Origin of the sequence: Bacillus sp. 3255, assembly GCF_031456485.1 — a bacterium.
Lineage (GTDB): Bacteria > Bacillota > Bacilli > Paenibacillales > NBRC-103111 > Paenibacillus_E.
Map to the genome: position 1 here is coordinate 1 of NZ_JAVDUS010000036.1, position 44,300 is coordinate 44,300.

Annotated in this window: 43 protein-coding genes and 3 tRNA genes; 40 read left to right on the forward strand and 6 right to left on the reverse strand. The window is 53.0% G+C overall.

The features are described 5' to 3' along the window. Nucleotides 1-19: 19 nt before the first annotated feature. The 7 genes from J2X61_RS35355 (at nucleotide 20) to J2X61_RS35385 (ending at nucleotide 5,232) form a co-directional block, all read left to right on the forward strand. Nucleotides 20-95, forward strand: a tRNA-Thr gene (locus J2X61_RS35355). Nucleotide 96: 1 nt separating this feature from the next. After that, nucleotides 97-176, forward strand: a tRNA-Leu gene (locus J2X61_RS35360). Between the two features lie 6 nt (nucleotides 177-182). Continuing rightward, a tRNA-Leu gene (locus J2X61_RS35365) sits at nucleotides 183-261 on the forward strand. 172 nt (nucleotides 262-433) lie between these two features. Further along, the gene (locus tag J2X61_RS35370; RefSeq protein WP_310195077.1) at nucleotides 434-877 is read left to right on the forward strand and encodes a chemotaxis protein CheC; all 444 of its coding nucleotides are present in this window, start codon (nucleotides 434-436) and stop codon (nucleotides 875-877) included. Between the two features lie 146 nt (nucleotides 878-1,023). After that, entirely contained in the window at nucleotides 1,024-2,121 is a 1,098-nt protein-coding gene (locus J2X61_RS35375) for an alpha-L-fucosidase (protein ID WP_310195078.1), read from the forward strand. A 153-nt stretch (nucleotides 2,122-2,274) separates the two neighbouring features. Then, nucleotides 2,275-4,560, forward strand: coding sequence for a glycoside hydrolase family 95 protein (locus J2X61_RS35380; protein WP_310195079.1), 2,286 nt, complete (start codon nucleotides 2,275-2,277; stop codon nucleotides 4,558-4,560). A gap of 123 nt (nucleotides 4,561-4,683) precedes the next feature. Further along, a complete protein-coding gene (locus J2X61_RS35385) occupies nucleotides 4,684-5,232 on the forward strand; it encodes a D-lyxose/D-mannose family sugar isomerase (protein ID WP_310195080.1) in 549 nt (182 codons plus the stop codon). Nucleotide 5,233: 1 nt separating this feature from the next. Here the strand turns inward: J2X61_RS35385 and J2X61_RS35390 are convergent, their stop codons facing one another. Next, the gene (locus tag J2X61_RS35390) at nucleotides 5,234-5,968 is read right to left on the reverse strand and encodes a FadR/GntR family transcriptional regulator (protein ID WP_274473435.1); all 735 of its coding nucleotides are present in this window, start codon (nucleotides 5,966-5,968) and stop codon (nucleotides 5,234-5,236) included. 119 nt (nucleotides 5,969-6,087) lie between these two features. Between J2X61_RS35390 and J2X61_RS35395 the strand changes: the two genes are divergently transcribed. From J2X61_RS35395 to J2X61_RS35405, 3 genes are all read left to right on the forward strand, one after another. Continuing rightward, complete coding sequence (locus J2X61_RS35395; protein WP_274473436.1) at nucleotides 6,088-7,503, forward strand: FAD-linked oxidase C-terminal domain-containing protein; 1,416 nt, start codon at nucleotides 6,088-6,090, stop codon at nucleotides 7,501-7,503. A gap of 64 nt (nucleotides 7,504-7,567) precedes the next feature. After that, a complete protein-coding gene (locus J2X61_RS35400) occupies nucleotides 7,568-8,824 on the forward strand; it encodes a (Fe-S)-binding protein (protein WP_274473479.1) in 1,257 nt (418 codons plus the stop codon). 181 nt (nucleotides 8,825-9,005) lie between these two features. Beyond that, on the forward strand, nucleotides 9,006-9,938 hold the full coding sequence (locus J2X61_RS35405) for an NAD-dependent epimerase/dehydratase family protein (RefSeq protein WP_310195084.1): 933 nt from the start codon (nucleotides 9,006-9,008) through the stop codon (nucleotides 9,936-9,938). Between the two features lie 2 nt (nucleotides 9,939-9,940). On the opposite strand, the gene J2X61_RS35410 is transcribed toward J2X61_RS35405, so the two are convergent. Continuing rightward, entirely contained in the window at nucleotides 9,941-10,774 is an 834-nt protein-coding gene (locus J2X61_RS35410; protein ID WP_310195087.1) for a glycoside hydrolase family 191 protein, read from the reverse strand. A gap of 115 nt (nucleotides 10,775-10,889) precedes the next feature. Here J2X61_RS35410 and J2X61_RS35415 point away from each other — a divergent pair, with 115 nt between their 5' ends. The 6 genes from J2X61_RS35415 to pelG are packed head-to-tail and all read left to right on the forward strand — an operon-like array spanning nucleotide 10,890 to nucleotide 18,283. Continuing rightward, complete coding sequence (locus tag J2X61_RS35415; RefSeq protein ID WP_310195089.1) at nucleotides 10,890-11,291, forward strand: response regulator; 402 nt, start codon at nucleotides 10,890-10,892, stop codon at nucleotides 11,289-11,291. Between the two features lie 16 nt (nucleotides 11,292-11,307). Then, a complete protein-coding gene (locus tag J2X61_RS35420) occupies nucleotides 11,308-12,537 on the forward strand; it encodes a hypothetical protein (protein WP_274473442.1) in 1,230 nt (409 codons plus the stop codon). A gap of 2 nt (nucleotides 12,538-12,539) precedes the next feature. Then, the gene (locus J2X61_RS35425; protein ID WP_274473443.1) at nucleotides 12,540-13,604 is read left to right on the forward strand and encodes a hypothetical protein; all 1,065 of its coding nucleotides are present in this window, start codon (nucleotides 12,540-12,542) and stop codon (nucleotides 13,602-13,604) included. Continuing rightward, on the forward strand, nucleotides 13,564-15,408 hold the full coding sequence (locus J2X61_RS35430; protein ID WP_310195094.1) for a DUF2194 domain-containing protein: 1,845 nt from the start codon (nucleotides 13,564-13,566) through the stop codon (nucleotides 15,406-15,408). The genes J2X61_RS35425 and J2X61_RS35430 overlap by 41 nt, the downstream gene beginning before the upstream one ends. After that, nucleotides 15,405-16,817 (forward strand): GT4 family glycosyltransferase PelF, encoded by a 1,413-nt coding sequence (gene pelF / locus J2X61_RS35435; RefSeq protein ID WP_310195096.1) that lies wholly within the window; start codon nucleotides 15,405-15,407, stop codon nucleotides 16,815-16,817. Before J2X61_RS35430 ends, pelF begins: the two co-directional genes overlap by 4 nt. Continuing rightward, the gene (pelG, locus tag J2X61_RS35440; protein ID WP_310195098.1) at nucleotides 16,817-18,283 is read left to right on the forward strand and encodes an exopolysaccharide Pel transporter PelG; all 1,467 of its coding nucleotides are present in this window, start codon (nucleotides 16,817-16,819) and stop codon (nucleotides 18,281-18,283) included. The genes pelF and pelG overlap by 1 nt, the downstream gene beginning before the upstream one ends. A gap of 3 nt (nucleotides 18,284-18,286) precedes the next feature. Here the strand turns inward: pelG and J2X61_RS35445 are convergent, their stop codons facing one another. Beyond that, on the reverse strand, nucleotides 18,287-19,150 hold the full coding sequence (locus J2X61_RS35445) for an AraC family transcriptional regulator (RefSeq protein ID WP_274473447.1): 864 nt from the start codon (nucleotides 19,148-19,150) through the stop codon (nucleotides 18,287-18,289). Nucleotides 19,151-19,302: 152 nt separating this feature from the next. Here J2X61_RS35445 and J2X61_RS35450 point away from each other — a divergent pair, with 152 nt between their 5' ends. From J2X61_RS35450 to J2X61_RS35485, 8 genes are all read left to right on the forward strand, one after another. Beyond that, on the forward strand, nucleotides 19,303-20,133 hold the full coding sequence (locus J2X61_RS35450; RefSeq protein WP_274473449.1) for an amidohydrolase family protein: 831 nt from the start codon (nucleotides 19,303-19,305) through the stop codon (nucleotides 20,131-20,133). After that, nucleotides 20,130-21,074 (forward strand): aldo/keto reductase, encoded by a 945-nt coding sequence (locus tag J2X61_RS35455; RefSeq protein ID WP_274473450.1) that lies wholly within the window; start codon nucleotides 20,130-20,132, stop codon nucleotides 21,072-21,074. Before J2X61_RS35450 ends, J2X61_RS35455 begins: the two co-directional genes overlap by 4 nt. A 14-nt stretch (nucleotides 21,075-21,088) precedes the next feature. Beyond that, nucleotides 21,089-22,102, forward strand: coding sequence for a zinc-binding alcohol dehydrogenase family protein (locus J2X61_RS35460; RefSeq protein ID WP_310195102.1), 1,014 nt, complete (start codon nucleotides 21,089-21,091; stop codon nucleotides 22,100-22,102). Then, the gene (locus J2X61_RS35465) at nucleotides 22,089-22,337 is read left to right on the forward strand and encodes a hypothetical protein (protein WP_310195105.1); all 249 of its coding nucleotides are present in this window, start codon (nucleotides 22,089-22,091) and stop codon (nucleotides 22,335-22,337) included. The genes J2X61_RS35460 and J2X61_RS35465 overlap by 14 nt, the downstream gene beginning before the upstream one ends. Nucleotides 22,338-22,977: 640 nt before the next feature. Beyond that, nucleotides 22,978-23,166, forward strand: coding sequence for a hypothetical protein (locus J2X61_RS35470; RefSeq protein ID WP_310195107.1), 189 nt, complete (start codon nucleotides 22,978-22,980; stop codon nucleotides 23,164-23,166). A 343-nt stretch (nucleotides 23,167-23,509) separates the two neighbouring features. Then, a complete protein-coding gene (gene tkt, locus J2X61_RS35475; protein ID WP_310195109.1) occupies nucleotides 23,510-25,540 on the forward strand; it encodes a transketolase in 2,031 nt (676 codons plus the stop codon). Nucleotides 25,541-25,571: 31 nt separating this feature from the next. Beyond that, the gene (gene fsa, locus J2X61_RS35480) at nucleotides 25,572-26,228 is read left to right on the forward strand and encodes a fructose-6-phosphate aldolase (RefSeq protein ID WP_310195113.1); all 657 of its coding nucleotides are present in this window, start codon (nucleotides 25,572-25,574) and stop codon (nucleotides 26,226-26,228) included. A 117-nt stretch (nucleotides 26,229-26,345) separates the two neighbouring features. Further along, nucleotides 26,346-26,837 carry a NanQ anomerase/TabA/YiaL family protein gene (locus tag J2X61_RS35485; protein WP_274473455.1) on the forward strand — a complete coding sequence of 164 codons (492 nt, stop codon included), beginning with the start codon at nucleotides 26,346-26,348 and terminating at the stop codon, nucleotides 26,835-26,837. Nucleotides 26,838-26,966: 129 nt separating this feature from the next. On the opposite strand, the gene J2X61_RS35490 is transcribed toward J2X61_RS35485, so the two are convergent. Both J2X61_RS35490 and J2X61_RS35495 read right to left on the reverse strand, forming a co-directional pair. After that, entirely contained in the window at nucleotides 26,967-28,364 is a 1,398-nt protein-coding gene (locus J2X61_RS35490; protein WP_310195116.1) for an MATE family efflux transporter, read from the reverse strand. Nucleotides 28,365-28,424: 60 nt separating this feature from the next. Next, a complete protein-coding gene (locus tag J2X61_RS35495) occupies nucleotides 28,425-28,709 on the reverse strand; it encodes a DUF3817 domain-containing protein (RefSeq protein ID WP_310195119.1) in 285 nt (94 codons plus the stop codon). Between the two features lie 195 nt (nucleotides 28,710-28,904). Here J2X61_RS35495 and J2X61_RS35500 point away from each other — a divergent pair, with 195 nt between their 5' ends. The 15 genes from J2X61_RS35500 (at nucleotide 28,905) to J2X61_RS35570 (ending at nucleotide 42,467) form a co-directional block, all read left to right on the forward strand. Next, nucleotides 28,905-29,279, forward strand: coding sequence for an ATPase (locus tag J2X61_RS35500; protein WP_274473458.1), 375 nt, complete (start codon nucleotides 28,905-28,907; stop codon nucleotides 29,277-29,279). A 142-nt stretch (nucleotides 29,280-29,421) separates the two neighbouring features. After that, nucleotides 29,422-29,988 carry a TetR/AcrR family transcriptional regulator gene (locus J2X61_RS35505; protein WP_274473459.1) on the forward strand — a complete coding sequence of 189 codons (567 nt, stop codon included), beginning with the start codon at nucleotides 29,422-29,424 and terminating at the stop codon, nucleotides 29,986-29,988. Nucleotides 29,989-30,009: 21 nt separating this feature from the next. Next, nucleotides 30,010-31,284, forward strand: coding sequence for an HlyD family secretion protein (locus tag J2X61_RS35510; RefSeq protein ID WP_274473460.1), 1,275 nt, complete (start codon nucleotides 30,010-30,012; stop codon nucleotides 31,282-31,284). Nucleotides 31,285-31,292: 8 nt separating this feature from the next. Continuing rightward, a complete protein-coding gene (locus J2X61_RS35515; protein WP_310195123.1) occupies nucleotides 31,293-32,501 on the forward strand; it encodes an ABC transporter permease in 1,209 nt (402 codons plus the stop codon). Between the two features lie 24 nt (nucleotides 32,502-32,525). After that, on the forward strand, nucleotides 32,526-33,830 hold the full coding sequence (locus tag J2X61_RS35520) for a TolC family protein (RefSeq protein WP_274473463.1): 1,305 nt from the start codon (nucleotides 32,526-32,528) through the stop codon (nucleotides 33,828-33,830). Between the two features lie 144 nt (nucleotides 33,831-33,974). Then, the gene (gene gatC, locus J2X61_RS35525; RefSeq protein WP_310195125.1) at nucleotides 33,975-34,262 is read left to right on the forward strand and encodes an Asp-tRNA(Asn)/Glu-tRNA(Gln) amidotransferase subunit GatC; all 288 of its coding nucleotides are present in this window, start codon (nucleotides 33,975-33,977) and stop codon (nucleotides 34,260-34,262) included. 41 nt (nucleotides 34,263-34,303) lie between these two features. Beyond that, entirely contained in the window at nucleotides 34,304-35,761 is a 1,458-nt protein-coding gene (gene gatA, locus J2X61_RS35530) for an Asp-tRNA(Asn)/Glu-tRNA(Gln) amidotransferase subunit GatA (RefSeq protein ID WP_310195127.1), read from the forward strand. A gap of 33 nt (nucleotides 35,762-35,794) precedes the next feature. Further along, a complete protein-coding gene (gatB, locus tag J2X61_RS35535; RefSeq protein WP_274473481.1) occupies nucleotides 35,795-37,246 on the forward strand; it encodes an Asp-tRNA(Asn)/Glu-tRNA(Gln) amidotransferase subunit GatB in 1,452 nt (483 codons plus the stop codon). A gap of 64 nt (nucleotides 37,247-37,310) precedes the next feature. Next, nucleotides 37,311-37,802 carry a GNAT family N-acetyltransferase gene (locus J2X61_RS35540; protein WP_274473466.1) on the forward strand — a complete coding sequence of 164 codons (492 nt, stop codon included), beginning with the start codon at nucleotides 37,311-37,313 and terminating at the stop codon, nucleotides 37,800-37,802. A gap of 53 nt (nucleotides 37,803-37,855) precedes the next feature. Further along, nucleotides 37,856-38,563 (forward strand): MgtC/SapB family protein, encoded by a 708-nt coding sequence (locus J2X61_RS35545; RefSeq protein ID WP_274473467.1) that lies wholly within the window; start codon nucleotides 37,856-37,858, stop codon nucleotides 38,561-38,563. 61 nt (nucleotides 38,564-38,624) lie between these two features. Next, nucleotides 38,625-39,227, forward strand: coding sequence for an RNA polymerase sigma factor (locus tag J2X61_RS35550; protein ID WP_274473469.1), 603 nt, complete (start codon nucleotides 38,625-38,627; stop codon nucleotides 39,225-39,227). After that, complete coding sequence (locus J2X61_RS35555; protein WP_274473470.1) at nucleotides 39,178-39,486, forward strand: hypothetical protein; 309 nt, start codon at nucleotides 39,178-39,180, stop codon at nucleotides 39,484-39,486. The genes J2X61_RS35550 and J2X61_RS35555 overlap by 50 nt, the downstream gene beginning before the upstream one ends. A gap of 25 nt (nucleotides 39,487-39,511) precedes the next feature. After that, nucleotides 39,512-40,093: a DUF6677 family protein gene (locus J2X61_RS35560; RefSeq protein WP_274473471.1), complete on the forward strand. Its 582-nt coding sequence runs from the start codon at nucleotides 39,512-39,514 to the stop codon at nucleotides 40,091-40,093. A gap of 103 nt (nucleotides 40,094-40,196) precedes the next feature. Further along, nucleotides 40,197-40,631, forward strand: a complete 435-nt coding sequence (perR, locus tag J2X61_RS35565; protein WP_274473473.1) for a peroxide-responsive transcriptional repressor PerR — start codon at nucleotides 40,197-40,199, stop codon at nucleotides 40,629-40,631. A 123-nt stretch (nucleotides 40,632-40,754) separates the two neighbouring features. Next, complete coding sequence (locus J2X61_RS35570; protein WP_310195132.1) at nucleotides 40,755-42,467, forward strand: glycosyl hydrolase family 18 protein; 1,713 nt, start codon at nucleotides 40,755-40,757, stop codon at nucleotides 42,465-42,467. 54 nt (nucleotides 42,468-42,521) lie between these two features. Here the strand turns inward: J2X61_RS35570 and J2X61_RS35575 are convergent, their stop codons facing one another. Beyond that, nucleotides 42,522-42,926: a YgzB family protein gene (locus J2X61_RS35575; protein WP_274473476.1), complete on the reverse strand. Its 405-nt coding sequence runs from the start codon at nucleotides 42,924-42,926 to the stop codon at nucleotides 42,522-42,524. 122 nt (nucleotides 42,927-43,048) lie between these two features. Between J2X61_RS35575 and J2X61_RS35580 the strand changes: the two genes are divergently transcribed. Beyond that, complete coding sequence (locus J2X61_RS35580; RefSeq protein WP_310195136.1) at nucleotides 43,049-43,921, forward strand: nucleotidyltransferase-like protein; 873 nt, start codon at nucleotides 43,049-43,051, stop codon at nucleotides 43,919-43,921. Nucleotides 43,922-44,300 lie beyond the last annotated feature (379 nt).

Consider the following 44,300-nt stretch of genomic DNA (forward strand, 5'->3'; position numbering starts at 1 on the left):
TACGAATCAAATTGAATATGCCGTTGTAGCTCAACTGGTAGAGCAACTGACTTGTAATCAGTAGGTTGGGGGTTCAAGTCCTCTCGACGGCACCACGCGCGTATGGCGGAATTGGCAGACGCACTAGACTTAGGATCTAGCGGGCGACCGTGGGGGTTCAAGTCCCTCTACGCGCATCAAATGCCGGCGTGGCGGAATGGCAGACGCGCTCGACTCAAAATCGAGTTCTCACGAGTGGAGGTTCGAGTCCTCTCGCCGGTATTCACAGAAAGTGGTTGAACAGACATAGCTCTGTTCAGCCACTTTTTTTATTTATAAATACTTTCCTAACAATTAAGACTGTAATGAGCTAACAATTATAAATTAAAGTGGAAGTATCGTCAGTGCGAGAAGAAGCGAATGCGAAGCACTATATGGAACAGGGGAGAAAAGGATGACGCAGGATTTTCAGAGTTTATTACTGAATAGTGTAAGGGCATCGATAGGCAATATCATTCCTAAGCCATTGAATCAGTCGGAAGTCAGAACGTGCAGCGAGCCGATCAGCAAGGATGAGATCGGCGTCGCCATTCATTTTACGAACAGTGAGTATAGCATGGTTCTGGATGGGCAGCGCGTCGTATTTAGCCGAATCAGCGAGGCGGTGTTCGGAATGTATATGGAAGGCGAGATGCTGGACAGCTGTGTCAGTGAAATTGCCAACATCATTGCCGGCGGAACGACGACCATTCTGGGGGATCAAGGTGTTACGCTGGATATAACGACGCCTTCTCTGCTGCAGGACGGGTTTGATTACAATGAGCGGTCGGGCAGACTGACAATGCCGATAAGCATTGAGACAGTAGGCGATATTCGCGTGATTTTAATGAATAAATAGGATTTAACGTTCTTCTAAGAGCGAGTGCCGAATGCGCTGGCTCTTTTTCATAATATTTTGGAAATAGACCAAAAAATATTGGAGATATCCGCACATTCCCGCGTGATAGTATAAAGAGAAATACGCTTCAGGGGGCAAACCATAAGATGATTCCATCGTACCTTAAAGGCTATGAGAAGTTTTACGCTGTCGATCCGCGTACAGCAGGACAGGCATGGTTTCACGATGCGAAATTCGGGATGCTTGTCCATTATGGTCTGTACAGCCTTCTGGGGCGCGGTGAATGGGTGATGTATGACAATCAAATTCATGTTACCGAATATGAGCAGCTGAGCAATATCTTCACGGCTGAATATTTCGATGCCGACAGCATGGCTGAATTGGCCGTTCAGTCGGGGATGAAATATATAAACTTTATGGCAAGACATCATGACAGCTTTTGCTTGTTCGAAACCGCTGCAACTGATTTCCATAGTGTTCACTCGCCAGCAAGAAGAGACCTTGTTCGAGAATTGGCGGTGGCTTGCGAGAAGAAAGGACTAGGGCTGTTTCTCTCATACAGCTATGGCACTGATTGGCGCCATCCTTATTACTTGTCCAATGAGCAGGGGATGCCGGGATCACGGCCCAACTACCAAGAACCCGAACCCAGATATCTCTATAAGGAACCGCAAGATTTTAGGCGCTACATCGCTTTTGTGCATGTTCAAATTCGGGAGCTGCTTACCAATTACGGTGCGATAGCGGGGTTATGGTTTATTGGTGCAGGCCCATGCTATTATCGGCCGGAGTTGTTCGCTGTAGAGGAGACATATGCTCTAATACGTGCTTTGCAGCCGCAATGCTTGATTGCTTTCCAGCAAGGAGTTACCGGGGATGAAGACTTCATGTCGCAGGATAAAGGTTTCACCCAGTTGGAGGGGAATTTGCGAAGCAGCGGGGTATCGGAGGAAGCGGTTAACCGGTCGAACGAGGTATGGAGGCTGCACCAAGATAAACGAAATGAAATCTGCGTGGCTATGCAAAACAAAGGCTGGGGGTTCGTCAATCGGGTCAAACATATGGATACGGAAGAGGCTATGCGAAAGTTCAGGCTTGCGGGCGAACACAACTGCAATTTGCTTCTTAATACGGGACTATACCCGGATGGCGCTATACCTCTTGAGGATATTCAGACATTTCAGGAGATGGGCCGGCAGATTCGCACGAACGGCTATGAGCATGAAGATTTTATGGCTATATAGCAGAAAAAAACGGAATCAGCATAACGGCTGGTTCTTTTTCTACTTTCAATCGAAAAATTTTGAAATAAGTGCAAAAATTATTGAAATTATGAAAACATTTAAGATGTTATACTTTTTCTCGATTAGAAGTAGATGTTCATAGGGGGAAAGGTAATGAATAACAAAAGAGCACATTGGCGCCTCTGGTATAACCGCCCTGCTGAGCAATGGACCGAAGCGCTTCCTGTAGGAAACGGCAAAATAGGCGGCATGGTATACGGCGGCATTCATGAAGAACGGATCGGCTTGAACGAGGAGACGGTGTGGTCGGGTAAGCCGCATTATGATGAGAGCCCCGGGGTAATGCAGACGATTGGCCAGGTTCGCAGCATGCTGTTTGAAGGGAATTACCGGACCGCGCATCAACTGGCGGAACAATCGATGAGAACGCCGCTTAACCCGAACTACGGCAATTATCAGCCGTTAGGGGATCTATATATTCGAATGGAACTGCCGCAAGGCGAAATAACGAACTACCACAGAGAACTGGATATCGAACAAGCACTCTGCCTAACCAGCTTTTACGTAGGGGGAACGCGCTACACGCGAGAAGTCTTTTGCAGCAATACGGATCTTGTTCTGGCGGTGCGTCTGGAGGCAAGCGGTACGCCGACGTTGAGCGGTTCGATCCGCCTGGAGCGTGAATGCGGTGCAACCGTTAGCCAGAATGGTTCCATGGGCTTGATGCTCAGCGGCGAATGCGAGTATGAAGGCGTAAAGTTTGCCGCGAACTTGGAAGCGCATTCCGAAGGGGGGAAATGCTATGCCACAAGCAATTCCGTCATATTTCGGGAATGCCAAGCGATCACCATAATCGTAACTGCGAATACGACTTACCGGCACAAGGACCCGCAAGGAGCGAACCAAGCCCTGCTCCGCTTGGCAGGCTCGAGATCTTGGGAACAATTGAAGGAAGACCATATCCACGATTACCAAAGCTTGTTTAGCCGCATGGAGATAGATTTGGGTGACGATAGATTTCACGACATTCCTACGGATGAACGTCTTGAGCAGCTGAAGTTCGTTCAGGACGACCCTTATTTAACGGCGCTTTATGTTCAATATGGCCGTTATTTATTAATTGCCAGTTCGCGGCAGGGGACTTTGCCCGCTAATCTGCAAGGCGTCTGGAACGATCGTTTCACGCCGCCATGGTTCTCGGATTACACGATTAACATTAACGCCCAAATGAATTATTGGCTCGCCGAAACAGGCAACTTATCGGAGCTGCACGAACCGCTTTTCGATCTGATGGATTCGCTGGTCGGGCCAGGGCGCAAGGTTGCGAGAGAACGTTACGGTTGCAGCGGAATCGTACTCAGCACAAGGACGAATCCTTGGCTGAATACGTCCCTTCGGGCAACTTCATCGCTGCTCTGGCAGGAAGGAGCGGCTTGGCTCAGCCGCCATTATTGGGATCATTATCTATTCACAGGTGATAAGGAGCTGCTGAGCAATAGGGCTTACATCTTTATGAAGGACGCGGCACGGTTTTATCTTGACTTCATGATCGAGCATCCGCATTACGGATGGCTCGTCACCGGACCGACCACTTCGCCGGAGAATAAATTCAAGGCGGCGGACGGTACGGAAACGGCACTCGATATGAGTCCTACCATGGCCGTCCAAATTATTGACGATCTGTTCGAGAACTGTATCCGGGCAAGCGAGGAGCTCGGGGTGGACGATGATTTCAGAGAGCTGCTCATTCAGAAGCGTTCACAACTGCCTCCGTTGCAAATAGGCAAGTATGGACAACTGCAGGAATGGCTGGAGGATCATGAAGAGACAGAGCCGGGTCACCGGCATATCTCGCATTTGTTCGGCTTGTTCCCGGGGCACAGCATCAGCCGCCAAACACCGGAATTGCTCGCCGCAGCTCGGACGACGCTGGAGCGGAGACTTCAACACGGGAGCGGACATACGGGCTGGAGCTGCGCCTGGATCATTAACTTATGGGCTCATTTGGGAGAAGCGGAGCTGGCCAATCTGTATGTGAAGACGCTATTCAACCACTCGACGCATAGCAATCTTTTCGATAACCATCCGCCTTTCCAGATCGATGGGAATTTCGGGGCGGCTGCCGGCATCATAGAAATGCTTGTGCAGAGCGATGAGGAGGAAATCCGGCTCTTGCCGGCGCTGCCTGCCGAATGGTCGAACGGAAGCATTCGCGGCGTATGCGCGAGGAACGGGTTCGAGCTTGAGCTCCAATGGAGCCGCGGAGTATTGGATAAGGCGTTTATCCACTCCAAGCTAGGCAGGCGCTGCCGGTTAAGGTACTCTTTCAAGGAAGGAATTGAAGTTCACAATTCCAGAACAATCGTTGCAACAAGTCTTAGTGACGGAACATTGGCGTTCGACACCTTGCCTGAAGAATACTATGAACTTATATGCTGATAAGAATCCTCTGCCGACAACGGCGGAGGTTTCTTTGTTCCCGGAAGAGGCGAATGTTCAAATACGGCGAATATAGTAGTCGATAAAACTACATGACGATTCGAGCGAGGAGGATATTCGACGATGAAAAGAAGCGAGGTTAAGGCCGCCCAGGCACGTACGGAGGAAGTGCTTCGGCATAGCGGTATTGTGCTGACAGAGGAGGAGATCAAGAATATCGAGGTGGCCGGTTTTGGGCTCAATGAGCTGCCGGTTCAAGGTCTTGAACTCATTACCTACGTAAATACGGATCGGTATTGTGCCAAAGAATTGGTGCTGTTCCCGCGACAGACGTGTCCGGAGCATCTGCATCCCCCTGTAGGCGATGATCCCGGCAAAATGGAAACGTTCCGCTGCCGAGCGGGAAGCGTTCTGCTCTATGTCGAAGGGGAACCCGCCGCAAGCCCCCAAGCTGTTGTGCCGCCTGGCAGTGAAGCTTATTATACGGTGTTCCACGAAATTGAGCTGCAGCCCGGCGAGCAATACACGATCATGCCGGGCACGAAGCACTGGTTCCAGGCAGGCGAACAAGGGGCCGTCGTATCGGAGTTCTCCAGCACGAGCCGGGATGAATTCGATCTATTCACCGATCCGCGGATCCAGCGCATACCGGTAATCGAAGACGACCTGTAAATCAAAGGCTCGGCTCCGATGATGATGAAGCTCCGGCATTATTCTTGGCCAGCTTCTGCGCAACTTGATCGACCTTCAGAATATGCTGAGAGATTCGCTCTGCGGCAAGCTTCTCATCCCCGGCCTCGATGGCGTCAACGATGTCGCGATGCTCCTGCAGAAGCTTCTCCGCGGATGCGCGCTCAGCGAAAAACCATAGACGGCGAGAAGCCTTCATGCTGACCTGAAGCCTCTCCGTCAAAGACTCCATCATTCCGATCATGAGGGAATTGTGGGAGGCTTTGGCGATCTCCAGGTGGAAGCGGATGTCGGCTCCCTCGCTTTCTTCCTCGTTGTCCAGCGCTTGTTCCATCCTCCGCAAAATATCGCGCAGCGCCGCAACATCCTCTGCCGTCCGGCGGCTTGCAGCCAGCGATGCGCAGCCGGCCTCGATAAATCGCCGCACCTCCTGCACTTCCTGCAGCGACTCGCCCTGATCGAAGAGGGATGCGCCTTCCGCCGGCAGCGGATTGCTCACGAACGTACCCCCGCCGTGCCGGATATCCACCCAGCCCATCGCTTTTAACCCGCTCAGCGCTTCCCGGATCGTCGAACGCCCGACTTGAAAGAGCGCTGCCAGCTCAATGACGGTCGGCAATTTGGAGCCTGGGGCATAGGTGCCCGATTCGATTTGCCTCTTGATCTGCCCCATGACGATCTCCGACCCCTTCTGCGGCCGTATTTGCTCAAATGCCATGCCCATTCCTCCATAAAAATATATACATCTATTCAATCATAAGCTAAAATAGAAGAAAAGTCATCTGATCACATGATCACTTGCAAATGACATACATGATTAGTCCATGGGAGGCCGTTATGCTCGATCAATCGATTAGACAAAAATTGCTTCATATTGTAGGCGACGCTTACTTCAAAGACGATATGGAATCCCTCGTTACCCATTCGTACGACGGAACGCCGATGCTGCAGTCACTGCCTGACGGCGTCATATATCCTAAGGATACGGCTCAAGTATCCGCCATTATGAAGGTGCTTAGCGAGCACCGCATTCCGCTGATCAGCAGAGGCTCCGGCACGAATCTGTGCGGAGGCACGGTGCCTGTTGAAGGCGGCATCGTCATGGTGATGCACCGAATGAACGCCATTCTGGATATCGATATGCAGAACTTGACCGCTACGGTACAGCCGGGCATCATTACGAAGCAGTTCATCGAGCATATCGAAAGCCTGGGTTTATTTTATCCGCCGGACCCAAGCTCTATGGCGATATCCACCATCGGCGGCAATATCGCGGAGTGCTCCGGCGGTCTGCGCGGATTGAAATACGGTACGACCAAGGATTATGTGATCGGATTGGAGTGTGTGCTGGCAAGCGGTGAAATCATGCGCACGGGCGGCAAGCTGATGAAGGACGTGGCCGGGTACGATCTGACCAAGCTGCTGATCGGCTCGGAAGGCACGCTGGCAGTTATCACAGAAGCCACGTTGAAGCTGATCCCGCCGCCGAAGTATAAGAAAACGATGCTGGCGATGTACAAAGATTTGTACGGAGCTGCGCGTACCGTGTCCAAAATTATCGAGAACCGCATCATTCCGGCTACGCTGGAATTCATGGATAACCCGACGATTCGCGTCGTAGACGATTTCGCGAAGCTGGGACTGCCGCTCGATATGGCCGCGATCCTGCTCATCGAGCAGGACGGCGAGGAGGAAATGGTCGAGCGGGACATCGCCCGCATATCCGACATTTGCCGCGAGGAGCTGGCCGATGAAGTCAGCGTCGCGACGAATCAAGAGGAAGCGTTGAAGCTGCTGACGGCGCGCAGAAGCGCATTTACGGCGCTGGCGCGATTGCGTCCGACGACGATTCTGGAGGATGCGACCGTTCCTCGCTCCAAGATCGCCGAAATGGTGTTGGAGATCAATCGCATCGCCGAGAAGCATAACGTACAGATCTGTACGTTCGGGCATGCAGGCGACGGTAATTTGCACCCGACGGCTACGACGGATGCGCGCGATCACGATGAAATTCACCGGGTTGAAGCGGCTTTTGAAGAAATTTTCGAAGCGGCGATTCGGCTTGGCGGCACCATTACCGGTGAACATGGCGTTGGCTTGGTGAAAGCGCCGTTCCTGGAGTGGAAGGTCGGAAGCAGCGGCATCGCGTTGATGAAAGGGATTAAGGATGTATTCGATCCCCACCATTTGCTGAATCCCGGCAAAATGTTCGCCAAAGAAACGAGACGCAGGGTGGTGATCGATCGTGGCTAACCAAGGAGCGACCCTTCAGGAGACGTTAATCCAGAAGCTGGATTACAATCAATTGACGAACTGCATGCGCTGCGGCTTCTGTCTGCCGGTGTGCCCAACGTTCAAGCAAACAGGCATCGAGGCGGAATCGCCTCGTGGACGGATTTCGCTGATGAAAGCAGCCGTAGACGGCATCATGGAACCGGGCATCTCGTTCGAGGATCAAATGAATCACTGCTTGGGCTGCCGCGCATGCGAACCGGCATGTCCGGCTGACGTGAAGTACGGACAGCTGATCGAACAGGCGCGCGATGCGATCGAGACACATACCAAGCAGCACCGCATGTGGGTTCGCGGCGTACGCAAGCTCGTCTTCAAGGAGCTGTTCCCGTCCCAGCAGAGAATGAGCCTTCTCGGTTCAGGCATGCATTTCTACAAAAAGTCAGGCCTTCAGAAGATCGTTCGAAAAACAGGCGTTGTCGGCTTATTTTCCAAGCAATTGTCCGATATGGAGAAAATTTTGCCGGATGCTTCCGGCAAAGGGGTTGCCCAGCAGCTAGGGAGCTTCATCCCGGCCAAAGGCGAGAAGATCGCCACCGTGGGCATGTTCCGCGGCTGCTTGATGGACGTGATGTTCACCGAAACGAATATCAAAACGGTCAAGCTGCTGTCCGAAGCAGGCTTCGACGTGGTGATCCCGGAGACGCAGAACTGCTGCGGCGCTCTTCATGCGCATAGCGGCGAAAGCGACCAAGCCAAAATGCTGGCCAAGAGCAACATCCGCGCGTTCCAAGAAGCAGGCGTCGATTTCATTGTTTCTAATGCGGGGGGCTGCGGCGCTATCCTGATCGAGTATGACCATTTGCTTCATGACGAGCCGGAATGGCAAGAAGCTGCGGGGTGGTTCGCTTCGCGCGTGAAGGATATTGCGACCATTCTCGTGGAGAAGGGGCGTCCGCTCCAATTCACGGAACCTGTAGCGGGCAAAGCGACGCGGGTTACGTATCAGGATTCCTGCCATCTGCGCAACGTGATGAAAGGAAGCAATCCATCCAGACAGCTGTTAAAAGAAGTGGGCAATGTCGCTTTTATCGAAATGAAGGATGCGGGCTCTTGCTGCGGTTCTGCGGGCATTTATAATGTGACGCAGCCGGAGATGGCGAATCAAATTCTTGCCGATAAAATGGTGAATGCGAACGCCACCGAGGCCCGATATCTCGTGACAAGCAATCCCGGCTGCTTGCTGCAGATGAAGCTCGGGATCGACAAGCACGGGCAGAAGGGGCAGATGGAGGCCGTTCATATCGCCGACTTCCTGTATGACAGGGTCGTGAAAAACTAAATCGCACGGCTTACAGATTTAAGCCGCTTCCTTGGGGAGCGGCTTGTTTTTGTGTTACCATAATAAACGGATACATCCACCAAGCAACTCAATTGAAGGGTAATTCGTCCGATAGAAGGAAATCCTGAGAAGTAACTTTTGGCGCAGAAGGTACGTTGATTGTAGGAGGGGATTGTTTGCGATGAATATTCTAGTTACCGGGGGAGCCGGTTTCATCGGTTCGCATATCGTCGATGACTTGATTCACGAGGGGCATCGTGTACATATATTGGATAACATGACGACAGGCCGGATGGAGAATGTGAACAGAGAAGCCATCTTTCACCGGGGGGACGTGATGGACGCTCCAATGCTTGCCAAGGTACTGGCTGCCGCGCAGCCGGAGGTGGTTATTCATCATGCAGCCCAGATTGATGTACAGGCGTCGCTGACCGATCCGTTAACGGATGCCCGAATCAACATTCTCGGTATGATCGGGCTGCTGGAAGGCTGCCGCGACTACAAGGTGAGGAAGATTCTCTATGCCTCCTCCGCTGCGGTGTACGGGACCCCGCAATATTTGAGCGTGGACGAGGCTCATCCCGTGAAGCCGCTCTCGTTCTATGGCATTTCCAAACATACGCCGGAGCACTATCTCGAAACTTTCGCTTCTCTTTATGGAATGGACTATACCATCCTGCGGTATGCGAATGTATATGGAATCAGGCAGGATCCGAAAGGAGAGGGAGGCGTCGTCGCGATCTTCGTGGACAAGCTGCTGGAGGGAAAGCAGCCGGTTATCTACGGCAGCGGCGAGCAGACGAGGGATTTCATCTATGTCCAGGATATCGTGAACGCCAATAGGGCCGCCTTAACGAAAGGCAGCCGCTGTATTTATAACATAAGCTGTAACGAGCAGACAAGCGTTAACGAGCTTCTGAAAGAGATGTACGAGGTCAGCGGCATCGGCAGCTTCAACCCTGCGTATGCGGAGGCTCGTAACGGCGATATTATGCACAGCCGGTTGGATAACCGTGCGGCGATGAAGGATCTGGACTGGCGTCCAACCTACACGTTAAGGGACGGACTCCGGGAAACGATGAACTATTACAAAGAGCAATATCAACGATCCTAGGATCAGTACACCTTCTTGGTGTATCCGTCCGGGGCGTTCAAAGGTATGAAATTCAATTTGCGAGCCTCTCTTCCGGGAGAGCTCTCTTTGTTCATCGTAAGGGTGAACACAACCAATCCCTTCTTCTGCTCCTGCTGGAGCCGTTCCACTCTAGCCTTCGTCCAAGGATCTTTCTTCCAATTGCCGCGCCAGTCTTCCCAAAGCAAAGCATCGATATAGGCTGCCGAATCGTCCAGCGTATCGAATCCCCTGTTTTGAATGACCGAAAGTCCCGGATAGCTTGCCTTCACCTCTTGCAGGAAAGCTGCATAGGCTTCCCGCATGGGGGCCTGCGCTTCCATGTCCTTCATATAATCGTCAATATCCCCGACAGTATCCAGAAATATGCCTTGCATCCCTTTGGATGTAATGGAGGCTTCAATTTCCGACAGCAGCAGCTGGCGATAATGGGCTTCGCGCAAATCCATGAGATAGGAATTCCACTTGGAGAAGTGGATCCGTTCGTCATTGTGCAGGAAATAATCCTGCTCACGAAGCTCTTCGGTGCGCAATTGGTTCCAGGAAGGCGTCTCCATGACGCTAAGATAGCCGATCACCAACGTGCCGGCAGCTTGAATGTCTTGAATCTGCTCACGGGTATACAGCTGAGGCTCTATAATGACGAGATCCTTCGTCTTTAGCTTGGCCATAGCCTGAACGTTCGGGTTTCCATAATAAAGGGAATAATTGTTCACTTGTTGAAAAGGGCCGGTCGCATGCGCTTGCTGCTTCCATATAAACGAGAATAGGGCGAGTGAAACGAGGATCGCTGACGTGTATTTCCATGTGATGGTCATCGTTAATCACTGTCCTTCCTTAGATTTTCCTACATTATATGATAAAAAATGACAGAGATATAGATAAAGTTGACGTAACAGAGCAATGCTATATTTGCATAGGGAGTTGATCACCATGAAGCATATAGCGATTGTAGACGACGATCATATTTTACTTGGTTTTCTCAAAGAACGGTTTGAAGCCAAAGGCTTGCAGATCTCGGCCTACGGAGATCCTTTCGACGCGTTACCGGCAATTAAAACGATAAAGCCGGATGCCATACTGGCCGACGTGCTGATGCCGGGGATGAGCGGTTTTGATTTTTGCCGGGATCTTCGCTCCGATAAGGCGTTTGGGAGAACGCCGATTATCCTCATGAGTGGGAAGCACTCCGCCGGCGAATTGTCCAAGTCGATGATGGCGGGCGCTGATGACTACATCGTTAAGCCTTTTCAAACCGACGACATGTATACGCAATTACAACAAACCTATTGGAAAAAAAACAATCCGATCGTCATTCGACCAATGGACGGTTAGCGGGGAGGAAGCCTGATTGATTTATCGCCAAAACCGCAGGTGGCTGCCCTACATCGAACTTGCAGCAGTTGCTGCTATCATCGTTGCGATCTATCTGGTCTACCGCTTGGACTGGCTGGCGTGGTCCTTGAATCCGTTCATGTTTCTTATCTTGTATTTTGCCCTGCGTTACGGGAACCGGGTCGGCGTCATGGCTGCAGCGGGGGTCAGCTTGCTCCACATTGCCGCCTATCTCTCGGTCCATGGCGATATGTACGGACTGTTTGACCGCTGGGAGCAGGCGAAGTGGTTCATCTGTTACTGGGGCATCGCGCTATTCGTCGGTCACGTCGCTTCGGACCTGCGTTTCAAGTACAGCATGGTGGCGGACGAATTGGAAGAAATGAACGCGCAGCTGGCCAAAGTGGAAGGAAGCTATCGCGATCTGCATGTTGTGAAGAAAGCATTGGAAACCAAAGTCATTGGCGCCCAAGAAAGCTTGTTTACGCTCTATAGAATCGCCAAGGCGCTCGACTCGGAAGATTCGGAAATTATTTTCACCGATGCCGTCCGCTTGTGCAAGGATTTGATCCAAGCCGGCTCCATCGTCATTTACCGGATGAATCAGAATGGCGATGTGCTGCGGCTGAAAGTGTACTATGGCCCCGAGACCCGATATCCGGCTACCGTTTTTCTGGACAAACCGTCGATATACAGCCGAGTTCGCGAGGAGAAAAGCATACAAATGCGCTTGGAAGGCGAGCCCCTGGATGTACCGATCATGGCGGGACCGCTGCTTGATCAGAACCAAAATATCGTGGCAGTGATCGGTCTGAACGGCATGGATCTCGTATCCCTCAACAAGTATACGCTCGATTTGTTCCGGCTTATTCTCACTTGGATGGGCGAGAGCTGCGTGAAGGCGTTCGAGAGGGAGCGGAAGTTAAAGGATGAGCGTTATTTCCCCGGTACGAAAGTGATGGTGCCCGAATATTTCTACGCCAAATTAAATGAAGAAGCGCTGCGGGAAACGGATTTCGACCAGAAATTCCTGCTCTTGAAGCTGCCCGTGGAACTGGGTGATATGGAGGAGTCTGCTGCGCTGTTGGAAATCAATGAGCTTACACAGCGCATGCTGCGTGACGAGGATGCCATGTCCTACGACGCGTTCCGCGGGGAATTGTTGTTCCTGCTGCCCGCAACTTCACCGGAGCTGGCAGCGCTCATTGAGGAGCGGATTCGCAACCGCTTCGACAGGGGGGCTTAGCCATGCGCGTAACCAGGCATGCCCGGCACTTCGACGTTACCGCATCCGCATGGCTGGCGGCGGCCGCATGTTTCCTATTTGCCGCGTTTGACGTCCTGCAAATGGTTTATTACTCCCTTGGATGGATTTGTTTCATGGTTCATCTTCTCCTTGTTGTTCTGTTCTATTTCATGTTTCAATTCGTCGGCTTGCGCACGTATGACCGTATGAGCGCCGGGCTGATACAGACGTTGTTCCTCTTCTTCCCGGGAGTCGGCTTTGCGGCGGGAGGGCTTATCCTGAGCGGCTTGCTGCTGCTGAGGTTCCGGGAAGACTTCTATGAGGAATACGAGAATTACGTGTATCATGTCCCACACTCGCTGGAAACCTATAACATCGATATCGAAGCCGAGTCGAACCGGGTTCCGTTCCGGGAAGTTCTCATGTCAGGGGAGCATGCCGGTAAGAAAGAAGCCCTATTCTCCCTAATGGAATATGAAGGCCGTAACAAAGTGGAGCTGTTTCATGAGGCGCTGACGAACAGCGATCCTGAAGTGGTGCACTATGCCGCGACCAGTTTGAATTATTTGAACGAGCAGTATATTCGCAGTATTAAGAAATGGACCCAGCTGCTTCAGCAGAACGACAAATCCATAGCGACGTGGACGGAATTGTTTGATTCCTACCGGCACTATCTGGAGAGCCGCTTGCTGACGGAAGAGTTGGCGATGGAGGTCAGGGAAGCCTTCAAAGGTTGGATCGCCAGAGGCAGGCAGCAGTTTCCTAACGAGCCTCGCTTTACCGTGGAGTTGTGCCATCTGGCCCGCATGGAGAAGGATTATAAGACCGCGGTCCGGCTTGCCGGGGAAGTATCCGAAGTAGAGGGCTGCCGGTATTTAACGAATCTGACCAAGGCCGAACTGTTGTATGCGGAAGGAAGGCTGGAGGAGCTAAGCCGGTTCGCTCAGATGTGGTTGGATAGCGATGTGGAGGTTCCGCAGGAATATGTGCCCGCCATCCGATTATGGAAGGAGATGAGGGAGCAAGGTGTCCCGCAAGCTGATCACTTTGTCGTGCGTTATCGTTAGTATGCTTGTACTCGGCGTTATGCTGCAGACGATGAGGGTTGTGGACGTATTTCCTTTGTCCCCGTCGAGATATGTATTCAAAGAAGCCCCCTTCACCACGAAAAGCTCGCAGCCGGCATTCATATCGGGCGCTCCATTGGGCTTATCTTTATATGTGAACCCGAAGGATACGGAAGGTCTCAAGGTCCGAGACAATTTGGAGCATGCGCTGGCGCTGGCCAAACTGCCATGGGATACGATCGCTGCGGAGGACCTTGCAACATTGAAGCCGGGACCTTGGACAGCGCTTCTATTGATGGGAGAAGACGTTAGCGGGCTGGATCTGAACATGGTCCAAACGTACGTTCGCCAAGGCGGCAGACTGCTTGTATATACGCGCTTCTATGCGCCCGCCTGGAACGGCATGTTCGGCATCGCCGCCAACAACGGTTATTTCCCGGGATCGAACCGTGGCATCACGGTGAACCAAACGGTGTTTCCCGGTTATCCAAACTTGCCGCCGACGAATTTGTTGTTCTCCAACAATATGCTCGATGTTAAGCTGCAGCCCGAAGCGGAGGTCTATTTAACCTCACAGGGAACGCCTCTGCTGTGGACGTATGTGTACGGCCAAGGCAAGGTCGTGTATTGGAATTCCACGGCTTCAGCCCAGAAGGAGGGGCGGGGGCTCATGGTGCAATCCATCGGCCTCGCCGTGGACAGCCTTGTGACCTCGCAAGTGGCAGCCCGAAGCTTAAACATCGACGATTTCCCCTCTCCGGTGCCGCAGGTCGATAACCCGCTCATTCATCGAGAGTATGGCTTAAGCACACCTGCTTTCTACGAACGCATCTGGTGGGAGGATATGGTACGCATCTCGAAGCTGTACGGTTGGAAATATACGGGACTGATAATTGGCACCTATCAAAACCGGACCGAACCGCCGCTTCCTTCCTTGCTCGACGGCACGCCGGAGCTCATCCCTTATTTCGGCTCCAGACTGCTCGGCCTCGGCGGCGAAATCGGCCTGCACGGCTATAATCACCAATCGCTCGTAACGGCCGATGAGCCGATCAAGCCGGAGCTCGGTTATGTCCCTTGGCCGAACCAAGCGGCGATGGCGAAGAGTCTAAGGCGGTTGACTGAGCTGACCGACAGCTTATTTCCAGGGCATGAATTGAAGACGTATGTGCCTCCTTCGAACGTTATGAACAGAACGGGCAAGATGGCGTTGGCAGAAGCTGCGCCGTCGATCGATATTCTTTCGTCCCTGTACTCGGTTGGGGGAGAGAAGGGCTTTCTCGAGCAGGAGTTCGGCGTCGATAGCGAATTCCCGCAATTTACGAACTATCCGCGCATTTCTTCCGGTTACGCAATCGATGAAGGCCAATTGTTTTTCATCAACGATGCTATCGCCAATTTCGGCTTGGTCAACCATTTCGTTCATCCGGACGATGCGCTGGATATCCAAAGGTCAGGGGGCAAAGGCTGGAAGTATCTTATCCAACATTTCGAGGGCTGGATGTCCTGGTTGAATAAAACGTATCCTTACTTAGAGCCGCTTACGGTTCGAGACGCAGTGAAAAAGTTCAGCCTCTACGAAGCCGGAACGGCGGATGTTCATTATGGAACCCAAAGCATTACGATTACAACGAAGGATCAACTGATTCCGATGCATTACACGGTTCGGGTGCCCGCTCGTCTAGTTCCTCAAATCTCCAAAGAGTCGGGCAATCTCACCCCTTTGGATGAAAAAGAAGGGATCTGGCATCTGGAAGCTCGCCAGCCGACAGTAAATATTCAGTTGAAGGAAAGCAGCCCATGAAAATCGCTTTGATCGTTGAAGGAAGCTATCCCTACGTATCCGGGGGCGTAGCCGGCTGGATTCAGATGCTCGTTGCGTCCATGCCCCAGCATCAGTTCGAGATCATTGCCATCTCTTCCTCCCGGCAGGAGGAGGCCGGCTATAAGTACCAGCTGCCGGCGAATATCTCCGGTATCCATGATATCTACATCATGGATTATCAGAATTTGGAAGGCGGGCGCAAACCGCGTCTGTCCGCTGCCGAGGCGGAGGCATGTCTGGCTTGGTTCGGCTTTCACCCCGGCTCGGAAGAGGCGCTCACGCTGATCGCCGATCCAGCGAAGCTGGGCAACCCCGTTTCGTTCATGGAGAGCGAAAGCTTCTGGAATTTCCTCGTCACCGCCTACGAGACGGAGATGCCGAACCACTCGTTCAATAGCTATTTCTGGACGTGGAGGTCGATGTACTTGCCTGCGGTGTACCTGCTGCAGCAAGCTTATCCGCCGGCGGATGTCTATCATGCCGTGTCTACGGGCTATGCCGGTTTGATCGGCACATATTTGCGGATGAAGCGCAAGAAGCCGTTTCTGCTGACCGAGCATGGCGTGTATGCCCGGGAGCGGGAGGAGGAGATCCTGAAGTCGGCATGGGTCGATCCGCCCTTCAAGCGGCGCTGGATCGATTATTTCTACCATATGTCCAAAGGAGCTTACCGGACGGCCGACCGTACAATTGCACTCTACGGCGGAACCCGCCAGATTCAATTGGAGCTCGGCGCTCCTTCGGAACGAGCTCTGGTCATTCCCAATGGAGTCGACTACAAGCGATTGTCGCAGCTTCCCCGGCGGGCAAATTGTGCGAGTGGCCGGATCGTCTTCGGAGCCGTCGTACGGCTCGTGCCGATCAAGGATATCAAGACGCTGCTCTATGCGGCGCGGCTGGCCAGCAGCGAGATTCCTCACATGCAGCTGTGGATCATGGGACCTACCGACGAGGACCCCGATTATTATCAGGAATGCCTCGCTTTGAGACGCAATCTGCAGTTGGAGGACATGGTGACGTTCACCGGCAAGGTTGCCGTCGAAGACTATCTGCCGGCCATCGATGTGCTGATCCTGAGCTCCATTAGCGAAGGGCAGCCCCTCGCCGTCTTGGAAGGCATGGCGGCGGGAGTCCCGTGGATCTGTACGGACGTCGGCAGCTGCCGGGAGCTGCTGGAAGGAAAAGATGAGCGGGACACAGGCATGGCGGGCTATATCGTGCCTCCCGTGAATCCCAGAGCGATGGCCGATATGATGGTGAAGATGCACGGCCTCCCGGATCAGCGGGTCTACATGGGGCAAGTCGGCCGCAGGCGGGTAGAAGCCTTGTATCAGATCGATCATTTTATTGAGGCGTACAAGCAGTTATATGATGAGGTGGTAACCTGATGGCAGGAATCGGATTCACCCTGCAGAAGCTGTTCCGCGAAGATTATTTATCGCTGCGCGTTCGCGCTTACGCATACGCTTCTTTCATTGCGGCGGGCCCGTGGATCTTATCCGTCGGGAGCATTGCCTTCATTAATGTCATCCTCGTTCATGTCGCCAATGTGGAGGACTCCCAGCGTCAGCTGTTCATCGTCACGGTTTCCTACTGCTTCATCTTCTCCCAGATGCTCTCCGGAGGATGGCAGCTCCTCGTGACACGATATTTGGCCGACCATTTTTTCTTGAACCGGCTGGAAGTCGTTACGCCCACCTACACCGGTATTTCCAGAATCGTTTTCGCCATATCGCTCGCAGCCGCCGTCATTTTCTACGGGTCTTCTCCTTTACCCGTCCTATACAAAGGGATAAGCGTGATGCTATTTTTCATGTGCGGTCAAATATGGCTGGCGATGGTTTTCTTGACTGCGGCCAAAGATTATAAAATGATCGCCTATTCCTTCCTGGCCGGGTCCGCCGTTTCGGTCGCCGGAGTTTTCGTTTTCCTCCGCTTTCCGGTTATCTTAGGGGCGTACGAGCAGGCGGTCAATATGTTGCTGGGGTTCGGCTGCGGCATTCTGACGACGATGTGTATGCTGGTGTTTGTGCTGCTGCGCGCTTTCCCTGCGAAGATTTCCTCCAATCCGTACGCATTCCTAAGATATGTCGATAAATACCCATCACTCCTATGGGTCGGGTTCCTATACAACATCGGGGTGTGGACACACAATATGATCGTTTGGATGGGACCTTCCGGGGTCTGGATCGAGGAGACGTTCGTGTACAGTCCGATCTATGATACGGCGGTATTCCTGGCCAACCTGACGATTATCCCATCGCTTGTTCTGTTCGTCGTTTCCGTGGAAACGCAGTTTTATGACAAGTACAAATCGTTCTATGGCTATGTGGCGAATGGCGGGACGCTCGAAATGATCCATAAAGCGAAGAAACATATGGTGGAGGTGCTGTGGCGGGAGCTGTACAGGCTCACGAAGCTGCAGGGGATTATCACCGTGTTCGTGATTCTCGTGAGCGAATTGCTGCTGGAGCGAATCGGCTTGCAGAAAACCGTCATCGACATTTTCAGACTATGCGCGCTGGGGGCTTTGTTGAATGCGATTATGCTCATCCATATTCTGCTCCTGCTGTATTTCGAGGATCGCAAGGGCGCCGTCATCGCCGGAGCGGTTTATTGTGCAATGAATGTGCTGCTGACGGCCGGCCTGCTGCCTCTGGGGGTCGATTATTACGGGTTCAGTTACTTCCTGGCGGGTCTTGCCGCTTACGCGTGGAGCGGGTACAGACTGCTGGCCTTTCTGAAACGGATCGAGGTGCATACTTTTATTACGCAAAGCATCGTTTACAAGGATAGGTCCGGATTGTTTACATGGCTCAGTAGGATAAGCGATGCCCGGCGGTTATTCAAATAATCTTTATTTGAACGCTTTTCGGGCTGCGGCGGGCGTCATCCCCAGCACTCTTTTGAACATGGCATGGAAATGGGGAAGGCTCTCGAAGCCGCAAAGCTCGGCGATATGCTGAATGGTGGTATCACTTTCGGCAAGCAGCTGTTTGGCGCGAATGATGCGCTTCGTCATGATGTACGCGGTCACATTCAGGCCGGTCAACTGCTTGAACACCCGGCTGAAATGCGCCGGCGAGACGGCGGCTTGCTTGGACAGCGTGTTAAGCCCGATATCCTCGCAGAAATGCTCATCGATATAGAGCAGACTCTCTCTCATCCAGCCGGGAGCGGCAAGGGGATCGCCTGTATGCAGCGGCATATCCGAGCCTATGTCCCGCTGCAAGTAGAGCAGCACTTGTAGCAGCTGTACGTAGACAGCCTGCCGGTGGCCGGGACTCCTCAGCTTAAGCTCATGCCGGATCGCATCCCAGCAATGCTCCAGGTGCTGCCGCTGCGGCAGCAGTGTGGCCAGCTTGTAATGGCGCAGCTGTGCAGCCTGCTCGAAGCTGTGCAAATAGGAGAACGTATCGCCAAGCTGCGGCGCTTGAACGAGCCCCGGGCTGAAATACACCGCGGTAGAGGTGACGGGGGTTTCTTTATCGGGTGTCGCCCGATGAATCGTATTGCCCGGAATCAGGAACACGTCTCCGGCCTTCATTTCGTAGAACGTGTGATCGATGAAGAAAGTGCCGTTGCCGCGGTACACATACACAATTTCATACCAGTCGTGCAGATGGTCAGGAAGCTCGCTTTGCGAGCTTTTTGTGTTTTTATAGGCATAGGAGAAAGGGAACGTATCTTGGTTATCGAAAATTTTGCGAATGGGCCCCACAGCGACAAGCTCCTTCCGTTTCTGTATGAAGCAATGATATCAAAAAACAGTATAAATGTGCTAAAAATCATTATTTTATTGTTCGGAAATGCTGTTAAAATGAAAGAAAGCGATATCATAAATATGCTCATAAAAGAAGGGATGAAGTCGGGATGCGAATCGATGCTCACCAGCATTATTGGACAATCGACCGCGGGGACTACGGCTGGATCGGGCCCGAACTGCCGGTCTTGTATCGTGACTATTTGCCGGAAGACCTTAGCGCTCATTTGCAGCGGCATCAGTTGGATCGCACCATCGCGGTTCAAGCGGCGCCTACTTTGGCGGAAACGGATTATCTCCTGTCCTTGAGCGAAGGTTCCGAGACGATTGCAGGCGTAGTAGGGTGGCTCGATCTGAGCGATCCCGAGCACTTGCAGCACTATGCAAGATTTCGCGAACATCCGAAGTACGTCGGCTTTCGCGTGATGATCCAGGAAATGCCGGATGCGAGCGTCATTCTTCAGCCTTCCTATGTGGAGGCGCTGCGTTATTTTGCCCGGGAGGACGTGCCTGTTGATTTACTCGTGAAGTCACAGCAACTGGAGGCGGTCGTCGAGCTGCTCGACAAGGTGCCGGGCTTGCGCGGGGTTATCGACCACATCGCCAAACCGCAGATCGCAGCAGGCGTGACCGAGCCTTGGAAGAGTCAGATGACGGCGATCGCGAAGCATCCGGGCATCTACTGCAAGCTGTCGGGCATGGTGACGGAAGCGGATCATGAGCGTTGGCAGGAAGCGGATTTCACCGGATATATCCGGCATGTGCTGGATGTGTTCGGGTCGGAGCGGGTGATGTTCGGCAGCGATTGGCCGGTTTGCCTGCTGGCGGCTGATTACGATGAAGTCATGCAGATCGTGCAGCGCGCATTGCCGGAAACTTGGACGGATCGGGAACGGGAACGATTATTCGGACTAAACGCAAAGGAGTTTTATAAATTATGAGATACCGACAATTAGGCCAAACCGGGCTGGACGTCTCGGTGCTGAGCTTCGGGGCTTCATCGCTCGGCTCCGTTTTCCGGGAGACGAATGAGGCGGAGAGCATCCGGACCGTGCATGAGGCTGTTGACTTAGGCATTAACCTGATCGACGTCTCCCCGTATTATGGACTGACCAAGGCGGAGACGGTGCTGGGGAAAGCGATCGGGCAAATGGATAGGTCACGCTTCATCTTGTCGACGAAGGCCGGGCGTTACGGGGAAGCCGAGTTCGATTTCTCGACCGAGCGGATCATTCGCAGCGTCGATGAGAGCCTGAAGCGGCTGCAAACCGATTATATCGATATTTTGTATTTGCACGATATTGAATTCGTCCCTTTTCATGAGGTTGCCGAAGGGGCGTTTCCCGCGCTGGATGCCTTGAAGCAGTCCGGCAAAATTCGGTATTTCGGCGTATCCGGCTTGCCGCTGTCCGTATTTGAAAAATCGCTGGCCGTGAAACCGCTGGATTCCGTCCTGTCTTATTGCCATTACGCTTTGAATGACACGTCATTGCTGGATGTAGTGCCGCTTCTCGAGCAGCACGGCGTCGGCTTGGTGAATGCGTCGCCGCTCTCGATGGGGCTGCTGAGCACGAGACCGCCGGCGGCCTGGCACCCGGCACCGGCTGATATTCAGCAGGCCTGCAGGGAGGCGGCGGAGCATTGCACCCGCCAAGGCACGGATATCGCCAAGCTGGCGGTGCAGTTCGCAACAGCAGACGAACGGATCCCGACGACGCTGGTCAGCACCGCCAACCCGGAGAATATCCGCAAGAACATCGCATGGACGGATGAACCCATGGATACTCAGCTGCTGCAAGAGGTGCTGGACATTCTGAAGCCGGTTCATAACAAATCTTGGTTAAGCGGAAGATCTGAATATAACGAAAGAACGTTTGTGTAGTGGAGGGCAACCGAATGAAAGCGATCGTATGTGAACAGATTGAGCAGTTTCGAATGGTAGAACTGGAAGCTCCTGAGCTTCGAGCCGGAGAGGCTATCGTTCGTATTCAAAGGATCGGCATCTGCGGAACGGACTTGCATGCTTACAAAGGGAACCAACCCTTTTTCAGCTATCCGCGCGTATTGGGGCATGAGCTTTCCGGTTATATCGAATCAATCGGAGACGGGGTAACGGGGCTTGCGGTCGGCGATCAAGTCAGCGTTGTGCCTTATCTCCACTGCGGATCTTGCATTGCCTGCCGCGAGGGCAAGACGAACTGCTGCACCGACATGAAAGTGCTTGGCGTCCATGTCGACGGGGGGATGCGGGAGCTGATCGCTGTACCGGCCAGCCATTTGATCAAGACCGACGGGCTGACGCTGGAGCAAGCGGCCATGCTGGAGCCGCTCGCCATTGGCGCCCATGCGGTGCGCCGGTCGGAGCTTCGCGCCGGTCAGACCGCGCTCGTGATCGGCGGGGGGCCGATCGGGCTTGGCGTCATGGTTCTGGCCAAGCAGCGCGGCGCGACCGTCATCGCCATGGATATCAATGAGGAGCGCTTGGCGTATTGCCGCAATTGGGCGGGGGCGGACTACACGGTGAACGCGCTGGAGCAGCCGAAGGATCGGCTGCTGGAGCTGACGAACGGGGAGCTTCCGGTCGTTGTCTTCGACGCGACAGGCAATGCCCGGTCGATGACGGATTCGTTCGGGCTTGTCGCCCACGGCGGCAAGCTGGTGTATGTCGGACTCGTGAAGGCCGATATCTCGTTCCACGATCCCGAGTTCCATAAGAGGGAGCTGACGTTGATGGCCAGCCGCAATGCCACGCTGGAGGATTTCGCTGCCGTACGGGCCGCCATGCAGGCCGGCGTTATTGATGTAGAGCGTTATATTACGCACCGTGCTTCCTTCGATGAGATGATCGGCCAATTCGAAACTTGGCTGAAGCCGGAGTCGAAGGTGATTAAGGCCGTTGTATGTTTGTAAAAGAAGCGCTCAACCGCTGTTATGGCGGTTGGGCGTTTTTTGCGGTGTGGAGTCCGCCGCTGCCGGGCAGGGGGCAACGTGTGCGGGGCGAGCCACCGGCGTGAGCTGCGGGAGGCACGCTAACGGACTGAGAGGTCCCTATTCGGCGAGCAAGGGCCTCGAGGAGAAGGTAACGGACTCCAGTGCCGTTATTTGCCCGTTCGGGCCTGATTATGCCCGGAAACTGGGCAAATAAGGCCCCTGGTGTCCGTTAGCGGCGAAATGCGCCGTTTTTCGCGCGATTAGCGGCCGCTGTGTCCGTTAGAGCGCCGCCGGGCCGGGGGCAACGTGTGCGGGCGAGCCACCGGCGTGAGCTGCGGGAGGCACGCTAACGGACTGAGAGGTCCCTATTCGGCGAGCAAGGGCCTCGAGGAGAAGGTAACGGACACCAGTGCCGTTATTTGCCTGTTTTCACTCGATTTTGGATGCCAAATCGGTAAATAAGGCTTTGGGTGTCCGTTAGAGTCGGCACACCACAGCTTTCACGAGAATAACGGCTCCCGTGTCCGTTAGAATGCGTGCTGCATGACCTGACGGCTTATGGAGCAGGCAGCTGCCATGCCAGAATCTATATACTGGCGGGATAAGCTTATTTGGGTGGAAGTTCGGATACCGGCGGGGATAAGACACTCTTGGCGGGTGACGGCACACTTGTAGACTAGCTAACGGACACAGCGGCCGTTATTCGATGATCTTGCGACATTTGGGAATTCTAACGGACACCAGTGCCGTTATTTGCTCGCTCGGGCCTGATTTCGCCCGGAAACTGGGCAAATAAGGCCCCTGGTGTCCGTTAGCGGCGAAATGCGCCGCTTTTCACGCGATTAGCGGCCGCTGTGTCCGTTAGAGCCGCTGGGCAGGAGGCTTCCTGTGCGGGGCGAGCCGCCGGCGTGAGCTACGGGAGGCACGCTAACGGACTGAGAGGCCCCTATTCGGCGGACAAGGGCCTCGAAGAGAAGGTAACGGACACCAGTGCCGTTATTTGCCCGCTCGGGCCTGATTTCACCCAGAAATTGGGCAAATAGGGCCCCTGGTGTCCGTTAGCGGCGAAATGCGCCGCTTTTCACGCGATTAGCGGCCGCTGTGTCCGTTAGAGCCCCTGGCCTGGGGCTTCCCGTCCAGGGCGAGCCTCCGATGGCCAGGGTTCGGCTAACCCATACCGCAGATGCGCCCTCCCCAGACGCTTACACCGTCAATCACATCAGCGGCTCCCCTATTCGAACAGTCACCGCAACATGGTCAAATACTATAGACCTCATCTATAGTGAGTATCGAAACTATTAATTATTTGAATGCCGAAACAATCTTTATAATAAGGAGTAGCTAAACGAACTACTCACGAACATACATGATGGAGGCGAATAGATCTTGAATCAAACAACTGTTGGCATTGAAGAGTTAAGCATCAATTCCATCCGCACGCTGACCATCGACGCCGTCGAGAAAGCAGCGATGGGTCACCCCGGCATGCCGATGGGCGCGGCTCCAATGGCTTATGCATTGTGGACGCAGCATCTCAAGCACAACCCGGCTGACGCACAGTGGGCAGACCGCGACCGCTTCGTGCTGTCGGCAGGACACGGCTCTATGCTGCTGTACAGCTTGCTGCACCTTAGCGGATACGGCCTGACCCTGGACGATATCAAGGAATTCCGTCAATGGGGAAGCCTTACGCCCGGACACCCGGAATACGGCCATACGGTCGGCGTAGAAGCGACGACGGGTCCGCTCGGTCAAGGCGTAGCGATGGCTGTAGGGATGGCGATGGCGGAGGCACATCAGGCATCCGTCTATAATAAGCCGAACTTCCCGATCGTGGACCACTACACGTACGCAATTTGCGGTGACGGCGACCTCATGGAAGGTGTTTCCTCCGAAGCGGCTTCACTGGCCGGACATTTGAAATTGGGCAAGCTAATCGTGCTATACGATTCCAACGACATTTCGCTTGACGGGGAACTAAACATGTCGTTCTCCGAGAACGTCCGGACACGGATAGAATCCTACGGCTGGCAGTACCTTCGCGTCGAAGAAGAAAACAACGTCGCGCTGATCTCCGCTGCTATCGCAGAGGCTAAGGCGGATACGAGCCGTCCGACGCTGATCGAGATCAAAACCACAATCGGCTACGGCTCCCCGAATAAAGCCGGCAAAGGCGGCCACGGCGGCACGCACGGCTCGCCGCTCGGCAAAGATGAGCTGCGCCTCACGAAGCAGGCGCTGGGCTGGCCGCTTGAGCCGGACTTCTATGTGCCGGCTGAAGTATACGAGCACTTCGCGCACTTCAAGCAGCAGGGCGCAGCAGCGCAACAAAGCTGGGAGCTCCTGTGGAGCGGCTACCAGCAAGCATACCCCGAGCTCGCCAAGCAATTCGAGCTCGCCAGCCGCGGCGACCTGCCGGCGGACTGGAACGCCGACGTGCCGCGCTTCACACCGGAGAGCGGCGCGATCTCGACGCGCACCGCGTCCGGCAAAGTGCTCAACGCCCTGGCGCAGCGGGTGCCTCAGCTTGTCGGCGGCTCGGCTGACCTGGCGAGCTCCAACATGACGATGCTGAACGGCGATGCCGCATTCAGCGCCGCGGATTACAGCGGCCGCAACTTCTGGTTCGGCGTTCGCGAGTTCGCCATGGGCGCGGCGCTTAACGGCATGACGCTGCATGGCGGGGTGCGGGTATTCGGCGGCACCTTCCTGGTGTTCAGCGACTACCTGCGCGGAGCTATCCGCTTGTCCGCGCTGATGAAGCTGCCGGTGGCGTACGTTTTCACGCACGACAGCATCGCGGTCGGCGAGGACGGCCCGACGCATCAGCCGATCGAGCAGATCCCATCCCTGCGGATGATTCCGGACCTGACATTGTTCCGCCCTGCGGATGCGAACGAAACGGCGGCCGCTTGGGAGTATGTTCTCCAAGCGAAGGAAGGCCCGTTCGTCTTCGCCCTGTCCCGTCAGAACCTGCCGGTACTGCCTGGCACGGATCAGCTTGCTTTCGCCCATATTCATCAGGGGGCTTACGTTCTGGCTGAAGCGGCGCCCGGCGAGAAGCCGGATGTGCAGCTCATTGCCACAGGCTCCGAGGTCAGTCTTGCACTTGACGTGAAGAAGCAGTTGGCGCAATATGGTATTGGAGCTAACGTCATTTCCATGCCAAGCCGTGAACTCTTCGAGCAGCAGTCTGCCGACGTGCAGCAGGTGGTGATTCGCCCTGATGCGAAGGCGAATGTCGTCATCGAGATGGCATATCCTGCCGGATGGGACGAGATCACAGGAGGCAAGGGCTTCGTCGTAGGCATCCGCAAATTCGGAGCATCCGCGAAGGCGGATCGGGTGATTCGTGAATATGGCTTTACCGCAGAAGCAATCGTAGAACAAATCAGACAGAAGTATTTCCAAGATTAACCCGCAGAGGGAGAAAAGGTAGGGAATCAGGATGAAATTGTTTATCGACACAGCCAATGTAGAAGAAATTCGCAAAGCACACGCACTAGGAGTAGTTGCAGGCGTGACGACTAATCCTTCACTCATTGCCAAAGAAGGCAGAGATTTCTTCGAAACCGTGAAAGAAATTGTCTCCATTGTAGGCGATGTTCCGATCAGTGCCGAAGTGGTTTCCTTGAAAGCGGACGAAATGATCGAGCAAGGCAAGAAGCTGGCTCAGCTTAGCCCGAATATCGTCATTAAGCTGCCGATGACACTTGACGGTCTGCAAGCGACAAGCGCGTTCCGGGCACTAGGCATTCCGACGAACGTTACACTGATCTTCTCCTCGACGCAAGCGCTTCTGGCTGCGCGTGCAGGGGCAACCTTCGTATCACCGTTTATCGGCCGCTTGGACGATATCAACCAAGTCGGGATGAACTTGATCAAGGAAATCAGCCAAATTTTCCAAGTGCACAACATCCAATCCGAAATTATCGCAGCGAGCGTTCGTCACTCCGCTCACGTTATCGAGGCGGCGCTTGCAGGTTCCCATATCGCAACAGTGCCTTATAAAGTCATTGAATCCATGAGCAAACACCCGCTGACCGATGCGGGCATCGAGAAATTCCTGGCTGACTGGGAAGGCGCAAACCAAAAAACGTTTTAATCTATGGTCCTAAAGCAAAGATCCGCTTTATTTAAAGCGGGTCTTTTTTCTCTGGATGCGCTATAGTAATTGTAGGATTTCGAGATTGAAATTGGACAAGATGAGGGAGGATTAGGCATGATCATCAGCAATTTGCAGCACTTCGAGAAGGAACGCCATCTGTGGCCGGCCGCCATCGGCCGTGGAATCGATTACATCGTTAGCCGCAATCTAGGTGAAGCGGAGCCTGGACGTTACGATTTGGAAGGCGATAACGGGCAGCTTATGTATGCCAATGTGCAGGAGGTCGTCACTTGTCCGGCCGCGGAGCAGCTGGCTGAATCTCACGTCGTGTATACGGATATTCAATTCCTGATTCGCGGCGAGGAGAAGCTGTGTTTCTATAAGCTGCATGAAGGTGCCAAAATAAGCGATAACAAATTTGACACGCACGATGTGGCTTTCTATGAATCCGATCCTGCACAGCAGGAGACCGGCGTTATTTTGCAGCCAGGCATGTTCGCGGTCTGTTTCCCTTCGGATGTTCACCGTCCGAACTGTACCGTCACAGCGCCGACTGCGAACAAGAAGGTTGTCGTCAAGGTACATAAGGATTTGCTGCAGCTATAACGACATAGAGGACTGTCTCCAAGGGTCTGCCGTGACCGGGGGATGGTCCTCTTTTTATTCTTCTAACGATGCCTCGATAACCAAAAAACCGCCCCCAAGTCACAATGACTTGAAGACGGTCCTCCAACATTAAGCTTTTCCCGGAATCATTCTTGCTTGCTTCCATTTCCCGAACTTGTAGTAGATCAGATTCAGCACCGCAGCAACGGTAAAGCTAACCGGGAAACTCCACCAAATGACATCGAAGCCGTATTGGTGGGATAGCACCGTAGCCAGCGGAATCCGCACCAGCAGCAAAGCGACGAAAGCGACCAACAGCGGGAACACCACCGCCCCGGCGGAACGTACGACACCCGCGACAACGTTAAACACGCCGAAAATAATAAACGACCATAGCGTCAAATTATTGATGTGAACGCCCAGATCAATGGCCTTGCCTTCCGGCGGAAGGAAGAGCGACACGGCTTCGCGGTTGAACAGATGCAGCACGACGACGATCAGTCCCGTCATGGCGATGTTGACCCCGACGCCGGTCCATGTGATCCGGTTCACCCGGTCCCATTTGCCCGCGCCGATATTCTGCGCGGCCATGGAGGTGACGGCTCCGCCAATGGCCATTGCCGGCATCTGCACGTAGCTGGAGATTTGCATCGCAACGCCGAAGGCGGCCGTCGACTCGGAGCCGTACGAGTTCACGAGATGAACCAGCAATAAGTTGCTGACGGAGACGACGACCATGTTGAGTCCCATCGGCACACCCTTTTGCACCAAGGTCCGAATAATCGTCCAATTAATGCGCAGCAGCGGGAGATCCTCCCGGGTAATCCGCAGAAAATATTTTTTCCTGTACAAATACATCACGAGCAGCACGAGGCTGACCAGTTGGGCGATGAAGGTGGCGACAGCAGACCCGGCAATGCCCATCTTCGGGAACGGCCCGATCCCGTCGATCAGCAGCGGATTCAGAATAACGTCCAATACAGCCGACAACAGCAGGAAATAGAAAGGCGTTTTCGCATCACCCGAACCGCGCAAAATCGCCATGATCAGGTTAAATCCGAACATGAACGGCACGCCGGCGAACATAATTCTCGTATAGGTAACCGCAAGGTCTTTCACATCCAGCGGGGTATTCATCCACGTTAGAATCGTGTGCGAGAAGATGAGTCCGAACAAGGCGACGATAATCGATAGAATCAAGAAGAAGACGGTGCTCGTCCCGACCACCTTTTTGGCTTCATGCGTCTTCTGAGCCCCGAGATTTTGGCCGATCAGGATAACCGCAGCCATCGCGAAGCCGAAGATGGAGGAGATCAGGAAGAACATGATCAGGTTGGCATTGGACGTTGCGGCCAGGCCGGCTTCGCCTAAATATTTGCCGATCCAGACCGTATTGATGGAACCGTTCAGCGTCTGCAGCACATTGCCTAATAGAATCGGCATGGAGAATAAGATCAATGTTTTGGTAATTGGGCCTTCCGTTAGTGAAGGTCGTGCTTTCTTAGGTGCGTTTGCATGATCACGCATTGTTAGCCTCCTGCTGTTTCTGACTTGCTATCAAATGCTTCTTTCTACAATGACTTAGCGCTATTTCGAAATCCGGCGGTCGAGAATCCATGGACCGAACGGAATGAAAGCGGCCAGGAACGCTCCTAGCACACGCCACACGGTCCAGCGATGAGCCATCGTTGCCCAGGCGATGGCCAGCAGATAGAGGGAGAAGAGAACCCCGTGAGCCATTCCGACTACGGTTACGGCTTGCGGCATATCGAGGGCATATTTGAGCGGCATGGCAATGCACAGCAAAATTAGAAAAGAAAGTCCTTCCGCCCACCCGACATAGCGCAGCGTTTTTAGCGATTGGTTTGGCAACTCGTACAGCTCCTTAGCATAAAATATTGTTAAAACTATCCTATTGTAAACGAGAAATATGTAGGGAGTATGAACAAATGTTTTCAATTGGACACAATCTAGTTTTTTTAGTAGGATAATAGGAATAGCTTAACAATAGTAGTTTAACATTAGTAACTAAATTTTAGTAGTTTCGTAGAGGTAGGGGGAAATAGGATGCTTCGTCTTGGCGAGAGAGTCATTGTAATTGGAGACAGTTTGGAACAAAACCTGCCGATCGGCGGATACGGATATATCATTGCTTACGACCGGAATAACGATAATATTTTCGATTACGTCATTCGTGTGCCTAAAGATAATAAGCACTATTACGTGCCTGCTTCGGATATCGAGCTGGAAACCGTCATTCTGTCTCAGGAAGCGGAACAAATCGAGAAGGAAGCGCTGATCGATTTTGCGCTGGCCACGAAGAACGAGGAGCTATTCCGCAGAGTGATGAACGGTGAGCCGCTGCCGGACAAAGAGCGCGATAAGGAAGTTCAGTCCAGAGAGGATTTCATTAAACAAATCGGCTTGAAGGCCTGGATTTAAGCGTCATATATAAGGAATTGGAAACCGCCCGTGTGGCGGTTTTTTCTTTTTTTCTGCGTATGGATTGATAATTTCGGTAAATGGTGGTACAGTAGTATCCGAACACAAAACCAATTTAGTATTTTAGTTCTGAGGTGCGCATATGGATGCCAAGAAACAGTTAATTATGGAAGCCGCGAAGAAATCTTTCTCCCTGTTCGGGTATAAAGGCACGACGATGGATCAAATCGCCAAAATTGCCGGTGTCGGCAAGGCGACGATCTATACGTTTTTCGAAAATAAAGAAGTGCTTCTGAACGATATCATTCAATCGCTTATCGCCGAGATGAAGGACGTCGCCGGGAAAGCACTTGCCGAAGGCGAAACGCCGATCGCCAAAATTCATAGCGCCCTATATGAAATTCTTGTGTTCCGCAAAGAGCATGAGCTGCTCATCCAGCTGGCGCATGAAGTTCAGCAATTCGGCAGTCCGGTTACGATTGAGGCTATGGCCAGTATCGAGAAGGAAGTGGTTCAGTTTATCGCTGAGCATATTCAGAAGGCGATACATAACGGCACGATGAAAGCTTGCGAGCCGAAAATGACGGCTTTTATTTTATTTAAGCTGTATGTCGCGCTCGTGTTCGATTGGGAGAAGCAGAACGAGCCATTGACCGATGAGAAGATTTTAAGCTTGCTGCAGATTTATTTTGGCAATTTTTTGAACTAGCTATACGTAGGGGGAATTTTCATGCGATTTATTCGACCGATGGTTTATTCTGTGATGGCTGTTGTGATAGGGACGAGCGCTTTTCTATTGACGACCCGAGAGGCGACGAGCCAGAGCGATGCGGCCAATCAACTGCATCCGACCGCTTATATTGAGTCGAACGAAGTGAGCGCCAGCTTCAAGGTCGGCGGAAGAGTGACGGAGATCCTCGTGAAAGAAGGGGATACGGTGAAAAAAGGGCAAGTGCTGGCACGATTGCAAAGCGCCGAGATTGAAGCGAAGGTCGAGCAAGCCAAAGCGGCTGTCGCGCTTGCCCAAGGCAAGATCGCCGAAGCGCAAGGCGCGACGGCAACGGCACAGGCGAAGAAGCAGCAGGGCATCGCGGGCGTGACCGTGACGGCGGATACCGCCGAGCAGCAGGTGGCGCAGGCGCAAGCGGCGGTTAACGCCGCCCAAGCCAAAGTGGACGCGCTCAAGAGCGGTGCCCGGCCGGAAGAGAAGAAGCAAGCGGAGATTCAGTTCCAGGCGGCTTCTGAAGTATACGCGCTTGCCGAGCAGAATCTGAATCGGATGAACGCGCTGCTGGAGCAGGGGCTCGTCTCGCAAGCGGACGTGGACAAAGTGAAGATCAGCTACGAGGAAGCGAAGACGAAGCGCGATCTGGCGCAGCAGCAGCTGAACATGGCGAATCAAGGTCCGCGCGAGGAAGAGATTCGCGGAGCGGAGGCGCTGCTGGAACAAGCGAAGGCATCGCTGAAGCTGGCGGAGGCGAACCGCGGGACCGTGCAGGTGAGACAAGGCGACGTTAAGGCGGCGGAAGCGGCGGTGCAGCAAGCGCAAGGCGCAGTCAAGTCGGCGCAGTCCGGCGAGCAGCAGGCCAAAGCGGCGCAGCTGGAAGCGGAGACGTACCTCAGCTACACGGAGCTGGTGGCGCCGGCGGACGGCGTGGTGCTGTACCAGTCCGCACAGGTTGGCGAGCTCGTCGGCTCGGGCTTCCCGGTCTTCTCGCTGGAGTCGGCCGAGAAGCGGTGGGCGAAGTTTTACTTGCCGGAGACGCATATCGCCGGACTGCAAGCAGGCAGCAAGATCAGCATGAAGATGTTGTCCACCGGCGAGGAAATCGTAGGTACGATCACCTCGGTAGCGGCAGCGCCGGATTTCGCCATCAAGAAAGCGACACAAACCTCAGGCGAAACGGATATCCGCTCGTTCGGCATCAAAATCGATTTGAGCGCATTGCCGGATACGGCTACGACGGGCATGACGCTGCAATGGAACGGTAAAACGGAAGGATGATGAAGGAGATGGATCTTCGGATTGGCAAGCTGATAGCGGAGGAATGGATGCACATTCTGAAGGACCGGCGCCTGTTTCTGATCTTGTTCTTCGTACCGGTCATGTATACAGTGCTCTTCGGTTCCATCTATGTTCATCACAAAGTGACGGAGATGGCGACCGTCGTCATCGATGAGGATCAAAGTCCGCTCAGCCGGCAAGTGATTCAAGCTTTCGAGCAGAGCGAGTCGTTCGAGATCAAGAAGGAATATCACTCGGAAGACGAAGTGAAGCGGGCTCTGGAAACCGGCGAAGCGAAGGTTGGCCTCGTTATCCCCGCAAATTTCGAAGCGAAGCTGAAGCATGGCGAAACGCTGCCGCTTCTCACGCTGATCGACGGCAGCAACATGATGATCTCCAACTCGGCGACCAAGGGAGCGAACGAGGTCATCACAACGTTCAGCATGGGCTATTCGCAGAAAAAGCTCCAGCTGCAGCAAGGCTTGCAGAACGAGCAGGTCATGAATACGTTGTCGCCGATTCCTTACCGGTATCGGATTATGTATAACTCTGCTTTTAACTATAGCGACTTCATGCTGTATGGCCTTGTCGGGGCTATTCTGCAGCAAGTGTTGTTTCTCGGAATCGCTCTGACGATTACAAGGGAGAAAGACGCCGGCACCTGGCGCCGTTATGAACCGTGGAAGACGAATCCTTGGCGTATCGCTTACGTGAAAACCGCACCTTATTTTCTTATTAATCTGTTTAACACATCCGTCGCCTTGGTGATTGCTCTGTATGCCTTTGGCGCGCCGATGGGCGGCAGCCTGCTCGTCGGTCTCGGCATCATTCTCAGCTTCACCTTCGCCGTCAGCGGGATCGGCTATCTGATCTCCCTGTTTTCAAGCAATCAGCTCGGAGCGACACAGACGGCGATGCTGATTGCCGTGCCTTCGTTCATGCTGTCGGGCTTCACCTGGCCCTTTGAGGCGATGCCGAAAGCGCTGCAGGTACTCGGCCATATGCTGCCGCTTACGTATTTCTTGGACGGCGTGCGCAGCGTGTTCGTGAAAGGCAATGACTTTCAAGTGGTTTGGCACGATTGCGTCGCGCTCATTCTGACCGGAGCATTAACGTACTTCATTGCGATGCTGCTGACGCGTTTCGTCGTTTTCGCGAAAAAGAAAGAGGATCCCGCCCAGCCCGTTCCGACGTCCGGCTCCAATCTCACTGTATAACGATTCAGGAAGGAAGCGATTTTGGTGAAAAAAACGCTCATTAGCCTCACGGCGGCACTGCTTCTCGTTGCCAGCTCCGGCTTGGTCTATGCCGATGAGGACACGGTGCAAGAACCCGAGCAAAATGTTTATGTTCATGAAGAAGTTCTGGAGACGGTAACTTCTATAGATTTGGATTTTGTGTTGGATAAAGCGCTGAAAGACTCCCATAATTTAAATCTGCTGGCGCTCAAATATGCCGCTCAAGGCAGCAAGAAGGCGGATTTGGAGGCCCAGATGGACGCACTGGACGCGATGGGCGCAGCCTCGTTCACGCCGGGGCATCTGCCGAGTACGCCTGCGGAGGTGACGAATACGGGCAATCCGCTGCTGCCGAATTTGACGGAGCCGTCCGATATTGCCTGGACTGTCATGCAGAACAATGCTATGAACCAAATGATGCAGGGCATGGGCGCTCTCGCCGGAGGCATGAACAGCATCATCGCCGCCCAGCGGGCCCAAATGAAAACGGCGGCGCATCAGCTCGGCACGGATCAGCGCAACTCGCAGCTGCAGTCGGACGAAGCGAAGGCCGGCATTCGGCTGCAGACGATCGCGCAGTATGCGCAGCTTCTCGGCCAGAAGAAGCAGCTTGACTTCATGAACGCGTATGCCGGCGTGCTTGACAAGGAGCTGCTTCGGGCAACGCTGCTGGCGCAGCAAGGCCTGGCCTCGCCGGAGGATATTTTGACGGCGCAGAAAGCGGTCAATAAGCAGAAGGACGACACTGCCGCTCTGCTGAACAATTATCGTTTGGGGCTCGTCCAGCTCTCTACGGATATCGGAATTTCCTATGATCCCAATCTGCAGCTGAAAGAAATTGCTCCAATTACGGTGGAGCCGGTAACCGAAACGGACACGATGACCTTGCTGAGGAATTCTTATCAGATGAAAGCATCCGGCAACAACATCGACGAAGCGGTTTGGGAAACGGTCCATACCGTCACCCAGAATACTTACGGGGATACGTATTTAGGTGTTAATGTGGCCATCAGCGGTCAGAAAAACGAGCAGGCACAGCTTGAATTGACCAAGAAAATTCAAGCCACCTACCATGATGCCCGCAACGCTTACGACGCCGTTTTGACCGAGCAGCGGAATGCGGGCGACGTGCAGGCGGACTGGCAGAAGATGAAGCTCCGCTACGACATCGGCGTTATCTCCAAGCACGATCTGAACAAATTTCAGATCAAAGTGACTCAGAGCGAGACGGCTCTTGCCGCCGCCAAGCTTAAATATTATGTGCTCAAGGAAAAAGCGAAAGCGATGGACACCGGGTTCATTCAATAATAGGCAACCACAGTCCCTGATGCGCTGCGGGTTCTCAGAACCTTAGCCGTCAAGGGACTGTGGTTTTTTCTGGATTGAGTTCGCAAAATTTCTGGGATATAATGAAAAGAATGACCAAATGCTGTTCAAAGGGGTGTAGAAAACTTGAGCATTACAAGGAAAGATGTCGATCATGTCGCGAAGTTGGCTAGACTCGATCTGAGCGAGAATGAGAAAGAATTGTTTACCGGCCAGCTTAATGCCATTTTACAATATGCAGAGCAGTTGAACGGCCTGAATACCGAAGGCGTGGCGCCAACGAGCCATGCTATGCCGCTGACGAACGTGATGCGTGAAGATGTGGTGACACCTTCGCTGCCGATTGAGAAAGTGCTTGCCAATGCGCCGGATCATGAGGACGGGCAGTTCAAAGTACCTGCTGTTTTGGAATAATTCTGTAGATTAGAGAGTCATATGAAAGGGTGTGCCTGTCGTTGTCTTTGTTTGATCTGAACCTACAACAAATTCACGAGAAGCTTCAAGGCAAAGAGATTACCGTTGCCGATCTCGTGGATCAATCCTATACAAGAATTGGGCAAGTGGAGAGCAAGATTCGCGCTTTCCTTACATTGGATGAAGAGAATGCAAGAGCGGCTGCGGCCAAGCTGGACGCTCAGATTGCCAGCGGCGCAGCGCGCGGCGATCTGTTCGGTCTGCCGATCGGGATCAAGGATAACATGGTCACGGAAGGCTTAAGAACGACTTGCGCCAGCAAGTTCCTGTCGAATTACAATCCGATTTATGATGCGACGGTTGTCAGCAAGCTGAAGGAAGCGCAAACCGTCACGATCGGCAAGCTCAATATGGACGAGTTCGCCATGGGCGGCTCCAACGAGAATTCCGCCTTCCATCCGACCCACAATCCGTGGAACACGGCTTATGTGCCGGGCGGCTCCAGCGGCGGCTCCGCTGCGGCGGTGGCTGCAGGCGAGTTGTACTTCTCGCTCGGCTCCGACACCGGCGGCTCGATCCGCCAACCGGCAGCCTATTGCGGGATCGTCGGGCTGAAGCCGACGTACGGTCTTGTGTCCCGCTATGGTCTCGTCGCGTTCGCCTCTTCGCTCGACCAGATCGGGCCGCTGACGAAGAACGTGGAAGATTCCGCCTACTTGCTGCAGGCGATTGCCGGCTACGATCCGAAGGATTCGACCTCGGCAAAAGTGGACATCCCGGACTATCTCGGCGCATTGACCGGAGATGTGAAGGGTCTGCGTATCGGCGTGCCGAAGGAATACATGGGCCAAGGCATCGACCCTGCCGTGAAGGACAATGTGCTGGAAGCGCTCAAAGTGCTTGAAGGGCTGGGCGCTACATGGGAAGAAGTGTCGCTGCCGCATTCCGAATATGCGGTGGCTACCTACTATCTGCTGGCTTCCTCCGAAGCCTCCTCCAACCTGGCGCGCTTTGACGGCATTCGCTACGGCGTTCGCTCCGACAACGCGAACAACCTGCTCGACTTGTACCATCTGTCCCGCAGCGAAGGCTTCGGCCCTGAGGTGAAGCGCCGGATCATGCTGGGCACCTATGCATTAAGCTCGGGCTATTACGATGCTTATTATTTGAAAGCACAGCAAGTGCGTACTTTGATCAAGCAAGACTTCGATCAAGTGTTTGAGAAGTTCGATATTATTATCGGGCCTACGGCTCCGACGCCTGCTTTCAAGATCGGCGAGCAAAGCGATGACCCGCTCACGATGTATTTGAACGATATCATGACCATTCCGGTCAGTTTAGCGGGTATTCCTGCAATCAGCGTCCCTTGCGGATTCGTGAACGAGCTTCCGGTTGGCCTGCAAGTCATCGGCAAAGCGCTGGATGAGACGACGCTTCTGCGTGTCGCTCACGCTTTCGAGCAGCATACCGATCACCATAAGCAGCGCCCGCAATTGTAAGTTCACAGTTCTTGAGTAACGAAGGAGGCAATCATTTTGTCGGCAACAGATACCCAATATGAAACGGTCGTCGGTCTTGAGGTTCACGTGGAGCTTCATACGGCATCCAAAATATTTTGCGGTTGTGCAACCTCGTTCGGTGCACCTCCGAATTCGAATACATGTCCCGTTTGCTTAGGTCACCCCGGCGTACTGCCGGTACTGAACCGCCAAGCGGTGGAATATGCGATGAAGGCTGCAATGGCGCTGAACTGCACCATTTCCACCCATAGCAAATTTGACCGCAAGAACTATTTCTATCCGGATTCGCCGGACGCTTACCAAACTTCCCAATACGACAAGCCGATCGGTCTGAACGGCTGGATTGATATCGAAGTGAACGGGGAGACCAAGCGCATCGGCGTAACTCGCGTTCACTTGGAGGAAGATGCGGGCAAGCTGACGCACGTAGACGGCGGATATGCTTCGCTTGTCGACTTGAACCGCGCCGGCACGCCGCTCATCGAGATCGTCTCCGAGCCGGATCTCCGTTCGCCGGAGGAAGCGCGCGCATACCTGGAGAAGCTGAGAGCGATCATGATTTACTGCGACGTATCGGACGTCAAGATGGAAGAGGGCTCCATGCGCTGCGACGCGAACATCTCCCTGCGGCCATACGGCCAGGAGAAATTCGGCACGCGCGCTGAGCTTAAGAATATGAACTCGTTCCGCGGCGTCCAGAGAGGCCTGGAATACGAGGAATACCGCCAAGCGGACATTCTCCGCAGCGGAGGCGAAGTTGAGCAGGAGACGCGCCGCTGGGACGATGCGCAGGGACGCACGCTCTCGATGCGCGGCAAAGAGGATGCGCACGACTACCGTTACTTCCCGGATCCGGATCTCGTGAGCCTGTATATCGACGATGAATGGAAAGCCCGTGTCCAAGCGACCATTCCGGAGCTGCCGGATGCACGCAAAGCAAGATACACCAGTGAGTACGGCTTGCCTAGCTATGATGCGGATGTCATCACTTCTTCCATGAAGCTGGCTAACTTTTTCGAAGAGAGTTTGAACTATACGCAGGATGCCAAAGCCGTCTCGAACTGGATCATGGGCGATCTGCTCGGATATTTGAATGCGAACAATTTGGAGCTAACGGATGTCCGAATTACAGGCAAAGGCCTGGGCGAGATGATCGGGCTGATCGAGAAAGGCACGATTTCCTCGAAGATCGCCAAAACCGTGTTCAAGGGAATGCTTGAATCCGGTAAGGATCCGCAGCAAATCGTAGAAGAGCAAGGCCTCGTTCAGATCAGCGACGAAGGCGCCATCAAGGCGGTAGTCCAACAAGTGGTGGACAACAATCCGCAATCAGTGGCCGACTTTAAGGCGGGCAAGGACAAAGCCGTGGGCTTCCTGGTCGGACAGGTTATGAAAGAAACCAAAGGCAAGGCGAACCCAGGGTTAGTGAACAAATTAATTGTGGAGTGCCTGAACAGCAAATGATAAAGTAAAGTGGTGATCGCTTGGCGGTCACCACTTTTTTCACTTTCATCGAGGGGGCTACCGAATGCGTATACAACCGCTTTCACTGCAAACGAATGAGGACATTTTGCATTTGCTGGCGTTACAACTCGCATCTTACCGCGTGGAAGCGGAGTTAATCGGCTTTGATGACATTCCTCCGTTGAAAGACGGCATCCAGTCGATCCGCGAGGCGGACGAGACATTCTATGGTTACTATGTGCAGGAAGAGAATGAAGCTGAAGAGGGCAAGCTCGTCGGGGCGATTTCGTTCTCCCGCGAAGGCTGCGTGGTGACGATTTGCCGGATGATGGTTCATCCGAATTTTTTTCGCCGCGGGATTGCTAGAGCTTTATTGGAACATATACTACAAGAACAAGAACATGCTGGCGCCCAGCTTTTTATCGTCTCCACCGGAACGGCGAATGCACCGGCTATTCAGCTTTATGAGAACTTCGGGTTTGCGGCCAAACGTGTATTTACCGTTCCGCCCGGCGTGTCATTAACGACCTTTGAGCGGCCGACTGCGACGAGGTGACGCGGGCTAGGCGGTTGCCACATCTATTCATGCCGAAGAGGGAGCGGATATCTATGAGTAATCCATGGGTTATTGATCAGATTCATATCACCATACGGTTAGTTCTGGCTCTTTTGCTTGGGGGGTTAATCGGCTTCGAACGGGAGGTCAGCTCGCATGCGGCAGGACTTCGCACGCACATTCTCGTCTGTGTGGGCTCCGCGCTTGTCATGCTGCTGTCCATGTACGGATTCAGCGCTTTTGTGAACGAAGTGAACGTGCGGATTGATCCGTCGCGTTTGGCGGCGCAAGTCATTAGCGGCATCGGGTTCTTAGGTGCCGGTACGATTATTTTTAACGGGAGATCGATTACGGGACTGACGACTGCGGCCTCCCTATGGGTTGTGGCGGGAATAGGGCTCGCCGTAGGGGCGGGCTTTTACTATCCGGCTGTATTGGCATGCGTTATGGTGCTGATTTCTTTATGGAGCCTTAATAAGCTCGAGCATAAGTTTTTTAACGGGAAGAAGGTCCGCATTCTCAAAATTCAGGCGGTCGACCAGCCGGGAACGCTTGGTCTCGTCACGACGCTGCTCGGGAAACAGAAAGTCGATATCCGCAAGATCACGATGGAAGAGCAGCAGAACGATGACAAGCCCAATCAGGTGCAGATCACGTTTCATGTAACCGTGCCTAATCCGTCAATTATCGTGACCATGCTGGAAGGCATCAATCAAATTGAGGGCGTTAGCGGTGTGGCGATCGAAAAAAGCAAAAGTTGAAGGGGTCCTTCTCTGCTGAACGTCTAAGCATATGGACGAAGAGAAAGGGGGGAAGTCAGGCATGGAACATTTGACGGATGAGCAGTTGATCGATCGGGTCCGTCAAGGTCACTCCGATGCTTACCGGGTGCTGGTAGAGCGGCACAAAAGCTATATTTATACGCTTATTTACCGGATGGTGGGGCATAAGGAAACTGCTGAGGACTTAACCCAGGACGTTTTCGTCAAGCTGTTTCGTTCTTTATCCCATTTCCGCGGGGATGCTAAGTTTACGACTTGGTTATATCGGATGGCAACGAATCTGGTCACGGATTACCGGCGCTCTCAGAAGCGCAAGCCGTATGAGGCGCTGTTGGATAAGATGAAGGGTTGGTTTACGGATAGCCGGGAGCAGCCGGAGGAGAAGGCTCTTTTGCGTGATGAGCAGGAGCGGATGCAAGGTGCGCTGTCCGAGCTTCCGGACAAGTACAGGCTCATTATGTATTTGTATCATTACAAACAGCTTTCCTACCAGGAGATGTCCGAGGTTACCGGTCTGCCGGTCAAAACGCTGGAAACCCGCCTATACCGGGGCAAAGCGATGCTCAAAGAGAAATGGTTGGAGGTGAATCCTCATGAATCCCAAGGGGCAGGAAGACATCCGGCTCACGCAATACCTAAATAAGCTGCTGGATGAAATGCCGGTGCACGAGCCGAACCCATCGTTAACGGAACGGATCATGCTTGCCGTGCAAGAGGATAAGGTCCCCGTCCAGCCGGCGAATGCGCAAGGAACCCGCAGCAAGGCTTGGATGAACGGTATGGTCGCTGCGACGGCAACGGTGCTACTGTTCCAATCGGGCTTGATTCACAAAATCATGAATATCGATTCCGGAATCATACAGCTAACCGCTTACATCCATCATTTATCAGAGTTTTTATAACATGAACAGAACGGAGGCTATCCCTATGCAAATGCCCAAAGACAGCTCGTACATCCCCCCATACTCGGCGGAATCCTCATATCCGAGCTATGCGCCTTACTATCCGATTCCGCGCAAGCGGAAATGGGTTGCCGGCGTCCTCTCCTTCATCATCCCGGGGACCGGCCATTTTTACCTTGGCCTCATGCAACGCGGCGTATTCCTCATGATGCTGCTCATCCTCGATATTTTCATCATCACATCGCTTGCTTCGCAAGACGATACAAGCGTGCCCGCGGTTACGCTGTTCGCCTTGTTTCTGCCTGTCATTTACTTCTACAATCTATTCGACGCGCTGCAAATTACGGATTATGTCAACCGCCGCAGTGAGCTTGGAGAGTTCGCCGGTACGTATGAAAGCCATTTTCAAGATCCGCTGCAGAAGCTGATCAAAGGCACGAATATGGGCGTGCTGCTGATCGTTGCCGGCGTTCTCTTCTTCATGCTCAGCAACAAACCGCGCTGGGTAACCGGGCTTTTCGATTTCATGGGCTCCTATCTGGGGGCTGCCGTTCTCGTTGTGGGCGGCATGGCGCTTTACCTCTGGGATTCCCGCAAAAATAAATAGCCTTAGGACACACCATTCCGCACAACCATCATTGACAAATGGGAATAACCGAACGTACAATATAATGTAAGGTTTTAACGACTAACAGCGGGTGGTGTGTACCATGGCAGCACAATTAGAACAAGCTTTAGCTAAATTGAAAACAACAGGTGTTCGAATGACGCCTCAGCGGCATGCGATTTTAGCCTATTTGCTGGATTCCATGACGCATCCGACAGCAGATGATATTTATAAGTCCCTTGAATCCAAATTTCCTAACATGAGCGTAGCGACCGTTTACAATAACCTGAAAGTGTTTATTGAATCCGGACTCGTTCGTGAATTGACATATGGAGACAGTTCCAGCCGTTTTGATGCGGATATGACGGATCATTACCATGCCGTTTGCGATGTATGCGGGAAGATCGCGGACTTTGAATATCCGCCGATTCATGATATTGAGCATAAGGCTGCCAGCCAAACAGGCTTTAAGGTCGGCGGCTATCGGTTGGAAGTATATGGCGTCTGCCCGGATTGCGCGGGGGTTACCAAGCATTAACTTGCGCAGAATTCCTCATAAGCGGTTCCTATGTTGTATAATGAAACGTGATCGTACCTTCTTCAGTTTCGGGAGGTAAGAGCGCGTTTTTTCTTTTTTATATCGGATAAAGGAAGTGAAATTTTGCAGCAGCGCAGAAGATCGTCGAAGAAAGTCCTTCTCATCTGTTCGCTCGTCATGGGGATGTTCGCCGCGGGTGCGGCTACGTTTCTATGGCAGCAATTCGCCCCGAATCGGACGCAAGTAGATACCGAATATCATGAGTTAAGCAAGCCGGTCTTTTATCAAGGGAATTATTATAAAGTAAGCGCGGTTGGTGAAAAAGAAGGATTAAAGCTGCCTCTGGAGCTCATTCAGGAATGGATCGATCCCTCCATACTGTATGAGAAGAGCAGCGATTCCGTGATCATTACCACGAAGGATAAAGTGCTGCGGCTCCAAACGGCCGAGCTCTCGGCTTTCATGAATGAGAAGCCGCTTACGCTGTCTTTTCCTGTAGAGAAGAAGGGAAGCGACATTTATGTGCCGGTAGAGCCGCTTCGCCAGCTGTATCCTTTTGAAATTCGAGAGTCCGAGCAATCGGGTGCGGTTCTGTTGTTCAAGAGAGGGGAGACCCTGAAATGGGCCAAACCGACGAAACAGGAAGTGGTGCCGATCCGTACGTTTGCCTCGATCAAGGCGCCGATCGTTTCCAGCATCCCAGCCGGCGAGGACGTTTATCTGCTCGGCGAAGAAGGCGAGTGGTATCGTGTACAGCAGGTGAGCGGGCCAATCGGTTATGTGCGCAAAACCGATGTTGCGGCGGACCATGAGGAGACGATTCCTGTCCAAGAGCAAGCGGAAACTTATGTGCCTTGGAAGCCGCCGACCGGTAAGCTGAATCTGACATGGGAGCATGTCATTAGCAAGAACCCGGACACAACCAAGATCGGCGATATGCCCGGCTTGCAGGTCGTCTCTCCGACCTGGTTCTCGCTCGCCGACGGCGAGGGACGCATTAAGAACTTGGCCGACGCGGCATATGTCAAATGGGCGGAATCCCGCAATTATCAAGTGTGGGCGCTGTTCAGCAACGGCTTTGATCCCGACCGAACGTCCCAAGCGTTATCGACCTACGATAAGCGCATGAAAATCATCAAACAACTGCTTGGCTTTGCGCAAACGTATAAACTGCAGGGCATCAACATCGATTTTGAGAATGTGTATCTCAAAGATAAAGAAACACTGGTTCAATTCGTCCGTGAAATGACGCCGTTCATGCATGAACAAGGCTTATCGGTGTCCATTGATGTCACGCCGAAGTCTACCAACGAGATGTGGTCGATGTTTTATGACAGGCCGGCTCTTGCTGAAGTTGTTGATTATATGATGGTGATGGCCTATGACGAGTACTGGGCGACGAGCCCCAAATCCGGCTCTGTGTCCTCCATTGCCTGGACGGAACGGTCGGTAACCCAAATTTTGAATGCGGATAAAGTGCCTCCTTCTAAGCTGGTCTTAGGTGTGCCGTTTTATACACGCCAATGGACGGAAGAGACGAAGAACGGCAAGCTGACGGCGTCCTCCAAGACGTTGACGATGGAGGCTGCTCAGACGATTATCAAAGATAAGAAGCTGACGCCCGTGTATTTGCCGGAAGCCGGTCAAAATTATGTGGAGTACAAGGATGGGGAGAAGCTCATTCGTATATGGCTTGAGGATGAAACATCGATGAAAGCGAGGCTGGAGCTCGTGCGCAAGTATAATCTTGCCGGAGTGGCTACGTGGCGGAGAGGGTTCGAACAGCTGCCGATCTGGAAAGTGATCCAGGACGGACTGCTGCCGGGCGCGCAATAATAGGAAAAGCCGGTCCTTTGAGGGATCGGCTTTTGGGGTTCTTCTATAGGAATCTTAATGAGGCTTATGCTCGTGATCGCGGTTCGGCTCCAGTTGGGGCATATGAGATGCCGCCGTTTCATTCTCGGCTGTCGGCTGGTATTTCGGATCGACCGTCAGAATCGTTTTGCAGAACATGCAGCGGTCTGTCTTGCCGAGCATCTTGGTTCTTCGGCCGCATTCCGGGCAATCCAGCGCGATAGCGGATGTTGAAAGCATGCCGGCCCAGAAGTAGATGCCCATACTGACGAGCATCGAGATCATTCCGACAATCATGAAGATGACGGCGATAATGCGGCCGGCTTGTCCCCAGTCGAACACGATTCCGGCCAGCCCGATAATCATTAGCAGCATGCCGCCCATTGTGAGCGCAAGCCCCCATAAGCGGAATTCATTGACTTTGCTTGATCTGAAACGCACGTGATGTTCCCCCCATAAAATTGCTTCAGTTTTGTATGATTTGTCACAGAATACAGCAGGAAACTCCTCTGACCATGTAGAAATAAGTTATAAACAATTGGAGACAGGAGCTTTGGACACCCATGGGAATTGATAAAGAGCAGCTATTGCTTAAGTTCCGAAATGACGAGCGCATTATTAGCGTCATGGCGGTTGATAATCCTAAGCAACTTCCCTCGCTGACAGATGGCTTTGATACCCTTCTACTTATCGTAACGAACGACCTGAGCCTGAACAATCATACCTCTAATTATATAAGAGACGATACTAGGATACAAGAAAGGTGGATAGATCCTTCCTCCATCGAGCAATGGATACGTCAAGGTCATAACCGAAATATCCTTCACTGGCTGTTAAAAGGGGAGATACTTCTGGATCAGAACACGTATTTAGAAGGGCTGCGCCATCGCATCCTTGAATTTCCGGCTGACCTGCGCGAACATAAGCTGCTGGTTGAGTTCTCTCTTTTTCTTCGCAAATATCTTCAAAGCAAGGAATATATCCTGGACGAGCATCTGCTCGACGCTTATAACAACATTCTCGAGGCGCTTCATCATTGGGCTCGGATTGTTATTATTGAAGATGGCTACCATCCGGAAATCACCGTGTGGAGGCAGATTCGTGCGATCAACCCAGGCGTGTATAAGTTGTATGAAGAATTGACGATGAGCAAGGAGACGCTTAAGCAGAGGGTTCAGCTCGTCTTGCTGGCCTGTGAGTTCTCGGTGATGTCCAAAATGGAGCGATGCTGCGAGGCGTTTATTCAAATCCTCAAGGAGCAAGATCAGCCGCTCAGTCCGGATGAGCTTCAACAACATGAGCAGTTGAGCGAAATCAAAGCGGAGCTTCCATTGTTATTGAACAAGCTGGTCAAAAAAGGTTTGATCAAAGAAGTCGCCATGATTAACGATGAAGAAGCAGCGGAAATCGAGCTGCGTTACACGAGCGTATCCTGATTGCAGAGAAGAATCAGAGCAAATCTGATTCTTTTTTTATTTTTAAAAGAATGCTTGACTTTGAATGTGTTTCTATGATAAATTAACTCTCGCCGCTAAAAACGGCTCACACGAAAGCTTACGAATTAGAGATGCAAGCGAAGGTAAGAAAAAAAGAAATTAAAAAAAAGCTTGCATTGAATAGCCCGGATGTGATATATTATAAAAGTCGCCGCTAAACGGATGGCGAGAAAAACGGAAGACATTGATCTTTGAAAACTGAACAACGAGTGAGTAAACATGAACGAGCAATCGTTCATTAATGAGATTAACAATCTCGCTAGCAAGTCAATTGAGCTATTCAGCTTTCAATAAGGACGAGCAATCGTTCAACTATTAT

What these genes read in the sequence shown, in the direction of transcription:
- J2X61_RS35370 (WP_310195077.1), top strand. Translation starts at nt 434, where the DNA reads ATGACGCAGGATTTTCAGAGTTTATTACTGAATAGTGTAAGGGCATCG.
- J2X61_RS35375 (WP_310195078.1), top strand. Translation starts at nt 1,024, where the DNA reads ATGATTCCATCGTACCTTAAAGGCTATGAGAAGTTTTACGCTGTCGAT.
- J2X61_RS35380 (WP_310195079.1), top strand. Translation starts at nt 2,275, where the DNA reads ATGAATAACAAAAGAGCACATTGGCGCCTCTGGTATAACCGCCCTGCT.
- J2X61_RS35385 (WP_310195080.1), top strand. Translation starts at nt 4,684, where the DNA reads ATGAAAAGAAGCGAGGTTAAGGCCGCCCAGGCACGTACGGAGGAAGTG.
- J2X61_RS35390 (WP_274473435.1), bottom strand. Translation starts at nt 5,968, where the DNA reads ATGGCATTTGAGCAAATACGGCCGCAGAAGGGGTCGGAGATCGTCATG.
- J2X61_RS35395 (WP_274473436.1), top strand. Translation starts at nt 6,088, where the DNA reads ATGCTCGATCAATCGATTAGACAAAAATTGCTTCATATTGTAGGCGAC.
- J2X61_RS35400 (WP_274473479.1), top strand. Translation starts at nt 7,568, where the DNA reads ATGCGCTGCGGCTTCTGTCTGCCGGTGTGCCCAACGTTCAAGCAAACA.
- J2X61_RS35405 (WP_310195084.1), top strand. Translation starts at nt 9,006, where the DNA reads ATGAATATTCTAGTTACCGGGGGAGCCGGTTTCATCGGTTCGCATATC.
- J2X61_RS35410 (WP_310195087.1), bottom strand. Translation starts at nt 10,774, where the DNA reads ATGACCATCACATGGAAATACACGTCAGCGATCCTCGTTTCACTCGCC.
- J2X61_RS35415 (WP_310195089.1), top strand. Translation starts at nt 10,890, where the DNA reads ATGAAGCATATAGCGATTGTAGACGACGATCATATTTTACTTGGTTTT.
- J2X61_RS35425 (WP_274473443.1), top strand. Translation starts at nt 12,540, where the DNA reads ATGCGCGTAACCAGGCATGCCCGGCACTTCGACGTTACCGCATCCGCA.
- pelF (WP_310195096.1), top strand. Translation starts at nt 15,405, where the DNA reads ATGAAAATCGCTTTGATCGTTGAAGGAAGCTATCCCTACGTATCCGGG.
- pelG (WP_310195098.1), top strand. Translation starts at nt 16,817, where the DNA reads ATGGCAGGAATCGGATTCACCCTGCAGAAGCTGTTCCGCGAAGATTAT.
- J2X61_RS35450 (WP_274473449.1), top strand. Translation starts at nt 19,303, where the DNA reads ATGCGAATCGATGCTCACCAGCATTATTGGACAATCGACCGCGGGGAC.
- J2X61_RS35455 (WP_274473450.1), top strand. Translation starts at nt 20,130, where the DNA reads ATGAGATACCGACAATTAGGCCAAACCGGGCTGGACGTCTCGGTGCTG.
- J2X61_RS35460 (WP_310195102.1), top strand. Translation starts at nt 21,089, where the DNA reads ATGAAAGCGATCGTATGTGAACAGATTGAGCAGTTTCGAATGGTAGAA.
- fsa (WP_310195113.1), top strand. Translation starts at nt 25,572, where the DNA reads ATGAAATTGTTTATCGACACAGCCAATGTAGAAGAAATTCGCAAAGCA.
- J2X61_RS35485 (WP_274473455.1), top strand. Translation starts at nt 26,346, where the DNA reads ATGATCATCAGCAATTTGCAGCACTTCGAGAAGGAACGCCATCTGTGG.
- J2X61_RS35490 (WP_310195116.1), bottom strand. Translation starts at nt 28,364, where the DNA reads ATGCGTGATCATGCAAACGCACCTAAGAAAGCACGACCTTCACTAACG.
- J2X61_RS35500 (WP_274473458.1), top strand. Translation starts at nt 28,905, where the DNA reads ATGCTTCGTCTTGGCGAGAGAGTCATTGTAATTGGAGACAGTTTGGAA.
- J2X61_RS35505 (WP_274473459.1), top strand. Translation starts at nt 29,422, where the DNA reads ATGGATGCCAAGAAACAGTTAATTATGGAAGCCGCGAAGAAATCTTTC.
- J2X61_RS35510 (WP_274473460.1), top strand. Translation starts at nt 30,010, where the DNA reads ATGCGATTTATTCGACCGATGGTTTATTCTGTGATGGCTGTTGTGATA.
- J2X61_RS35515 (WP_310195123.1), top strand. Translation starts at nt 31,293, where the DNA reads ATGGATCTTCGGATTGGCAAGCTGATAGCGGAGGAATGGATGCACATT.
- J2X61_RS35540 (WP_274473466.1), top strand. Translation starts at nt 37,311, where the DNA reads ATGCGTATACAACCGCTTTCACTGCAAACGAATGAGGACATTTTGCAT.
- J2X61_RS35545 (WP_274473467.1), top strand. Translation starts at nt 37,856, where the DNA reads ATGAGTAATCCATGGGTTATTGATCAGATTCATATCACCATACGGTTA.
- J2X61_RS35550 (WP_274473469.1), top strand. Translation starts at nt 38,625, where the DNA reads ATGGAACATTTGACGGATGAGCAGTTGATCGATCGGGTCCGTCAAGGT.
- J2X61_RS35555 (WP_274473470.1), top strand. Translation starts at nt 39,178, where the DNA reads ATGAATCCCAAGGGGCAGGAAGACATCCGGCTCACGCAATACCTAAAT.
- J2X61_RS35560 (WP_274473471.1), top strand. Translation starts at nt 39,512, where the DNA reads ATGCAAATGCCCAAAGACAGCTCGTACATCCCCCCATACTCGGCGGAA.
- perR (WP_274473473.1), top strand. Translation starts at nt 40,197, where the DNA reads ATGGCAGCACAATTAGAACAAGCTTTAGCTAAATTGAAAACAACAGGT.
- J2X61_RS35580 (WP_310195136.1), top strand. Translation starts at nt 43,049, where the DNA reads ATGGGAATTGATAAAGAGCAGCTATTGCTTAAGTTCCGAAATGACGAG.